Below are 57,671 nucleotides of genomic sequence, written 5' to 3' on the forward strand. Positions count from 1 at the left end.
CGCCAATCCTCCCACCTGATGTCGGAATTGAATCAGCGCCACGCCCAGCAATCAAGCGCGAGTTTTTCAACGGAATACGCCCAGGCCACCGAGCGCGTAACTCCCGGCCCAAAGCGGACATCTACCGGCCACCCTATGCTACGGAGCGGCTTCTCTGAAGCAGTCCTTCATCGCACCGCACAGCATCATCCAGTGGATTGGAGACCGCAGTGTAGGCAAACTACTAATCAGCTGTAGTGGCACCAAAGTCAGGTTTAATGTCCATAGCCATCGACTGCTCACAAGCTGGTCGTAATCCGACACCACCTTTTGCGCGGGTTTGAAGGCGGAAGTTGCGCCTTGGCATTCGGCGTCACTCTACACCTCGTTATTCGCAAGAGGTTGAGCTCCCCTCTGAAATTCGGAGGCTGACAGAAGCTACGATCTGCACTCTGCTTATCTTCGACAAGAAGGAGATCAGCGATTTCCAAACGGAAGCAGCACGCCTCCGAGTTCAAGGCCAAGGTCGCGTCGGCAACCAGATATGACAGATGCCCCAATGGCTTCTTCGCTGCCATAGCTCTCGCTGCAGTCGTCATCTACTGGCGATGCGTCCTGAGCCTAAGCTCTTCCGCATATCTCAACTTCTCGAAGGGTCGCGCGGAGGTTCGGCTTAGAGCACTTCACCGGCCGCAATACCTCTTAGGACGGAGACGACCTTTCGCTTGAAGGCCTCCCGGTCAGCCACATCAAGTGTATCGAAGTCAAGCACCTGGAACGTGATCCCCAGCCCGGCGAGCAACGCCCCCGAAAGGACGATGCTGTCTCGCCCACCGGAATCAATGCGTTTGCGCAACGGCTCGAGAAACTCGGTGGTGGCGACGCTCCGCAGCGCCTCAGTCGCGTCGGGGTCGCCAACCGAATGCAGCAGGATGCTAAGCCCCGTGCCAAGCTCTCCGGGAAACGCTTCGCGTCGCGACAGAAGGATTTCAGCCATCGTTTCGGCCAGATCGTCGCATTCCACAAGCACGGCGATATCGGCGCAGATCGCGGAACGGAATGCCTCGGTGAAAAGACCGAGCTTAGAGCCGAAGCTTCGGTGGACGTAGGCCACGTCGACACCGGCCCGCGCTGCGATTTCGCGCAAACCAACGCTGGCGTAGGACTTCCGCGAAAAAATCTCGCATGCAGCTACCAGAATGCGCTGTCGCGACGAAACTTTGGGCGGTTCGGGATGATGCTGCTTTGATTTTACCATAGGCACCTTGAATGCGTATACCGGCTGGATTAGTCAACAGGTGTTGACAAGGGGCGCGGCCACGAAAATGCGCGTCCTCATCCAGATGAAGGAGCCGTATGATGTCCCGGTTGAGCGCGAAATGGGGATTGGCCAGCTTGGTTGTGGTTATCCTTCTCATCGGGGCGGCCTATTGGAAATTGCAGGATGACGACGCGACGCCGGACGGTTTCGCAAAGGGCAATGGGCGCATCGAGGCGGTGAGCATCGACGTCTCGTCGAAGGTAGCCGGACGGATCAGCAAAATGCTGGTCAAGGAAGGCGATGTCGTCAAAGCGGGCCAACCTCTGGCTGAGTTCGACAGTCGTCAGCTGCAAGTCGCGCTGGTTCAGGCGCAGGCCGAGCGCAAGCGGGCGGTTCTGGCCGTGGACACCGCAAAGATCGGGGTGGAACAAGCTCAGGCCGAGCTGCGCGCGGCGGAGGCCGCGGTCAAGGAAGCCGAGGCCTCGAACGAGATGGCCCAGAAAAAATACGATCGCACGAGCAAGCTCGCCGAGAACAGCACGGCCTCACAGGCGACGCTGGACGCCGATCGCGCCCAAGCCCTCAGCTCCGAGGCCGCGATCTCGCTTGCCGAGGCGCAAAGGGCGGCAGCGGCAGCGGCGATCAACACCGCCAAGGCCGGTGTCATCGACGCGCAGGCCGCGGTGGAGGTCGCCGATGCGGCCATCGAGTCGATCAAGGTGCAGCTGTCCGATATGACGCTGACTGCGCCGCGAGATGGTCGGGTGCAATATATCGTGGCCCGCGAGGGAGAGATCGTCGGCGCTGGCGGGAGAGTGCTGAACCTCGCTGATCTCGGCGACGTCTACATGAGTATTTTCCTGCCCACGCGCGAGGCAGGGCGCATCGCGCTGGGGACCCCGGCGCGCGTCGTGCTCGACGCGGCGCCGGACATGACCGTGCCAGCCAAGGTCACCTATGTCGCCGACGTCGCCCAGTTCACACCGAAAACGGTCGAGACAGAGGCCGAGCGCGAGAAGCTCATGTTCCGCGTCAAAGTCACGATCGCCCCCGACCTTCTGAAGAAATACAGCCAATATGTAAAAACCGGGCTGCCCGGCATCGCCTATGTCAAGCTTGACCCCGACGCGGCTTGGCCCGCGTCGCTCGAAGCCAATCTGGTGAAATGAGCGCGTCTTCCCCGCCCAACGGTCCTCCGATCGCGCGGCTGACGAACGTCACGCATCGGTTCGGCAAGGAGGCCGCGCTGGCGGCCGTGACGCTGGACATCCCGGCGGGGCGCATGGCCGGGCTGATCGGGCCCGACGGGGTTGGCAAGTCGACCCTGCTGTCACTGATCGCCGGGGCGCGCCAGATCCAGGACGGCGAGGTCGAAGTGCTCGAAGGGGATATGGCGGATGCGAGTCATCGCAGGCGCACCGGCCCGCGGATCGCTTATATGCCGCAGGGGCTGGGCCGTAACCTCTACGCTACGCTCTCGGTGCGCGAGAATATCGACTTCTTCGGCCGCTTGTTCGGGCAAAGCGAAGAGGAACGTAGCGCCCGCATTGACGAGTTGCTTGCGGCGACCGGGCTTGCGCCTTTCTCCAGCCGACCGGCAGGCAAGCTCTCGGGCGGCATGAAGCAGAAGCTCGGGCTGTGCTGCGCGTTGATCCACGATCCCGACCTGCTCATCCTCGATGAGCCGACCACCGGTGTCGACCCGCTGTCGCGACGCCAGTTCTGGGAGCTTGTCGAGCGGATGCGCCGCACCCGCCCTGGGATGAGCGTGATCGTCGCCACCGCTTACATGGAAGAAGCTGCGCGCTTCGACTGGCTTTGCGCGATGAGCGGGGGGCGGGTGCTCGCCACCGGTGCGCCCTCTACCTTATTGGAGGAAACCGGGGCGGAAACACTGGATGCGGCCTTCATCGCGCTCTTGCCCGAAGCGGAGCGCGCCCGCCATCACGCGGTGGAAATTCCGCCACGCCCGCAGGATGGCGACGGGCCGGCGATCGAGGCGGAACACCTTACGATGCGGTTTGGCGATTTCACCGCCGTCAGGGATGTCAGCTTCGAGATCGAGAGGGGAGAAATCTTTGGGTTCCTCGGCTCGAACGGCTGCGGGAAAACCACGACGATGAAGATGCTGACGGGCCTCTTGCGCCCGTCGGAAGGCAGCTCTCGGCTGTTCGGCGAGGCGATGGAGGGCGGCCACGCCGCGCTGCGTCAGCGTATCGGATATATGAGTCAGGCCTTTTCGCTCTATGGCGAATTGACGGTGCGGCAAAATCTCGAGCTGCACGCACGTCTGTTCCGGCTACCCGCGGAGGAAATTCCCGGGCGCGTCGCCGAGATGACCGAACGCTTCGATCTCGCCGGAGAGCTGGACGCACTGCCCGCCGCGCTTCCGCTGGGCTTACGCCAGAGGCTGTCACTGGCCGTTGCGATGATCCACAAGCCGGACATCCTGATCCTCGACGAGCCGACGTCGGGCGTCGATCCGGTCGCGCGGGATCGTTTCTGGGAAATCCTCGTGGAATTGTCGCGGGGCGACGGCGTGACGATCTTCATCTCGACCCATTTCATGAACGAGGCCGAGCGTTGCGACAGGATCTCGCTGATGCATGCGGGGGAGGTGTTGATCAGCGACGCGCCCAAGCAGATCATCGCCCGCTCCGGCGAGGCGGATCTCGAAGGCGCGTTCATTCACTACCTCGAGGCCGCGACCAGCGACGATGATACCGGCCCGCCATCCACCGCGCCCGAACCGCCGGAACAGACGCCGCGGCGCCCAAGGGGGTCTCGCCCATCGCAGTTCTTCAGCCTGCGACGCCTGTTGAGCTACACGCTGCGTGAGACATTGGAACTGATGCGCGACCCGATCCGGGCGACGCTGGCGATGTTGGGCTCGGCGCTGCTGATGCTGGTCGTCGGCTATGGCATCACGATGGATGTGGAGCACCTGCGTTTCGCGGCGCTCGACCAAGACCAGACGCCGGTCAGCCGAGATTATATCGCCCAGATCGCTGGCTCGCGCTATTTCGATGAGCAGCCGCCTTTGACCAGCCATGCCGATCTCGACAGGCAAATGGAGTCGGGGAATATCAGTCTTGCGATCGAAATCCCGCCCGGCTTCGCGGCAGATCTGGCGGGGGGGCGCGAGGTCTCGATTGGCGCGTGGATCGACGGGGCGATGCCGACGAGGGCGGAAACCGTCGCCGGCTACGTTCAGGGCATTCACGCGTGGTGGATCACTGAGAAGCTCCGGCAGCTCTACGGGGACGCAGCGGTCAAAGGCGATTTCACGATCGAGACTCGCTACCGCTACAATCCCGACGTCGAAAGCCTTCCGGCTATGGTGCCCGCGGTCATCCCGATCCTCTTGCTGATGATCCCGGCGATGCTGGCCGCTCTCAGCGTCGTGCGCGAAAAGGAACTCGGGTCGATCGTCAATCTCTACGTCACCCCGGTTACGCGGACCGAGTTTCTCCTTGGCAAGCAACTGCCCTATGTCGCGCTCGGGATGCTGAACTTCGGTTTGCTGGTGCTCTTCGCCATCTTCATTTTCCGCGTGCCGATAAGCGGCAGCTTCGCCGCGCTGAGCCTCGCCGCGCTGCTCTACGTCATCTTCGCGACCGGCATGGGCCTTGTGATCTCCAGCTTCATCTCCAGCCAGATCGCCGCGATCTTTGCGACCTCCCTCCTGACCCTGCTGCCCGCCGTGCAATTCTCCGGGCTGGTCGACCCGATTTCCTCGCTCGAAGGCTTCGGCGCCTTCATCGGGCATGTCTACCCGGCCAGCTACTTCGTCACGATCTCGCGCGGCGTCTTTTCGAAGGCGCTCGGCTTCGAGGCGCTGGGGGCTGACCTTCTGGCCATGGCCCTGTCCGTGCCTGTCATCTTCGGCCTCGGCGTTGCGCTTTTGAAAAAACAGGCGAGGTGAGCCATGCGCGCGATGAACGTCCTGCATCTGGGAATAAAAGAGCTTCGCGGTTTGGTCCGCGATCCGATGCTGATGATCCTCATCGTCTATGCGTTCACGCTCGCGATCTATACCGGCGCAAAGTCGATGCCAGAGAACCTGAACAAAGCGCCGATCTCCATCGTCGATGAGGATCGCTCGCCGTTGTCGCAGCAAATCGCCGATGCGTTCTATCCGCCCTATTTCATGCCGCCCACTCTGATCACGCCGACGGAAATGGATGCGCGGATGGATGCGGGCACCGACACCTTCGCGCTGTCGATCCCGCCCGATTTCGAGAAGGACATTCTGGCTGGTCGCGCGCCCGCGTTGCAGCTGAATGTTGACGCCACACGTATGAGCCAAGCCTTCACCGGCACCGGCTATGTCCAGCAGATCGTGACCTCCGAGGTGAATGCATTCACGGCGCGTCACCGAGAAGAAACCAGCCTGCCGGTCGGACTCAACCTGCGCGCCCGCTTCAATCCCGGGCTGAATCCGACCTGGTTCGGCGCGCTCTCGAACATCATCACCATGGTCACGATGCTGGGCATCGTCCTGACCGGGGCCGCGCTGATCCGGGAACGCGAACACGGCACCGTCGAGCATCTTCTGGTGATGCCGGTCTCGTCGCTCGAGATCATGCTCTCCAAGGTATGGTCGATGGGGTTGGTGGTCGTCGTGGCTGCGGCCGCCTCGCTGGTGGTCGTGGTTCAGGGATTGTTGCAGGTCCCGGTCGCGGGCTCGCTTCCGTTATTCCTGCTGGGCACGGCGCTCGACCTCTTCGCAGTCACGTCTCTTGGGATCATGCTTGCAACCCTCGCAGGATCCATGCCGCAATTCGGCTTGCTGCTCGTGATGGTTCTGCTGCCTCTGCAGGTCCTCTCGGGCACCGTCACGCCCCGCGAGAGCATGCCCTGGTTCATTCAGGATCTGATGATGCTGGCCCCGAATACGCATTTTGCGATGTTTGCGGAAGCCGTGCTGTTTCGGGGCGCCGGGCTGGCGATCGTTTGGCCGCAGCTTGTCGCGCTGGCGGTGCTCGGGTGCGGGTTGTTCATGATCGCGCTCGCCCGATTTCGCGTTTTCCTGAGGTAGCGCAGTGTCTACTCACCTGCATTGACACCGCCGTGGTCGCCGACGTCCCAAGCGCGCCCCCGAACATTGCGTGCGCCGCCCGTCGATCGGGTGAGTCGGCGGAGGATCTGGATGCTGTATGATCCTTTCCATGCACTTACTGCTGTTTGAGCTTGTCGCAGAGAAGTTCCGTTTCCCGCCCTCCGTGTCGATCAGGTTGGTTCAGGTCCGGTTGCGAAGCTTAAAGTCCGCTTTCGCGGTAGATCAGCTTTTCCTTTGCAGCAGCAGCGCACGGCCGCTTTCCGCCCCAGACCTACGGACCCACCGCGAACGGACGTTAGCTGCCATTCATATTGTGCACGACGAATTACTGGCTTCAGCTTCAAACCGGACCTCGCTGCTTGCGTCCAACGGCATCGTCTCTCAACCCTGGATTGGGTTCTTACGGTCAAACTTGGCTGTAAGCAGTCCTTTGCGTGAGAAGAGCCGTAACCGCAATGCCCATTCCATTTTCAAGAAAGGATCGGATCCGGCTTGTCGGACGGAGCCATCTGGGTGTTCAGTCGAGCAAGCTTCACCCTACCTGTCTTCTAACGCGATCCGCCTGCGCCTTGAAATCGGATTGCGTAAGCCAGCGGGGAATCCGGTATTGGGCGAACTGAGCATCAACGCCGGAAAAGAGAGGGTGTCGTTGCGCCACCCGCCACGGAAAGTGCTCCCGAAGTGCAGTTCTTGGGATCAAGGACTTGATTTTTGCCGGATTTCGCGCCCAATGAAGATCATACCACTTTTCGACGCCCCATTTTATTAGCAGTCTCCGAGACCGCCAACATGTCCGCGAGCCCCATTATCGATATCTCAATCGACCCGGAATTTGATCTTTGCATTCCTGCGGCCCTTTTGCGTCTGGGATATATTTATCCGGAGTTCGGCTTTTCCGTGTCAGACAAGGGTATCTCGGTGTACGGTGCGTCTGAGTGCGATCCCGCTCAGATCGAGCGCGAGGTGACCTACCAGATTTATCGCGAGAAGATCTTCCGGCAGACGTTGCCGATGCGGCAGAACCTCTACGCGATGCTGGCAGGGTGATGCAGGTCTGGCCGCTTCGGTTTCGCGATCTCGACGATCGCCGGACGATCCTCGCGGATGACTCCGGCGCCTATTTCCTGGCCAAGAGTGAGTTCGTTGGGCGCTATGCGCGCGACGCGTTGAGCCCGTCGGACGAACGCTTCCTACTGGAGAAGGGCCACGCCTTCGAGCGGGCGGGAGATCTCGCCCATACCGGATTTCTGGCGCGGTGGTCGCGGCGCCAGCATGTCGGGGGCGGGTCGGCCTATATCATCCTGATTCCTACGCTGCGCTGCGACCTCAAATGTTCCTATTGCCAGGTCTCGCGCGCGCCGCTTGCGTCGCAAGGCTTCGACTGGGATGCGGAGACACTTCAAAAGGTGCTGGACTTTCTTAACGACCTGCAGGTTGAGGAAATCCAGATCGAGTTCCAGGGCGGGGAACCGTTCCTGAGGCTCGATTTTCTGGAGGCCGTCGCCACCTTCGCGCGCCGGCGCTTCCGCCGAGTTCGTTTCGTGGTCTGCAGCAACCTTCAAACCCTTGATGAGGATATCCTCGCGTTTCTGGACAGCGAGGACGTGCTGATCAGCACCTCACTCGACGGCCCTCACCAGGTCCATACCCGGAATCGAACGGGAGATACCGCGCTGACGGAAGTTTTCCTCAACAACCTCAAACAGGTGATCGGCCGGATCGGTCCCGGCCGGATCTCCGCCTTGCCGACCATCGACATCGAAGAGCCGCCCGATCCGGAGGACCTGATCGCGGCCTATGAGGCTTTCGGTTTCACTTCGCTCTACCTGCGCCCGGTCAATTACCAAGGCTTCGCCCGCAAGAGCCATCCCGCGGCCCGGACTTCGACCGCCTGGAATGACTATTACCGAGGCTTTATCGAGGCGCTGATTGCGCGAAACGCGCGGACGGGCCGGGTGATGGAGGAGTTCTACATGGCCCATTGCCTGCGGCGCATCCTGGCGCCCGGGATGGACAGCCACACCGATCTACGCAATCCCAACATCCCGAGCGGCGCGAATGCCGTTATTGATTTCGACGGGCAAATCTATCCCAGCGACGAGGCGCGCATGCTGGCACGCATCCGGCAGGTCGACCTCGCCATCGGCAACGTAAGCGACGGTCTGGACCAGGAAAAACTGACCCTGCTGGCGCCGGGCCACATCAACAATTTCGATCCAGATTGCATCCACTGCCCTTATCAGCCCTTCTGCGGTACCGATCCGATCGATGATCTCTCGCGCAGCGGCCGGATTGATGTGCCGCGCCATGAGAGCTGGTTCTGCCAGCGCCACCTCGCCGTCTTCGATCTCGCGATGGAGCTCCTTTATAGAACCGACCCGGAGGTCGAATTCAGCCTGTCGCGCTGGCTCGGACTCGAGAGTATTCCCGAGGCGCTGAGGCCCGTCGCGCCATGATCCAGCTTCGTCTCAAATCGGAGTGCGACCGGGGCCTCGCGCCATTTGTGACCCGCATCGCGGAAGGGGAGCCCCAATGCGAGGAGGATGCTACCCTCACGTTGTCGGAGGCGGGGGGCCTGAGCTACCGGACCGGCTTGGCCACGTTCCGACTTCGGGATGTCGCGCCCGCGGAGATCGCGGGCGATGTGCTGCTGATCGATCCGCGCCGCCAGATCGCCCATCGTCTCATCCGGGCGGCCTCGCCGCACAACACGTTTCTCATCACCGAGCAATGCGACCAACTCTGCCTGATGTGCTCCCAGCCGCCAAAGCCTCAGCATCAGGACATGTTCGCTCACTTTCTCGCGGCCGCCCGACTGGCGCCGCCCGGCGCGCAGATCGGCCTTTCCGGCGGTGAGCCGCTCCTGCACAAGGACGCACTCTTTGCCTTCATCGACGCAGTCTTCGCCACCCGTGATGATCTCAGCTTTCACATTCTGACCAATGGTCAGCATTTCGAGCGCGAAGATTTGGCATGGTTGCGGAAGCACCGAACGCGTCTGCTCTGGGGCGTGCCGATTTATTCCGACGACCCGACGACACATGACGAGATCGTCGGCAAGTCCGGTGCCTTTGCACAGCTGGCCCCGAATCTCGCATTGCTCGGTCTCGCGGGTGCCGCGCTCGAACTGCGGACCGTGGTTCTGGCGCAAAATGCTCTTTGTCTGCCGCGCCTTGCAGATTTCATCACGCGGCATCTGCCATTCGCCGCGACCTGGGCAATCATGCAGATGGAGCGCATCGGCTATGGCCGGATGAACTGGACGCGATGCTTTTTTGACAGCAGCATCGACTTCGCCAGTCTCGGTGCGGCCATCGACTTGATGCGCGCGCGACGCCAAGGCGTCACGCTCTACAATTTCCCGCTTTGCACAGTGCCGCCAGCCTATCGGGATCTCGCGGCACGATCGATTTCGGACTGGAAACAGAAATATCTTCCGGCCTGCCGCGCCTGCAGTCTACGCGCCAGCTGCGCCGGGTTTTTCGAGTGGTATCGGGAGGAGGACAGCTTCATGGAGATACGGCCGCAATGAAGAAGATCGGAAAATTCGCCATCACGCTCGCGGCTGCGGGCTACGTCCCGCAAGGGGCCCAGGCCATCGCCCCGCCCCGGTCGGATCGTCATGACGACCCATCGGCCTCGCTCTTCCAGCTTCTCCGGGGCGACCACACCTACACTTTGGCTGGGCACCGGTCACATTCGAGTCACGGCTCGCATGGATCACACGGTAGCCATCGCTCCTCCTCCGGTGGGGGATATTCGAGCGGCGGCAGTACCTATAGTCCGTCTAAACCCTTGAGCAACAGCACCCCGCCCTCTTATGTCATGCCGCGCGCGCCGCAGGCCCCGAAGACGCTGCCCGGCAACAGCGCGGCTTTCAATGAGATCGTCAAGCGAGTGCAAACGGCACTCTACACCTATGGCTACTACACCGGGGCCATCGACGGGGTCGTCGGCACCGGCACCAAGACCGCGCTCAGCAAGTTTCAGAAGGACTGGAACTTGAAGATCACCGGCACCATCACCCCCGAGGTCCTCGATGCGCTCAATATCGTTGCGAAGTAATTGGGTCCGGTATGCCTTGGTGCTGGCCTGTGGCGTGGTCATCGGCCAGATGATTCCGCCGCTCTGGGTCTGGGGTGTGATCATCGCCACCGAGCCAGCTTACCAAGAGGCGACCTATCGCTGCGACCGCTCAATGCGCGCGCATCTTCTGGCTAAACAGAAGCTGGAGGCCGACCCCTCCGCGGAGACCGTGCGGGCTCTCGAGGCGAGCGAGGTCGGCCTAATTGACTGCCAGGATTACGATCTGCTGCGAAAGCGATTGATGCTCATCGGGCTCGACGAGACGGCGCTTGGCTACATGGCCCTCAAGGCCATCGAGGCCAAGGCGACAGATTTGCAGAATGTGATCGAGATTCATGAAATCCGCTACTAAGTTCTTCGCCGCTATCGCACTGATCTGCTCCGCCCCAGCCATGGCCGAGACCATGCGCGAGGCCGTCTTGCGCAAGGCGGCGCTTGAGAACGGATTGCGTCCAGTCGAAGAGTCCTGGCCGGAGTTCGAACCGGAAAAGGCGGAGGTCGGCAAGATGCTCTTTGAGAGCGAGTTGCTTTCGTTCACCCGCAACGTCTCCTGCCGCAACTGCCATCTCGACGAGTTTGGCTCCGCGGACGGTCTGCCGCTCGGCCATGGGGCTGGTGGCGTCGGCAAAGGCGTCGAGCGAATGAAGAGCCCGGCCGGCGTTCTCTCGCGCAACACTCTCGCCCTCTGGGGGCGGGGCGGCGTAGGCTTCGACGTCTTCTTTTGGGATGGGAGGGTCGATGCCAGCTCCGGCGACGTCCGAAGCCAGTTCGGCACCATGGCACCTTCCGACGACCCGCTGGTCGTGACCGTCCATCTGCCGCCGGTGGAATTCCGCGAGATGATCGGGGAGAGCGATGCGACCGAATGGCTACGCCAGGGCGACGTTGGCGCTGCGGCGCGGGTTCATACGGAGATCGCTCGCCGCATCCGCGAAACGCCGGAAATCGCCGAGCCTCTGGTGGTCGCATCCGGACTCGAGGTCGGGGATCTCACCTACCTGCAGATTGCCCAGGCCCTTTCCGCCTTCATTCGATCCGAGTTCCGGCTGCGGGAGACGAGGTTCCATCGCTTCGTATTCGAAGATGAGCCTCTGACCGAGCGGGAACTGGCCGGGGGACTCCTATTCTACGGGCGCGGGCAATGCGCCGCCTGTCATACGGGCACCTATTTCTCCGACCTTGAATTCCACGCGATCCCCTTCGGGCAGTTCGGTTTCGGCTTCAACGGTTTCGGCATCGACTACGGCCGCTACAATTTCACACAAGACCCCCAGGACCGGTACGCCTTCCGAACGCCACCACTCTACAATGTTACAAAGACCGCGCCGTATTCCCATTCCGGGGTCGAACCTGATCTTGCCGCGGCGATTCGGGCGCATGTCGATCCTTTGGCAGAGATCGATACCAGCAGCCTTTCGGCGCTCGACCGGGCTGAGGTTTACCAAAAGATCGCGCGCTGGTCGCTGGAGCCGAGCTACGCGGTCGAGCTCAGCGACTCGGAGATCGCGGAGCTCGTCGCCTTCCTCGCGGCGCTGGAGTTCGATCCGGAGCCCGCGCGGTGAAGCGGGTGCGCCGGCGCACCCTGCTCGACCTCCTCACCCGGATCGCCGTCATCGGGCTCGGTCTCTCCCTGCCGGCTTGGTTCTACCTTGCTGAGCTACGTCCGCGGATAGAGCTTCACCGACTGGAAAAGGACGTCCGTGCCCTCGCCGCCGCCTGCGACCAAGCCCTGCGCACCGCAGAGACGGCGGAGGAGACGCACGACCAGCTGGACGCAGCGCAAGCTTTGCGATTGGACCAGTCCCTCGAAATCGGCCGGTTGCCGTGCAAGAGCTACACCGCGCTCACCGAAAAGCTTTTGTCGGACGGGGTATCGCGGCACGCGCTCGCGGCCCTCAATCTTTCCGCGACTTCGGACCCCGCTTACCCAGACCTGCGGGCGACGCAGATAGATGCTGACCATCTCGATGCACAACTGCGCGTCGCGTCCCGGCTCTTCGACCTCGCGCCACTGCCCCTGAAGGAAAACCTGCGCGATGCGAAGTTCCGACTCGGCGAACGTCTGTTTTTTGATCCGCTTCTGAGCGGACGAGGAAAGCGGACTTGCGCCACCTGCCACGTCTTGGCCTCAGCGACTGCAGACGGGGCTGCATTGGAGACACGACTTGACGTGTCGCCGAATTGGTTGCCCGACGTTCCTGCGCGCAATGTGCCCGATCTCTGGAACCGTGATCACAACGACGTCTCAACGATGCTCTGGGACGGCCGACTTCAGGCCGTGGCTGCCGCCGATCAAGGTGGACTGGTGCTGCCCGAAGCCCTGTCGACGACTGGGTTTGAGAATCTCATGGCGCTGCAATCGGTGCGGCCGATCGTTATCCCGGCGGAGATGCTCGGCGAGCCCGGTACCGGCAATCTTCTTGCTCCCGAGGCACGCGGCACGCCAGCCCCGGAGGCGGTGCTGGCCCGCCTCGCGTCGCGTCTCTATGAGGGCGATGAGCGCGGTGAGGAAGCGGGATCCTATCGGAGTCTGTTTCGCAAGAGTTACGGGGTCGGGACGGCCGACGAGGTTCGTCCGGCCCATCTCGGCAATGCGCTCGCACATTACATCGAGATCGCCTTCCAGTCCCGCGACACACCTTGGGATCGCTATCTCGCCGGAGACCTTTCCGCCCTCTCGGTGGATCAGAAGCGTGGGGCGCTCATTTTTTATGGCATCGGCCGGTGCGCGGTCTGCCACGCAGGCGATGTCTTCAGCGATTTCGGGTTTCATTCCGTCGGCGTGCCCGAGATCCGGGAGGAGAAGGACCTGGGCCGTTTCTATGCCACCGGTATGGCGGATGACCGGTTTCTTTTTCGGACGCCGCCCTTGCGGAACGTGACGCTCACCGCGCCTTATTTCCACAACGGCCAAGCCGACACGCTCGTAGACGCGATCCGGCAGCATCTCGATCCCTATCGCTTCGCGCGCGCCTATGCCGAGGGTGGGGAGCATCTGATGGCGCCCATGGAAATCGACGCTATATCGCCGATTCTGGCGTCAGGTTCGCTGATCACCGAGGAGCAGGTCGGACTGCTGGTCGTCTTTTTGGAGGCGCTGGAGGATCGCCGTGCCGGGTCCCTTTCCCGCTAATCAGCAAAGATGGGCCGGACTGTAATCGTTGTTGGAGGAAAATCCCGTCGCAGGTCACGACACGCGGGGCAATACCGTTCGCCAGTGATTTCCGTTCCAGAACAAAAGACCAATATTTTCTGCATGAATATTGCAAGCCTTTATCAAGCTCTCTTGAGCTCTCAGCCGCCTGCCGAGCTATTGCGAGCCGGTAATCCCTTCGTGCTTTGCACATCCCTCGCCCTCCTTTCTAAAATCGAGAGCGTGCCACTCATGATGATGTCTTACCGAGGGACCGAGCTATCTGAACGATTTCCGGCGAACAAGATTCCTGCGTCGGCTCAGCGGATCTTCAAGTGCGAACTGACTCGCTACCAATCGTGGCGGAGGCGGATTCTTGACCTTCAGTTTCTCTCCTCCGGGGAAGTTGTCGATACTGACCCAATCGTTGCGCTCCAGAGGCTCGCACGTCTCGAGATCAGTGAGTGGGCCATCAACCCATTCTATGTTCTCCGGAAAATTATACCCGACGGCGTCAATCCTGGCCAAATTGATAGAGATCTTGCGATCCAAATAAATGCTCGTTTGAGCGGTGGTGAACGGATGTACTTCCGGAGTGCTTGTCGAGTCTTGGATCGCTTACAAGGCAGTACTTTAGCGAAGGGCACAGGTCTTCTTCCGGATGAAACGATCGGGCCGCTTCCGCGCGCCAAGGATCATCGCGCAAATGCGCCAATGCCGGAACGGCTTGAGCAGGAGTACCAAGATGCCCCCGCCTCTGTTCGGATGGCTCTTGCCTTCGTGTATCGCGTGGCGGTGCTGTGCGAGCTTTGCGAAGCATCGGCCAACATCTCACCGAAGGAACTCTTGACCGAGCAGACGCTTAAGGCGCTTCGCGGGATAGAACCAGCGGAGCTCGGGTTTGATCGGCCATCGAAGAAGACTCTTGAGGACTATCTAAACAGGCTAATTCGACACTTCAGTATCCCCGATGTCGGGCGAAGTCAGTATGCCGAGACCGCGGAGGCCAAAGCCTGGTCGGAATTCAGACGAGAGCTAAGCAATCGGGACATGACATCGCTCAAAAGCAGGATCGAAACGGTATCGAAACTTGCCATCTCTCATGGTCTTGCTCCGCATGAGTTGACGCCCGCATGGTTCGCTCGCACCTGCATTTCTCTCGAAGGTTATATCGTTGCGCACTTTCGCACTGGAGCTTTCGCGATAGATGCTCTTTTCGAACACGAAGACTTCCCACGCGAGCTTCTGCCTGAACAACCAAGCGGCTTCGTTAAGCATATGCCGGCGCATCGAGAGAAGGACAAATCGGCTGCGGTGGCTAAATCCGCAAGGCGTGCCGATCCCGTCCTTGGGCGCTGGGCTTCATTTTTCGAAAAGCTGCGACAGGTCGGTTTCACAGAGAACGAACTGAATATGTTGTCGGCGGTTCGTGCGGTGGCTGTGAATCGTGGCATTCCGCCAAGGACCGTGGACCGAGACTTTTTAATCGAACTGCTCGACACAGTGCCCACGCGACAACGGGCGCGGGTCCATGGTGCGGCGCGCGCAATGGATCGCGCTGCGGGCTTCATTGAGCTCGCAACATATCGACCCGAAGAGTTGGTCGGCCCTCTGCCGGATGGCCGCTCATCCTTCGAGGAACTGCCTGCTGGTCTCTCGACGGAACTCGATCAGTTGGTTGCAAGGATCGGATACGGCGACAGTACCAAGCGCTCCGTTAAAGCCGCAGCTAAAGCACTTTTCAGGTCAAGCGCCGCGAATGGTCTCTCACGTACACCTTCAGTTGCCGAACTGCTTAGCCGCGATTTCGGTACCCTTGCTTCGTCTTCTAAAACTCAGGCTCAGGCGCCTCGCTATGAAAGAACCTTGATCGCACTGCGTGACTTCATCGATTTGCCTTGGACGGAATCTTGGCGGCAGCTTTACGCCGCGGCGAAAGATGCAGGGTGCGCTCCAGCGCGTAACCCTGTCCCGTGTTTGATGGAATATGCTGGCGATCGTTCTCCAGAGCAGCTGAACGTTCACTGGGTACAGTCTGTAGAGCGGAAGCTCAGGCGACCGAATGAGTTGTCGGTCCATGGGCGCGCGGATCTTGCGAAGACTTTTCTTGCGAATGTCCAACGTCTCGAAGACTTGAGATCTCAGCCCGGGTTCCGCGGTGGCCCTTTGCTTTCTGAAGCACGGTTGCTTCCAAGATAGGCGCCGTTTCCCTTTCTGTTTCCGCGAAGGCCGACCTGGACCCATCTCCTGAAAAAGGAGATGGCTCATGTCGTTCGAACTCTTTCGAGATCCGATTACTCCGGCGAAACCCGCCGGGTTCAACACACAGGAATTGCGACTTTATCTCGGTGTCGGCCGCAATTCCGTAACAGACATCACCCAGCGTTTCGGTATTGATAAGATCCACGGTCTCTACCCTGAGTGCAACATTTGGCGCCAATTGTTCGGCATCGCGCCGAGCGACGAAGTAGCGAAAGCGCAGCTAAGAGAACCCCTCGCGGACATCGCTTGGGTCAGCCGGATGACGGGAGTTCCCCTGTCAACGCTTCGAAATTCTCTCCGGAACCGGCAGTGGCGCTATGATTACGGGGTACAACTCGGACAAGATGATGGTGAAGCTTATCCGCGTCTCCGACGCTGGATTCCTGCGCTGATCCGCGCCCAAGCAATCGGCTCGCCTGCTCCGTCTTTCACATTCACGTCCACTGGTCCGGAGAGCCCGTTTCCTGATCCAATGCAGCCACGCAAAGAGGCTGAAACTCCGGAAACGAGTGTGTTTTCAGCTCTCTTTGGAGCTGGTGCCGAGATTTCCCGATAACGCTCGAAATAACATCCCACGGCAGGTTTTCGGAACGGGTAAACTCCCCGGTTTTTATTATCGCGATCCCGATAACGGCCAATCTTCCCGATAACGACACCACCAAGAGGACAAGAAATTGACCGTCAACGACCCAACGATGCTCGACATTCTCCACTTCGGCCAAGCCCTGAAGAGCGGCACTGAGCGGCAATATGCGAAACACTTCGAACGATTGTTCCGCAAGCGCGGATATCTGGAGCGCCATCTCGAAACGCTCGAGGGGTCCTTGGAGATCTACCTTCAGGTCGCCCCAAAATACCGGAAAGGAGATGCTCGCTTGAACGCGAGGCTTCTCGACTGGGGCATTACGCCGCGGACCTACAAGCAATATCAATCCGACGGGCGGCGGATGGTCGAAACCTTTACGGGAGAGCTTCAGGCCCGGCGTGCACGTCAAGAACGTCAAGACGGTTTCGCGCAGCTGCGGGCGATCCTTCCCGATCTGATCGACGCTGCCTTGGTCAAGGAGAGACAAACCTTCAACCTGCCCAAGCTTGTCGACTTGGCTCGTGCCAGAGGTTGGGACATGTCCGATCTCACGCGCGATCGGATCATCTCACTGCGCGAGGATTGCTTCAACACTGACGAGTGGAGCCGTATCAAGCAAGCAGCTGCATTCTTGGACTACCTTCGGCAGTTCCCAAACTGTCTTCCGCTCCTGCCGCACGACGAGTTTGGCACTCTCGCCGGTGTCCTCCGCCTCGACACTCAGCTCCCCGCGTTTCTGGATGAGGAGGCCAAAACCTGGGTTCGGGACGCAACGGTCGTCTACCATGACGACATGCTCACCGAAGAAGCGCGCTGCGCAACTGCCAAGGAATATTCGGAAAGTTGCAAGGCCGTTTATATTGCGTCTTTGCGCACCTATATGCGGACGGTCCAGGCCGACTGCGATCTTGCGAGCGTCAACGGTCTGACCGCCTTGTTCCGATCTGACTTGATCGAGAAGACGCTGATCCGTCTATGCAAGAAGTCTGGCACCTCGGGCGGCCTCGCCCCGCGCACCCTGTTCTCCTACGCGTTGAACCTGAAACGGACCCTATCCACGCAGGGTCTTTCGGAGGAGGCAGACAAGGTCGAACGGCTCACGAAGACACTGCCGGTTCTGATTGAAGGCCAAGCGGCCAGCAAAATGATGTCAGCTAAAGTTGAGGTCTGGTGCAGGGACCTTCTGAATGACCCCGTCGCCATGGAGCTATTCGAGACTCAGCATTTCGCCTACGCCGAAAAGGCGCTTGCGGCGCTGGAACTGGCAGAGATTGAAGGCATTGACCTTCTCGCCTACAGCCGATCACCTGCCACGCAACCTCTCACTGCGGACCAATGGCGTCTTGCTGCTAAGCTTCTGCGGCAGGCCAGGATGTATGGAGTCTGTGCCGCATTCGCCGCTATCGAACTCGAGGGGGCGCCGTTTCGCAAATCGAACGTCATTTCTGACTTAAGGCTCTCAGATCATCCTCAGACCTTCTACGATCATCGCGTAGACAAGACCCGCCCGCGTCTGGAAATCCACATTCCGAACGAACTCCTCAAGAACGGGGACGCGATGACACTTCGCAACCAACACTTGCCGCGTTTCGTCTTCGACAGGGACGGGCTCGGCGCCGAAGGCTATCGCATTCTGTCTTTCTACTTCTCTCGCATCCGTCCCCTGTTCGGCGGCGCGGCTCTCTCGGATCATGTCTTTCCTGCACTCGAAGCCGAACCCCGCGCTCTCGTGCTCTCGACCTTCGACGGCTGGCTTGCCGAGTGCTCCACGCACATTGGGCTGCCGCTGTTGCCCCACAACTTCCGTCACGGCATTTGCACGATCGAGATCTTCCATGATCCGACGTGCTATCCGGAGCTCGAAACGCTGACCGGCGACACCGAAAAGACGCTGCGACAGCACTATGCGTTCATCGACCGCGATCGGCAGACCCGGACCTTGCAGCAAAAAAGGTTTGAGCGGCGCGCCCAAAGAATGATGGTCTCGCCACAAGTGACGGCAGCACAGGCATGAAGATCCACGAGATACTTGCGCACCCCGTTTGGAAACGTCTTGCACAACTGCCGGGTTTTGCGGACTTGTCCGAACCTTCAATCAAGACCGCGAACGGATTCTTCGAGTTCCTCATGGCGCATAATCTTTCGTCACCAACCGCAGGCGATATCCGAAATTGGCTCGGGGACAGCCCGGAACCCGAACGTGCGGTCTGGCTCGATCATCTCCAAGAAGTCTTTGCAGTTTGCCAGCCGTCGTTTCTGGGGGAAATCCGTCAGGCGCGCCGATCCTCGAAAGCTAAGCGGGATAAAAATGCGTCTGACAAAACGACGGGCTACCAGCCGTCGCGAGTGCGGAAACACGATGTCTGCGTGCTTCGACCGACCTACGAAGCGCGGGGGTGGGACCCCATTGCCCCGCCGCAACAACGCGCGCCGAAAAGACGCCATGTCTCCGTCCGGCCCGACAGTCTCCCTTTGGGCTATCAGAGCGAGTTGCGCCGCGCAGCTGACGGGCTGCCGGGCCAAGAAGCGGGCATGCAGGTGCCCGCCCGCAGCATGGTGTTGAGAATGCGCGAAAAGCTGTGTCAATACGCTTGGTCGGCAGGGAAGCGTGAGCTCGATGCAGAGCTTACTTTGTCAGGAATCGACGGATATCTCGAGGACTTGAAGACACGGCTCATGCTGCGGCCGCAAGGGCTGCGATGGGCGACTATGCGCGCCACTGTCGATGCGCTCCTGCTGTTTTCCAGATACAGCGGAGCTCCAAACGAGATTACACGGCATCTCAGTGCTTACTGTCGAGATTATGCGGTCCGGGAAACCGGTCAGCGCGCCCTCAAGTTTTTCGCTCTGGCGCGTACCGGGAATTCTACCGATCGGGTCCTCGATATGGCGGAGGCACTCCTCGACGGCGTCGCGGCTGAGGAGCACCCCAGGAAACGGCACCAGATGCGCAACGGAGCGACAATCCTTGCGGTCTTTGCGAACGCGCCGCTTCGTAACGCCTCGGCTCAGCTCGTGTTTGGCGAGACCCTGTTCTGGGAGCGCGAAGAATGGCTGATCCGGACCGAGATTCAAAAGACCCATGCTCGGCGCCCCGAAGTCTTTGAATTTCCGCTCCACCCGGAGGTCGGGCGCTTCATCGACGCGCTCGTCCTCGGCGACGCATCCCCGGTCATGCTAACCACCCTAAGGGAAAGACTGATCCGGGAGAGGCGCCAACTTTTCGTTTTGCCCGATGGTTCTCCTGCCGCCGCGACATACGTCCCGCGTGTATTCCAGGCGCTCTCGGGCAACAGCTTCACCACACTTCGTGTCATGCTTTATTCGGATGCTATCGCCCAGCATGGCGTCGAGGGGATCGAACTCGCGAAGCCAGCAGCGCATCATGCGAGCACCGAGATCGTAAAACGTCACTATATCGCCGAGACAGTCGCGGAAATCCACGCGAACAAAATTCGAAACCGGCGAAGCATGAGGTTGGCGGACAGGCTTTCCGAAGGCCGCCACGATCTCATGGCCGCCCTTGACGAATACGGGGAGAAAAAGCCGAGATGACGTGTTCTCTCGTAGCGATCGCAGCGGTAATGGTGTCGTTCAGTTGGCCCGCTGTATCGGGATCGCGGAAGCACCATTTTTGATGATGCCTAAGAAAGTGCGGAGCGGCAAAGGAAGGCAAATTGTCGCCCGCATAGGCACCGCCGCCGGGTGCGGCGAAACATCGTTCTTACCCTCTCCGCAGATTTATCAATTTCAGTGACCTTCCGCCCGGTGATCTCTCGGGGCACGCCTTTCACTCGCGAGCCTCTTGATCCGGGTCAAGTCTGACTCCTGACTCTCGAGATCTCTGATTTGCTTTTCAAGGTGAAGAACGACAGGCAGGAAGCGCTCACCGTCAGAACGGGTGGCGACAGCTTCAATCAGAAATTGGAATGCTTTCTCAAGACGATAAGATGACGGCTTCACGAGGCCTCCGTGCTCCAGAAGTTGTCTCGAGTAGATCGGTTCATCCTCGGAAACACGGAAATCCCGAAGCGAATTTCCGCGGCTTTGGTGCATGTTTTCTGGAGCGAAAGATGTTGGCTGTGGTGCAACGAGCTGCCACGACGTCACCGCAACTCGAGTTGACCTGAACTGCTACTGCTCGGCGGCGAGAATATAGTTTAGGAAGTGAATAATCGGGAGGAGGGCCGGTTGCCAACTCCCTTGGCTCGTTGGTAACGGCCGGGGATCAATAGAAAGAGGCCAGCTTCTGCATGCGCGCTGAGGGCCCGATCAGTTTGATCTTCTTACGACCACCGCCGTTTAAGCGAGCTAATTCCGCAACAGAAACGACGCCAGAGCGAAGATCGTGCTCATCCTTGGCTCGTGCAGCAGACTTCTCAGCTGCTCGCTTTTCGAACGAAAAGTCTTTGACCGGCTTCATTTCGCAACCCCTATTGCCACCTCGATGCAAGAAAACGTCCAGCATATCAAGGAAACTGTTCAATATTCGCGTTGCATTCTGACGTGCCATTAGGCTCAACACTTATCCTGTATTTGGTAGGCGGCGTCGATGCAGGGTCGTGGCCCCGCTGGACGCACACTTCAACAAAATCCGAAGATACCTCAACGCGAGCGGTCATGCCCCGTCCTCCGAAGACGCCTTGCGCCGTCCACTGCCTGGGAGGCGAGCGCGGCGCGAGCGCAGTTCTACAGTCTTCGCCTCCATGATGGGATCGCCTTTGGCGCTCGCAATGCCGGAAACTGACTCCAGTATGCCAAGGCCATTGAGTACGGCGAGAACCGTGCCGAAGGAAACTTTGGGATCGCCGGCCTCGATCCGGCCAACTGTCTGGCGGGTGGTCATCGCGCGCTCGGCCACCAGCTGCATCGGGAGGTTTCGCGCAAGTCGCGCCGCGCGGATGCGATCGCCGATCCTCTGCATTTCCCGCTTCACCGCCAGCGGCACCAGGAGCTTTTGCGCCATCGTGTTACCTCTTCGCGACCATTAAAGCCTTAGTGAGCCAGCGAGTGGTCAAGAAACCACGGTTCATTCGTTCCGATAAAGATTAATGTTACCCCACGAAGACACTAAAGTGTATAGTGTTTTTGTGGGGTAACGTGATCTGCACTCTTTGTTTTGACCTGCCTCCTTTGGCTCCCTCGTTAATAACGAGAGGCCGCAGGTTCGTGCTCTGCTCCCCAACGTTGGACCGCCGGAATTCTGAGTTTCCGGGAATCTGATCAGATCAATCCAACCCTACCCGGAGCAGGAGATCTGCGCTCCGGTCTGCGTGAACACCATCGGCCATGAGTGCCAGTGTTCCTGTATGGGGGCAACCACGATCAAGGCGGCGATGGCGGCTGGTTCTCGACGAGCGAGGCCTTCGCGGCCCGATGGGGCGACGGCCAACTCGCCTATCATCTAATGACGGTCAGCTCCAAAAAGTAGAGTCCCGGCCGATACGGCCAAGCCTGCGACAGACGTGCAGATGATGGTGTGACCAGGCAGGGGGTCCCTGTTGCGAACAAATCACAGCTTGGGGCGATCCTGTTCCGGAACCTCCCACGGGTCCTCCAGCGTGACGATGCCGTAGCGATCAGCGTCGTGGCCGGCCTTCGGAAGAAAGGTGATTATTCCGATGTCCAGGATCATCCCCTTGTCGTGCATATGCGGCTGTCGGAAGTGACCGAAGTGCGTGAGATATCCGAGGCCCTCCAGCTCGAGGCACAGCGCGGAGATGGCGGTCGAATACTTGAGCCTCTGGCCGGCGCTGCTCATATCCCAGATCCCGTCCAGGTCGGTCATCCAGTCCGAAATCGCGGCAGTCAGTTCGAGGGCATCGCAGGCCTTCACCGCGCCGGCGTTAATCAGGAGTCCGTGCCATTCGCGATTACGGGAATAGAAGTCGTTGGGCTTCCTGATGGGGGACGTGGGCGCGAGCACTGTCTTTTTTTAGGGCGCGCTCCACTTCTTTCTGCTGGCGCTTCTCCTGCTCGGGTGTCGGCTTGGAGAAGACCGTGATGTCGAACCCGAGGCCGCGCGCAAGGCTTCGCAAGGTCTGCACCTCAGGCACGTGCCGTTCGCTTTCCACCTTCTGGATCGTGCGGACCGTCAACCCGGAGGCGTCCGCAAGGTTCTCCTGGGTTAGAGAGAACATCTTGCGGATATACTTGCACTGGTTCGCGATAGACTCGGCACTCGTTCCATCGTCTCCATCAAATCACCCGATATTGCTGAAAGGAACAGCATGGCACGCCGGTTCATGGGCGTCCCCGAACGCAACCCGAATGATCTACGGTCATCCCGACCCTGGGCCGCTGTCCTTGCACCAGTCAATCCGCCCCCGCCGGATCCAGAAGTGACACCGGCATTCGTTCGTCTGGCGGACCGACGGCGAGATGGTCGGGCGCCTCAGCCAGTCTGAAATGGCTGTCCACCTGGGCCTCCGGTTCTTGCTGAGGGACAACTTGATGGTCTCACCACATCCGCCGGGGCAGTGGAAGCAGGCCCATTTGTCGACGCCATCACGCACGATGGTCATCTCCCCAGACACGATTTGATCCGGCGTCGGGTGTGTGGGTGTTACCCTGGCGACCAGGTCACTTCGCGGAATGAGACGGAAGAGCTCGAAGCTCTTCCGCAGAATGTCGATCATCATGCCACTCACCCGATACGATCCAGGAAAGGGACGACGTCGCCGAGGCCCCAGTATTCCTCGCTGCCACAGACCGGGCAGTCCGGCCGCGGCTGCGCCGCCTGCGAACGTTCGAAGCCCTTGTCGAGCTTGCGATAGCGTTGCCATATCCATCCACCACCGCCACGGAAGTCGACGAGACCGGCAAGAAGTTCGTTTACTGCCATGGTGGCCGCCTCGGAGGTGAAGGTTCCCACGGCCGGTGCCGGATTGCCCCCGCCGCGGACGTAGGCCTCGGTCTTTTGCCGTTCATATTCGGCGGGGTCCGATCGCTGGAGATCCTCCTCTCGGGCCCTGACGCGATCGACTGTGCCGCGGCAGCCGTGGCACGCCGACGTGGGGAACAGCACGCTGACCCTCGCGGCCATCTCGAGGAGGCCGGGCTCTCCATCGTCACGGGGCATCAGGACCAGCCCGACATCGATGACCGGAATCAGGTAGAAATGCGCCACGCGGTTCAAGTAGAGGCGACCGGCGTGATCGTCCGTGCATCCGAAGATGACGTCGCAGGATTTCAGCGCGTCACGGATGTGCGGCGCATCCACCCAGCCGTTCATCGACCGGATCTCGACGTCGAGGCCCATCATCGTCACCTCGCGCGCCATGACGTCGACCTTGGGCACCGCGTGGTCGGCATCTTTCCGGGTCGCCCCGTACAGGCGGTTCAGGTTGGAATGTTCGACCACGTCATCGTCGATGACCACGATGCGCCCCACGCCGAGGCGAGCGAGGAGTTGGATCACCGGGCTACCGGTGCCCCCGCAGCCGACCACGGCGACGGAGAGCTGTTTCAGGAGGCCGTTGACCTCCGGCCCGAAGGCCAGTGCCTGTCGGGCCAAAGTTTCCGTCGGGGTCGGCACGTCGGTCGACTGGATCTCGAGCCGAGTGCCGATGACGGTCACGCGATGACAGGGCAGGGGTGTCATGTCGTCTTCCCAGACCCGTGCCCGGTAGAGGCCGTCACCGACCTGCACGACGCTCACCAGGCGTGTCCCCTCGCCGTTACGGTTCCGAGCCATGGTGAAGAGGTCGCGCTCGTTGCGATCGTCCTGGTCCGAGAAACCGTCGAAGCCTCCCGGGTGACTATGAACGATCGCCGGCACCAGGCCTTCCTCCTTGGCCCGGCGACAGAGCTGGGCGAAAGAGTTGGTGTTCCAGGTGACATGCTTGTCGCTGGCATCGACGCGGTCCTCCTGCGGGATCGCGATGACCTCGTAGGAGGTGTAACGGGTCCGCGGCTCGAGGTCCCAGGGGTCCTGCGCGATCTCGCTTTTGCCGAGCAGCATGTAGGCGGCGCCCTCGTGCCCACGGGGGTGCGCGAGCAGCGCCTGCAGCTTGTCGCGGTGACGCGCGTGGAGGGTGATGTCGTTGCGCTTCATGCCGCCACCTCCAGGGCCTCTTCGACCCGCTTCAGCATGGTCCAGATGCCGTCGGTGCCGGGACGCCACTGGTTGTTGTGGCGAGACCAGCGCTGCCAGTTCTGGCCATCGAAGGCCTGGCGTGCCTGCGTGCAGCGGGGCTCACGCTGGCCGGCAAGGAGCTTCAGATGCGGCACGGCGTAGAACATGTCGGGGGCGACTTCGGGGTACGAGGGCGGCAGCAGGATCAGGATATCCGCCTGGGCGACCTGATACTTGCCTTCCGGCAGCGTGATCCCGGTGAGGATCACGCCCTTCTTTCCGCCTTCGATGACCTCGCGAACGGTGATGCCGCGACCCTCGAGGTAGTGGCGATCCTGACGGGGGAGGAGGCTCATGCCGCACCCCCTTCCGTGGTCTGGGGCACGCCGGTGAAGAAGTGCTCCAGGCCCGCATCCGCGAGGCAGATCAGATCGGTGTCGCCGACCAGGATGTCATCCTTGCCGGGGATCACCTGCCAGACGGCGAACTTGGCGGGATCGACCCCGGCCAGCTTCTTGAGCACGCGCCCGCTGATGACCTTGTGGCCCCATTCGAGGCGCTTGCCATCGATGTCGAAGCGGAAGGATTCCGCGCTCGGGAAGACCAGGAAGCGCTCGACCTGGCCGGGGCGCAGGTCCGTGGTTTCCTCGAGGCGCAGTTCCTCGAGTTCACCGTTGCGCAGCACCTGGAACACGAGGTGTTCCTCGGCCTTGCGGAAGCCGGCCCCCTCGATGATCTGGCGGCCGGTGGGCGTCGGATCGTCGATGACGGCGTCAGTGAACTTCAGGTCGTGGTCGCCGACTTTGACCTTGTAGGGTCCGTGGTCGCGGGGCTTACGGCCGGCCTTCAGGGCGGCTTGGAGATCTTCGATTTCGATCGGTTCGGTAGACATGGCAGCAAATCCTTTTCTTGTCTGCTCGACGCCCACAGTAGGCGCCTTGTGCCCCCTATGCTCCCGAGAAGCAGCCCATCGGACACTGCCACCAGAAAATTCGCAAAAAAGTTTCGCGCTTCCCGACACCGGTTTTACGGCGGCGCGTCGAGCTCGTGCTTTCTACCAGATATTGTTGATGAAATTTCGAGCACAACTTGCTATGGTGTGCTCTCCGGCGGCGCTCCCGAAAAACGAAGCCATCGGAAAAAATTTTCAAGAAGGTGTCCGATGGGCGTCTTCTCGAGAGCATATTCGAGTGACAGGCAATCGAGCGGCTCATGAAAGATGACAAAGAAGTAGACAAGTTCTACACCCCAGAAGACGCCACCGAGGCAATTCGAATCCTGTCACCCGAACAGAAACGAAGGCTTGAGGCGGCGGCCAGAAGGCGCGCCTGGTTCACGGGCGAACATAAAGGTCTGCTGCATGAGGCTATCGCAAGCACAGCAGAGGGGAGGAGACGATGGAACCGTTCCGTCGATATCGTGCGCCATCTGGACAAGGTGATGCAGAGCATCACTTCCAATGCCGCGAAGCGCAGAAAGGTCGCCGCCGACAATCGTGAAGAGCTATCTGCACGAGACGGATGGCGGGGTGAAGAACCATCGACCGAGGCCGCTCTCGAGGCCCGCGAGTTCCGAGAGGAGCAACACGCAAAGGCCATCGAACTGTGCGGTGACGATTGGGAAGTGCAACTTCTCGTAGAAGGTCTGCTCAACAACAGCACGCCGGAAGAACTGGTCGAGCTCTTCGGAAGCAAGACCTCATATGAAACGGTCCGAAGAAGAATGAATCGAAAAATCGAGAACTACCGGGCCCAGGGTGATAACCGATGACGAAAAAGAAGGACCCCGGAGTGACCCGTCTCGAAGACGAGATGGTGGAGGATGTCTTTGCCATGAGTGACGCCGAGATCGAGGCGGAGCTTCGGGAAGAGGGCGTCGATATCGACGCGTTCGACAAGGAAATGGACGACCTCTTCGCATCCGCGCTCGCAGAGGGTGGGCAGCGGCGCCTGCAGGACGCTCGCAAGGCGGTCGACCTGCATCATGAACGCCAGAAGCGGAAAGAGCAGCAAAAGTCCCAGGACGAGCTTCGCGCGCAGATCGCCGCGATCGTGGCCGGCAATCCTGACCTGACGATGGCCGCCCGCAACTTCGAGAAGGAGCATCACGGCGATCTGGAGGGGGTCCTTGAGGACCTGCAGGAGCTCACGGGTGACGATTGGGATGACGATGAGTGATGCGCACCATCCGTGATCCAGAGGAGTTGCTAAGGGAATTTGGCGTCTCTCGTCCCGACCAGATCGACTTGGAGGCCATCGCCTGGACGCAGAACGCGCGTGTCCAATACCGTCATCTGCACGGGTGCGAGGCCCGGATCATTGGTGCGGGGAACCGTGCGAAGATCTCCCTGAAGCCGGATGGGAACCCTCGTCGAAGGCGCTTCTCGCTGGCACACGAGATCGGTCACTGGCAGTGCCATCGAGGTCAGACTCTGATGTGCCAGTCCGACGATATCGAGACGGGCAGCACGATCGGGAAACTTCCAGAGCGTGCTGCCGACCGCTTCGCCGCGCAGCTCTTGATGCCCGAGTTCCTGATCCGGGAGAGCCTCCGCGGCTATAACAACCGGTTCGACATGGGAACCATCAAGGCGATGGCCGAAGACTTCGACATGAGCTTGACGGCTGCAGCGATCAGGCTGGTCGAGCGCAATACGCAGCCGAGTCTCCTTGTCTGTCACAATCCGAAGGGGCGGAAGTGGTTCACGCGCTCCCCGAAGGTGGACCAGCGATGGTTCCCCATGGACCACCTGGACAAAGACAGTCTCGCGTTCGACGTCCTGTTCGGAGGAGGGCCAGACGACAGGATGCTGCGCGCGAGCGGAGCGGACGCCTGGTTCGACAAGCCATGGGCGGACGAGATACCGATCAAGGAACAGACCGCGCGCATCTATGACGATGAGGTGCTGACGCTGCTGGTCGTGCAGGATGAGCGCATGCTTGCGGACTGACGTTGGCAGCTGCCAACACGCCGCAGAAATTCAGAATGCGAAAGATGCAGCCGATGGCTTGTCGCGGGAAGCCGCTGTGCCCATATCAATGGCACGGCTCTGGTGATCCGTTCCGCCCACAGTGGAGAAGCATGCGTGCGTACTGCAGAATGAACGACCTTCGACGCATTGCCGTCGGCTCAGTGGGCACCCAATACGGCATCTGTTGAAGGATCATCACCTTGACTATCCATTCTCCCGACCCGCACGCCTTCAAGCGTGCAGCCCAGGCTCTCTCGAAGCTGCCGGGCTCAAGCTCCCTGAGCGCGTGCCAGACCGCCCTTGCCCAGGCGAGCGGCCATCGTGACCTGCATCACCTACAAGCCCTCCAGGCCAAGATGCACCACCCGGCGGAGGCGTCTGTCGTCACCCAGGTCGACATCGTCTCCCGGATTCATCAGGCCAGCGGTCTTCGGAGCGGCGACATCCTTGATGCCCTGACCCGAACCAGGTTCTTCGGCGGCAATCCGGACCCGGAAACCACGCTCGCTGTCCGAGAGGCTCTGTTCGCCGTAGACTATCCGGCTCGCGGGCGGCAGGACGTCGGAACTCCGTGCCGCGTGAAAGCCCCCGGCTATGACAATGCGCGCGCCTTGCTTGTCGAGCGTGGCGAGGGGCCGGAGGGGCTCACGCGCGTCATGATCGATCACAGCATCATGACCTGCGTATCCCGGGAAGCCCCCGCACATCGCGCCGGGCGCCTCTTCGTGCCGCTGCGCTTCTGGATGCCATACGGATTCTGGACGAAAGCAGATGGCGCGAAGGTCTTGTTCTCCCGCGACTACTGCCCGCTCTGGAAAATCCAGGAGGGGCGTGCCCCCGTGCGGGACGATCCAGACCGCGATGTGAAATTCGTCAAGCAGGAGTGGTATTTCGAAGAGGGCTCGTTCCGGGGGCCGGTCGACCAAGTTATGTCTCAAGGCCTCGACATTCTGCGAAAGCACCGGGTGGTCTCGCTGCCCCGGCTCGTGGAGTGGTTCCCCGAGTGTCTCTCGACAGGACGATGGATTTCGGACCTGAAGTGCTGGCCGGGCTTTCCCGAAGTAGTCCGGGCCGGATAAGCGCCTGCAAGTCCCACCACATGACGGGGAGTTGTCCGCATGAGGTGGGGCCGTCAGGGGGCGATCGTGCCGGATGTTCGCAGCTGCCAACTCGGAGGAGGGGACGTTGCGCAGACTGTCACAGCACGGTTCTTTGTTGATTTCTTTGCTTTCACACTATATGTGAATGGCAGGGCGACAGACCGGCTGAAACAGCGCCCACCCACCTTCACGGTTTTCGCGCGAGCGGATGGCAAGTGGTAAGTCGGATCCCAGGGCTGCCTTCGGGCAGCCCTCTAACTTTTCAGGCACCCTTTTAGAGAGGTCTCAGCGGTTGGCGAAGACCAGCGGCCGTCCCAGGAACACGTTCTGGATCAGCATGGCGAACCGGACAGCATTCGGCCTGTTGGGAGAGGCGTAGGGTGAATCCTCCCTGCGATAGGCGCTCTCGACGCGGAGTTCGATGTGCTTGTCGCGCTTCCTGTTGATCTTCTTGACCTCGAAGAAGAGGTGATACCGGTCGTCTCTCTGTGGTGTCTCGACCGCGAGGAAGACGTAGTTACGCTTCTCCCAGGTCTGGAATACCCGCGCCCCTGGCAGCCCCGCCAGGATCGGCTGAAGGTTGTGACTGTCGGCGTAGCGGTCCGGGCAGAAGATCCGCTGATCGAAGCACATCTCATCCAGAGGGTCTCCCTCCACATGCGCCCTGGTGAACACGTGTGATTTGTAGACCACCCGCACACGCCGGTTGTTGCCGTCCGGCGTAGGACAGAGGAACTCGAACGGATCGAGATGCACCAGGGAAATTTCCTGGCCAGCGACGAAGAAAGGGTCCCAGTAAATGCTCTGTGGCGGTGGTGGATTTGTCATTCAGCGCGATCGGTAAGAAGAGAAAAGACGGGCGTTCTACCCAGTTCAAATAGGAAGAGGCAACGGCCGTCGTGAAATCTGCGGGCTCCTGTCTTGCCGAGGGCTTGCTCAGGACGGCTCGGAACCCTTGTCATCCCGATCGGTTGGCAGCTTCCAACTCTGGCTCCCCTTGGCTGCCTGCCGGATCCCCCACATCATGGCTTGAATAGAACTGGTATCCGCACGGAAGGTGATGTTCACATACATCCTGCCGTCCTCCTGAGGAGTGACCTCCACTCCGCGGTCTGCGAGCATTTCGAGCCAGATATCGGCGATCGTCTCGAACTCCGTCAGGCTTTCCCACTGCCCATAGCGCTCCCAGAGAACACGATGGGCGTCGCGCAGACGCAGGAAGAACGGGGCAAACCAGTGCCCCTCGAGGGCCTCCGATATCTCTCGAAGGTCCGTTTCAATATCCTGATCGAGCCCGTCGGCGGTGCCCAGCACGTAGGAAGCATACTTCACGAGGTTACCGATGTTTCGCTGCGCTTCGATCATGAGCGCGTCGTAATCGGCATCGTGCCGACACTTCAGGATCGCCTCCCGCACGTTCGGTCCTGCTTCGCCAAGGATGTTCAGGAAGACGCCCTGATAGTTTTCGGACGGGTCATTGCCGAAGCCTGCAGAGATACGACAGGCGGCATACTCATCCCATGAGGCCTCGATGACCTCCAGGCGGAGCCCTTCATACCATGTGTCCGCCCTGTAACGGAGGATAACGCCCGGAAATTGCCGATCCTTGATGGCGTTGATTTCGACATGCGCGCATTCGTGGGCAATGATATGAACGGCCTCCCGGCAGGCCTCGCTGTCGGGCTCGTCCATAAGGCCCTCCAGAATCGCGGCATTGAACAGGATATGCGATTTCAGGACCCCATCGCGCAGGACGGCGGGTGTCATGGCGACCCCGATGCCCCACTCCTTGCTGAACGACAGCTCAGAGGACGTCTCGACTCCGCGATCCAGTTCTCTCAGGGCTTCCCCATAGTCGTAGGCCAGTGTCACGCCATCCAGGGTCTCGAGGTTCATGTGCTGACCGAAGATATTGATCAGCCCGAGGACGTTCGATCCGATTGCGCGAGCATCTTCCTCGCGAGCGTAGTTCCTGGCTGAAGCCGAGAGGTCTGTCGGCGTGGTTGTCTGCGGGTCTTCCGACACTTGATCGTCCTTGCTTCAAACATTCTTGCCGAAACTGTCCAGACCATGTCCCAGTTTGGGAGTGTCGTGAACTCTGTGTATCTGTCCCGGCCCATGCGGTTTGGGATACTCAAGCGTCGAAGCGCTCGCCGAACATTATGGCGAACTGGTTACGGGCTGCAAACCATTCCCTGACGTTTCGGCCATCCTTCTCGAAGTTGCGAATGGCGAGATAAATCAGCTTGGTCGCTGCCTCGTCCGTCGGGAATGAGCCGCGCGTCTTTATGGATTTGCGGATCACACGGTTCAGGCTTTCTATGGCGTTCGTCGTGTAAATGATCTTGCGGATCGCCGGATCGAAGCCAAAGAACGGGATCACCTCCTGCCAGGCCCGGCGCCAGGCCGGGGCGATCGAGGCGTATTTCCCGGCCCATTTCTCCTCGAAATCGTCGAGCTCGGCAGCGGCCAGATCGGCGGTTGTGGCCCCGTAGATCCGGCGCAGATCGGCGGCCACGGCCTTTGCGGTCCTTCCAGGAGCAGAAGTTCAGGCTGTGACGCACCAGATGCACGATGCAGGTCTGGACCATGGCCTCCGGGAAGGCGGCGGTGATGGCCTCTGGGAAGCCCTTCAGCCCGTCGACGACCGCGATCAGGATGTCCTGCGTGCCCCGGTTCTTCAGCTCGTTCATCACCGAGAGCCAGAACTTGGCGCCCTCGTTCTCGGCGATCCACAGGCCCAGGACCTCGCGCAGGGCATCGCGGCTGACGCCGAGGGCGACATAGACGGCCTTGTTCTTCACCGTCCGGCTGTCGGCATCGCGGATCTTCACCCGTAGGGCGTCGAAGATCACGATCGGATACATCCGCTCCAGCGCCCGGCTCTGCCAGTCCCGGACCTCGTCCAGGACGGCGTCGGTGACGCGGCTGATCAGGTCGGGCGAGACCTTCAGACCATAGAGGTCGAGCAGATGGGCCTGGATATCCCGCACCGTCAGCCCGGCGGCGTAGAGCCCGATGATCTTGTCGTCCATCCAGTCGATCCGGGTCTGGCCCTTCTTCACCAGCTCGGGCTCGAAGCTGCTGTCACGGTCGCGGGGCACCGCCAACGGCATCTCCCCGTCCTGTCCCTTCAGCACCTTGGTCGAGGCGCCATTCCGGCGGTTGCTCTGACCGGGCGAGGCTTCCTTGCCCTCCTCGTAACCGAGGTGCGCTGTCAGCTCGGCGCCCAGCATCCGTTCCATGAGCTTGATCCTGAGCTCTTTCATCAGCCCGGCGTCGCCGAGCAGGTCCTCGGGGCGCTCAACGCCCTTCAGCAGTTCGTCCAGAAGTTCCTTGGAGATCGTCATGCATGCTTCCTTTCGATGAAGCATGGACCGGATCACTCATACACAAAAGGTCCGACACTCTCCCCAGTTTCCGGGATGCGTGCCGAAATCTGGGGAAGGGGCGTTGTGCGAGCAGACTTCGGCAGCTCAGAAAAGTTGCATCGGGTCCAACCAGAGTGTCAGCTCGTAGTTTCTACTCCACTCGGAAGCCGAGATCGGAAGCCAGCCTATCAATCTCGTGTCGTAGGACCTTTATTGGGCGCGGTTCCCAGGTCTTCGTCGGAAAAGAAACCATTTCTTGATATAGCGCGCGCATCTGAAGGTCTGGGCCTGATCCATAGACTGGGCGTCCACGAACGCGACCGACTGAATGCCCCATCAGGTATGCGCGCTCCTCGTTCGTCATTTTGGCAAATCGCATCCTGTCTTCGAATGTGTGGCGGGTGCAGCTGATTGTATATCTACCGCTCTCACCCTCAGGAATGGGTGGGAACAACTCGTTTTCACGAAAATAGGAATTTACCGCTCCTGAATAGGCATCTTTGCCACGGTAACGAGCGAAGCCTTTCGGATGACGCCTCATGGCGTCCAAGGCGGCCCCGAGCAAAACGACTGGACGAATGGACGCGCCATTTTTGAGCTGTCTCTTGAACTCTGGATCATCAACAACACGAAGCTTTATATGGGGGATAGCGTGCTCCAAGAAAATGTCTCCCGGTGGAAGATCAAAGATCTCGGCTTGCCGACTTCCACATTCTGCGGAGATCGTCGAAATGTCTCTTGCCTCCGCATTTAGTCCTTCAAGACCCTTCTGTTCGATCAGGTGTTGTTGGATCCAAGGGACCGGGAACGCCAGCTTTCTGCTTTCCTCGGATGTCTCTCCGGCGAGTTTTTCGATCGAGAAGCCTTCAAACGGATTGCTTCTTTGGCTCGGAGGTACGTCGAAGCGCTCGTGATACGCATCAACGAGTTGGCGAACGAAGCGTAACTTTTTGTTTGCGTATGCGGTCGTGACGTCGCCCTGATCACGGCGTTCTTTCCAGTGCCTTCGGTAGGCAACTGCGTCGGGCTCAGTCAGATCCAGCACCGGTTTGTCGGAGACGATCTCCGCAAAGGACGATGCCGCTTGCAGGTATTTGTTCCTCCAAGCTCGCAACTGGCGTGGGTTCTTTGCTGCGATGTCGGCGCTCTTCAGCTCTTCGATTATCGGCGGCATTTCCGACAGGAGCGTTCTGGGAAATTCCATTGCACCCAAGGCCGCGGGAAGAGAGGCCGAAGACAGGCCTTGGGTCGCGGCTTTCTCAATGCGAACCAGAAGGTCGTTGACCGGACCTGCAAGGATCTCATCCATCGATTTGTAGGAAAGGCCAAGATCCTCGAGGAGCGACATGGCGGCATCGTATGCGTCAGGTGTCATGCAAGGACCGTTCCGAGAAAGTCGCGCCTCCCATTGCTTGAAGATCGCTCGTTTCTTGAGAGCAAAGCGCGCCTTGGCCTCGTCATAGTCTCGCGTGCCCAATGTCACATTGATCTCTCGCCGTGTCTCAACCTCAGCGAAGCGCGCGGGAACGCGAAACCGCATGTAGTAGACTCGTCCGCGCCGTTCGATGCCGGCGATGCAGGTGTTTTCGCTCGTGATCATTCTGCCCCACAAACTGCCCCACACGGGCTTGCTTTATACTTGCCTTCCCCTCAGGGGGAGCAACGATTTCCACAGTAAAAATGGGTGCATACGGTCCACTGCGGAAATCTTATGACTTCCGCAGGTGTGCCTCTCCTGGGCACCATAAACCAAGCGAAAAGCTCGGAAAACTTCGGTTTTCCGAGCTTTTCTCTGTTTTGGGCCTGTTTTTGCCTCAAAAACTGTCCCGCATGTGAATTTCATGAGGCGGGTTATGAATATCGTTCGTGAGACTCGACCCTGAGGCGTAACGATAAGATTCGGGCGCACCGGTTCCGGTTCAGTGGAGCAAATGCGGAAAGGATTTGGTGGCGCGCCCAGTTGAGCATTAGCTCGCCATCTCTTCAGCGCGATTACCGGCTCGCCTAAAGCCGCGCAGGCAAGTCCACCGACGCCGCCTGATCCAGCCGATGAAGGCTTGGCCTTCACGGGCCAAGGCGGCCAGTCAACTGCCCGCTACCTGGGGAGCGCGGTTGACCGGTCGCTGTCTTATAGTGCGCGTCGCGCCCTTTCCCCGAAGTTGCCGGTTTTTGCGCCGCCCAATGGCAGGATTTTACCCCGCCGTTGACAGTTATTCCTCATCGTCAAGGCTCTGCGCAGGGCGTCGATCTTCTCTATACGGCAAGAAGGGGCCTCTTTGCGCGATCGCCTCGTTTCCATGTCCTATCGAATGAATTTGCTCAGTTAAAAACGTTTGACACAAATTTGGAACGTTCCTATAAATATTTGGAACGTTCCTATTTGCTGAGTCTTTTGGGGGCGTGTCGACTGAAATCTTGTCTGGGGTCGGCAATTTGGATTGGGAGAAGCGAACTATGGGCACCATCGTCAGTGCATCGGAAGCAGTGGGGAAAATCGAGGATGGCGCTATCATCACGGTGTCCTCGTCTTCGGCATTGGGCTGCCCCGATTCCGTGCTCAAGGCGATCGGCGAGCGCTTCGATCAGGAGCAACATCCGCAGAACCTGACCATGATCCATCCGATCGCCGCGGGGGACATGTACGGTGTGAAGGGCATCGATCACATCGCCAAGGATGGTCTGCTCAGCACGGTTCTGGCCGGATCCTATCCGTCGGGTTCGTCGAACCTGCCGATGCCGGAAATCTGGAAGATGGTCGTCGAGGATCGGGTTACTGCCTATAACGTGCCGTCTGGCATCCTGTTCGACATGCATCGCGAAGCGGCTGCGCGGCGTCCGGGGGTGATGACCAAGGTCGGCTTGAAGACCTTCGTCGATCCCGAGCGCGAGGGCTGTGCGATGAACGATCGCGCAGCAGGCGCCCCCATCGTGCGCCGCGTGGAATTCGACGGCGACACCTGGCTCCATTTCCCGAATATCTATCCCGATGTCTGCATTCTGCGCGCGACCACCGCCGATGAGCGCGGCAATCTGACCTACGAGCACGAGGGCGCCTATCTCGGCGGGCTCGAGCAGGCGATTGCGGTGCGCAACAATGGCGGGCTGGTGATCGCGCAGGTGGAGCGCGTTACTGCGGCGGGTTCGCTGCGTCCGCATGACGTCCGCGTGCCGGGGCACCTCGTGGATTACGTCGTCGTGGACGAGGATCAGAAGCAGACCTGCGAGACGCCCTACGATCCGGCGATCTCGGGTCAGGTAATGCGTCCGTGGTCGAGCTTCGAACTGGCCGAGCACGGGATCGAGAAGGTGATCGCACGGCGCGCGGCGATGGAGTTGCGCGGAGGCATGACGGCCAATCTCGGCTTTGGGATTTCGGCGATGGTGCCGCGCATCCTGCTCGAGGAAGGCCATCCCGATGCGGTCACCTGGGCGATCGAACAAGGCGCGGTGGGCGGCATGCCCCTGACCGGCTTTGCCTTCGGCTGTGCGTCGAACGCCGATGGCTACGTGCCCTCGCCGCAGCAATTCATCTATTTCCAGGGCGCCGGGTTCGACATGTCCTTCCTGTCCTTCCTCGAAGTCGACGTCGAGGGGAACGTGAATGTCTCCAAGCTCGGCAAGAAACCTTACCTGACCGCTGGCTGCGGCGGCTTCGTCGACATCACCGCCCATGCGCGCAAGATCGTCTTCTCGGGCTGGTTCGAGGCCGGGGCGCAGATGGAGATGGACGCGACCGGCATCCGCGTCCGTGCGCCCGGCAAGTTCACCAAGATGGTCGACCAGGTCGAGCATGTGACTTTCTCCGGCGCGCGTGCCCGCGAGCAGGGGCAGGAAGTGCTCTATATCACCGAGCGCTGCGTGATGCGGCTCGATGACAAGGGGCTTATCGCGACCGAAATCATGCCGGGGATCGATCCCGAGCGGGATATCGTCGGCGCCTCCGAGGGGCGGGTGCGTGTGGCGGAGAACGCCGTCACCATGTCCACGAAGCTTCTCGCCGATGCCCCGATGGGGTGGACGCCATGAGCGATATACACCTGATCATCGACGGCGCGGTCGCAGAGCTGCGTCTCGACAACCCGGCGAAGATGAACGCCCTGACAGTGGAGATGCTGCGTGCGCTCGAGGCGCATCTCGATCGGATCGAACGAGACGTCGAGATTCGCTGCGTGCTAGTGACCGCCGAGGGCGACCGGGCCTTCTGCACCGGGGCGGATATCAACGGTTGGGGCGATCTGAGCCCCGCCCAGTTCGCGCGGCATTGGGTCCGCGACGGGCACCGGATCTTCGACCGGCTGGCGCGCCTCTCGAAGCCGACGATTGCGGCGCTGAACGGGCACGCCTTCGGGGGCGGTCTCGAACTTGCCGCAGCCTGCGACCTTCGGGTCATGGCACCCGGCGCCAGCCTTGCCCTCCCGGAAGCTGGCGTCGGGATCGTTCCCGGTTGGTCGGGCACGCAGCGGCTGATGCGTCTGCTGCCCGAACCGATGGTGAAGGAGATGGCGCTTTTCGGTCACCGGGTGAAAGCCGAGCGGGCTTTGGCGGTCGGCTTCGTGGCCGCCGTCTCCGACGATCCGCGCGCGGCAGCGCAGACCCTGATCGACCGTGCGCTCGGGCTGTCGCCCCGCGCCGTCGAAATCACGAAATCGATGATCCATGTCGCTGCGGGTGAAGATCGCGGCGCCATGGCTGAGGCGCTCGGAAGTGCCGCCATTTCGGCCAGCGAAGATCGCGCCGAAGGGGTCACGGCTTTCCGCGAGAAACGCAAACCTAATTTTTCGGGACTTTGAACATGACCGAGCTGAACCTGATCTCTGCCGTTGATGCGGCGATCCCCGCAGAGCCCTTTATCTGTCGTCACCTGATCGCAGGCGAGTGGCGCGACAGTGCCTCTGGCGAAACCTACGATCGGATGTCCCCGGCGCATGGTTGCCTCGTGAGCCGCGCAGCGCTGGGCGCCGAAGCCGATGCGGAAGCCGCGATCGTCGCGGCGCGCGAAGCGTTCGACAGCGGCGTCTGGAGCCGGATCTCGGGCAAGGAACGCGCCACGATCCTGCTGCGCGTCGCCGATCTGATCGAGGGCAATGTCGAGCGGATGGCGCTGCTGGAAACGCTCGAAAGCGGCAAGCCGATCTCGCAGTCGCGGGCCGAAGTGTCGGGCGCCGCGGACCTGTGGCGCTACGCGGCTTCGCTGGCGCGCACCATGCATGGGGACAGCCATAACACGCTCGGGCCGGACATGCTCGGCGTCGTCGTGAAAGATCCGATCGGCGTCGTCTCGATGATCACGCCGTGGAATTTTCCGTTCTGGATCCTGAGCCAGAAGCTGCCCTTCGCGCTCGCCGCCGGCTGCACCACGGTCATCAAGCCGTCCGAGCTGACGCCATCGACGACGGTGATGCTCGGGGAGCTGTTGTTCGAGGCCGGGATGCCCGCGGGCGTCGTGAATATCGTTCTGGGCTACGGGCCCGCCGTGGGCGGCCTGATGTCGACGCATGAGGCCGTGGATATGGTGACCTTCACCGGCTCGACTGCGGTCGGCAAGGCGATCTCGGCGGCCGCGTCGAGCACCTTGAAGAAGGTCGCGCTGGAGCTTGGCGGGAAGAACCCGCAAGTCGTGTTCCCCGATGCCGACATTGAGAGCGCAGCCGATGCGATCACCTTCGGCGTCTATTTCAACACCGGGCAATGCTGCAACTCGAGCAGCCGGATCATCGTCCATGAAGATATCGTGGATGAGGTGGTCGAGCGCGTGGTGGAACTGTCGAAGCGCGTGGCTTTCGGCGACCCGCTCGATCCGCGTACGCAGGTCGGGGCGATCATCTCCGTTCAGCATCAGGGCAAGATCGACGACTACGTTCGCGCGGCCGTCACTGAAGGCGCCGAGATCGCGCTGGGTGGCGGGCCGATGACCGTGCCGGGCCTCGAGGGGCAATTCTATCAACCCACCGTTGTGCGCGGCGTCTCGCCCGAGATGGCGATCGCCCGCGAAGAGGTCTTCGGACCGGTCCTCTCCGTTTTGACCTTCAGAACGATGGACGAAGCGGTAGCGCTAACGAACGATGCCAGCTACGGTTTGTCTGCGGGCGTTTGGAGCGAGAACGTCCACACCTGCCTCGAGTTCTCGACGCGGGCGCAGGCGGGCACTGTCTGGACGAATACCTGGATGGACGGTTTCCCGGAATTGAGCTTCGGCGGGGTCAAGCAATCCGGTCAAGGGAGAGAGATCGGACGCTACGGCCTCGAGGAGTTCTTCGAGATCAAGACGCTCGTGATGCGCATCGGTCGCACGCGTGAGCCTTGGGTGAGACCCGAATGACCTGATCGGTCGCACGGGAGGAGAAGTGTAACGACAACGCAGAGGGAGGAAAATCATGCGTAGTTACATCGGACGGACACTGAAAATGGCGAGCGTTCTGGCGCTCGTCGCAGGTTCGGCACAGGCGGAGGATGTGGAGGTCCTTCACTGGTGGACCTCGGGTGGCGAAGCTGCCGCGCTCAACGTCCTCAAGGACGATCTGCAGAAAGAAGGCATCGGCTGGAAGGACATGCCCGTTGCAGGTGGCGGTGGCCAAAGCGCGATGACCGTGCTGCGTGCGCGCGTCACCTCGGGTGATCCGCCGACCGCGGTTCAGATGCTCGGCTTCGACATCTCGGACTGGGCGCAGCAAGGCGCGCTGGCCGATCTCGACAAGGTCGCGGCCGATGGCAACTGGGATGCCGTGGTGCCTGCGGCGCTGCAGAAGTTCTCGAAATATGATGGCCATTGGGTCGCGGTTCCGGTGAACGTGCACTCGACCAACTGGGTCTGGTCGAACAAGAAGATGCTCGCCGATCTCGGTATCGAAGAGCCGAAGACCTGGGACGAGTTCATCGCTGCGATGCAGAAGGTGAAGGATTCCGGAAAGATCGCGCTCGCCGCGGGCGGCCAGCCCTGGCAGGAAGCCACGATGTTCGATGGCGTCGTGCTGTCGGTCGGTGGCCCCGAGTTCTACAAGAAGGCCTTCGTCGATCTCGATCCCGAAGCGCTCGGCGGTCCGCAGATGGTCGAATCCTTCAAGCGCATGGAGCAGCTTCACAGCTTCGTCGACCCGAACTTCTCGGGCCGCGACTGGAACCTCGCGACCGCGATGGTCATCAATGGCGAAGCCGCCTTCCAGATGATGGGCGACTGGGCCAAGGGTGAATTCCTGCGTGCCGGCAAAGAGGCCGAGGTCGATTTCGGCTGCTTCCGCACCCCGGGGACCGCAGACGATGTGACCTTCAACTCCGACCAGTTCGCGATGTTCAAGGTGGGCGAGGATGCGCAGGCCGCGCAGGACGCGATGGCGAAAGCCGTGATGTCGCCGTCGTTCCAGATCGCCTTCAACACGGTGAAAGGCTCTGTTCCCTCGCGCACGGACGTGTCGGACGAAGAGTTCGACGCCTGCGGCAAGAAGGCGATGGCTCAGCTGAAATCGGCGAGCGAGAACGGCACGCTTCTGGGTTCGATGGCGCATGGCCATGCTGACCCGGCTTCGGTGAAGAACGCGATCTATGACGTGGTGACGGCGAATTTCAACGGCGAATATGACGCAGAGACCGCCGCCAAGGAACTCGTCAAGGCCGTGTCACTGGCTCAGTAACAGGCCCTCGGGCCGGTCGATCTGACCGGCCCGAACCTCACCCATCCGTCTCATTTCCCCAAAGGAGAGAGCAATGGCCCGTCCGGTCCAGTCAGACTTGCGTACCCGGCTTCAGGAATGGATTCCCAAGATCGTCCTCGCGCCCTCTGTCGCGTCCATGTTGATCTTCGTCTACGGCTTCATCGTGTTCACCGGGTACCTGTCGTTCACAAACAGCCGGATCCTGCCGAGCTTCGACCTTGTCGGCTGGCACAATTACTGGCGGCTTTTCCAATTGCCGACCTGGACGATCGCGGTCCAGAACCTTGCGATCTTCGCCTCGCTCTACATCGCGATCTGTATCGCGATCGGGCTCACCCTCGCGATCTTTCTGGATCAGAAAATCCGCGGCGAGGGGATGTTGCGCCCGATCTTCCTCTATCCGATGGCGCTGTCGTTCATCGTGACGGGCACGGCGTGGAAATGGCTTCTCGATCCGGGCATCGGCATCGAACATACCCTGCATCTCTGGGGCTGGGAGAGCTTCCATTTCGGCTGGATCAAGAGCTCGTCCATGGCGATCTACACGGTGGTGATCGCCGCGGTCTGGCAGAGCTCCGGCTTCGTAATGGCGATGTTCCTCGCCGGGCTGCGCGGCATCGACAACGAGATCCTGAAAGCGGCACAGATGGATGGCGCCTCGAACTGGAACCTCTATCGCCGCATCATCATTCCGCAGCTTCGGCCCGCCTTCCTGTCGGCCTTCGTCATCCTCGCGCACCTCGCGGTCAAATCCTATGACCTCGTCATCGCGCTGACCGGTGGCGGCCCGGGCCGGGCAACCGAACTGCCCGCGACCTTCATGTATTCCTACACTTTCACCCGCAACGAGATGGGCGTGGGCGCAGCGTCGGCGGTTATCATGCTGATGACCATCGCCGCGATCATGATCCCCTATCTCTACGCTGAACTGAAGGAGCCGAAGTAATGTCCGGCGCCGTCGATACCGGGGTCGCGATCCGCACAAATCGCGTGACCCGCACCTTCATCTATCTCTTCCTGCTGCTCTTCGCGCTGTTCTACCTGCTGCCGCTCGCGGTGATGTTGATCAACTCGGTCAAACCTCTGAGCGAGATCACGGGCGGCAACATGATGGCGCTGCCCAATGTCTGGACCTTCGAGCCCTGGCGCGAAGCCTGGTCCTCGGCCCAGATCGGCGTTCAGCCGACCGGCCTGCGCCCCTACTTCATCAACTCGATCCTGATCGTGGTTCCGGCGGTGGCGATCTCGACCATCATGGGCGCGCTCAACGGGTACGTACTGACCAAGTGGCGGTTCCGCGGCGACACGATCCTGTTCGGGATGCTGCTGTTTTCCTGCTTCATTCCGTTCCAGATCGTGCTGATCCCGATGGCGCGGGTGCTGGGCATGATCGGGCTCGCAGGCTCGGTGCCGGGGCTGATCCTCGTTCACGTCGTCTACGGGCTCGGTTTCACGACGCTTTATTTCCGCAACTACTACTCGGCCTTCCCGACCGAGCTGGTGCGCGCGGCGCAGATCGACGGGGCCGGGTTCTTCCGGATCTTCTACCGCATCCTGCTGCCGCTGTCGGGGCCGATCATCGTGGTCACGATCATCTGGCAGTTCACCAATATCTGGAACGACTTCCTGTTCGGGTCGTCCTTCGCCGGGCAGGCCAGCCAGCCGATGACCGTCGCCTTGAACAACCTCGTTCAAAGCTCGACCGGCGTGAAGGCCTACAACGTTCACTTCGCGGGTGCGATCCTTGCGGCGCTGCCCACTCTCATCGTCTACATCGTCTCGGGGCGCTTCTTCGTGCGCGGCCTGATGGCGGGCTCAGTCAAGGGGTAATGCCAATGGGTCTCCTCGATATTTCAAACGTCACCAAGTCCTACGGCGCGGTCGAAGTGCTGCACAGCGTCGACATCTCGGTCGATGAAGGTGAATTCCTCGTGCTGGTCGGCCCGTCCGGCTGCGGCAAATCCACGCTTCTGAGCATGATCGCGGGTCTGGAAGGGATCACCTCCGGCGAGATTTCGATCAAGGGGCGCACGATGAACGGCGTGCACCCGTCGAAGCGCAACATCGCGATGGTGTTCCAGTCCTACGCGCTCTACCCGAACATGACGGTGGGCCAGAACATCACTTTCGGTCTCGAGATGCATGGCACGCCCAAACCCGAACGCGAGGACGCGATGAACCGGGTGGCGGAGATGCTGCAGATCGACAATCTGCTCTCGCGCAAACCGGGGCAGCTTTCGGGCGGTCAGCGTCAGCGCGTCGCGATGGGCCGTGCGCTGGTGCGCGACCCGGATGTGTTCCTGTTCGACGAGCCGCTGTCGAACCTCGACGCGAAACTGCGCGTCGACATGCGCACCGAGATCAAGAAACTGCACCAGAGCCTTGGCACCACGATCGTCTACGTGACCCACGACCAGATCGAGGCGATGACGCTCTCGACCCGGATCGCGGTGATGAACAAGGGCTATGTGCAGCAGCTCGGCACGCCGAAGGAAATCTACGACACGCCGTCGAATGTTTTCGTGGCGACCTTCATGGGCAGCCCCGCGATGAACGTGTTCCCGTCGCGGATCGTGGTGAAGGACGGCGCGCCGCATGCCGCCGTGACGGGCCATGACGGGGTGGAACAACTGCTCCGCTTCCCGCAAGCCAATCTCGCTCAGTGGGACGGGCGCGAAATCCTTCTCGGAATCCGGCCGGAGACGATCACCGATCCGGAGGGGGCCGATCGCAACGCCGCCCATATCGCGTCGCTGCGCAACCATATCGGCGTCACCGAACCCGCAGGGTCGGACACGTTCGTGACGATGACGCTGGGCGGGCGTGACGCCATCGCCCGGATGCGGGCCGATGTGACCGTGCGGGCGGGCGAGGTCTTCGATTTCGCCGTCAATATGGACAAGGCGGTCGCCTTCGATCCCAAGACGGAGGAGCGCATCCAGCCATGAGCGATGCCGACGTCATCATCATCGGTTCGGGCATGGGCGGTGCCACCACGGCGGCGGCACTGGCCCGGACGGGGCGGCGCGTGCTGGTGCTCGAGCGTGGCGAACGCCTGCCCGACACGCCGGACGCGCGCGACCCGGACGCGATTTTCGCGCGCGGTCATTACCGGCCCGAGGAAACCTGGCTCGATGGCGATGACGTGCCGTTCAACCCCGGCAACTACTACAATGTCGGCGGCAATTCGAAATTTTACGGCGCCGTTCTGATGCGCTACCGCAAGGCGGATTTCTCGCCGGTTGCGCATCAGGGCGGGACCACGCCGGGCTGGCCAATCGCCTATGACGAGATCGAGCCGTTCTACCAGAAGGCCGAGGCGCTCTATCAGGTGCGCGGTCAGCTTGGAGAGGACCCGACGGAGCCGCGCCATTCCGGTCTCTACGCCCATGCACCGGTCCCGGACGAACCCGATATCGTGGCGCTTCGGCGGCGGCTGAAATCGGTCGGGCTGCACCCGTCCTCCCTGCCGCTCGGGGTCGATATCGAGCGTTGGCTCGCGCATGGGCAAACGCCTTGGGATGCGTTCCCCGATACCTGCGGCGGCAAGATGGATGCCGAAAGCGTCGGTCTGGCGACGGCGCTGAAAGCCCCGAATGTGGAGCTGATGACGGGCGCGCGGGCGCGACGTCTGATCGTCGATGCCGAGAACCGCATCAGCGGGGTCGAGATCGAGAAAGACGGGCAGACGCAGACGCTGACGGCGTCGGTCGTGGTGCTCTCCGCCGGGGCGGTGCAAAGCGCGGCCCTCTTGCTGGCTTCTGCGAATGAGCGTCATCCGACCGGGCTGGCGAACGGTTCCGATCAGGTCGGGCGCAATTTCATGAACCACAATTGCTCGGCAGTTCTGGCGCTGCACCCGCTGCGCCGGAACCGGGCGATCTACCAGAAGACGTTGGCGATCAACGATTTCTACCTGTCGGGCGGGGCGAACGGTGCGCCGCTGGGCAATATCCAGCTGCTCGGCAAAATTTCCGGTCCGATTCTCGCCTCGGCCTCGCCGCTGCCGCGACCGGTGGCGAGCTGGATCGCCAACCGCTCGGTCGATCTTTACGCGATGTCCGAAGACCTGCCCAATCCCGAGAGCCGCGTGACGCTGAAGGACGGCAAGATCCGGCTCGACTGGAAGCGCTCCAACTGGGAGGCCCATCTCGAACTCGTCGCCATGCTGCGCAGAAAGCTGCGCGCTGCGGGCTACCCGATCGTGCTTGCGCGGCCGTTCGACCGGCAGACCCCGTCGCATCAATGCGGGACGGCACGGATGGGTAACGATCCGGCGTCGAGCGTCGTCGACACGTTCTGCCGCAGCCATGATCACCCGAACCTGTTCATCGCCGACGCGTCCGTCCTGCCGACCTCGGCTGCCGTGAACCCCGCCCTTACCGTCGCGGCGCTCGCCCTGCGCGCGGCCGAGCATATCGAACAGACAGAGCTTGCCGCCTGAGCCACCCGGGCTGCGGCGAGAGACTTGGCCAAAGGAGGCCAGCATGAAGACGACTTACGATTTCATCATTATCGGCGGCGGTTCGGCGGGCTCGGTGCTGGCCGGGCGTCTCTCCGAGGACCCGTCGGCTGACGTGCTGCTGCTCGAGGCGGGCGGCAGCGATCGCCATCCGTTCTATCATCTGCCCGCGGGCTTTGCGAAGATGACCAAGGGCATCGGCAGCTGGGGCTGGGAAACGGTTCCCCAGCGGCACATGCAGAACAAGGTCTTTCGCTACACGCAGGCCAAGGTGATCGGTGGCGGCTCCGCGATCAACGCGCAGGTCTATACCCGCGGCAATGCGCGCGATTACGACGAATGGCGTCAGATGGGATGCACCGGCTGGGGCTATGAGGACGTGCTGCCCTATTTCCGCAAGGCCGAGGATAACGCGAGCCTCGAGAACCGGTATCACGGCAAGGGCGGTCCGCTCGGCGTCAGCGATCCGCGTGCGCCCCTGCCGGTCTGCGAGGCCTATTTCGAAGCGGCTGCCGAGCTTGGCATCCCGCGCAATTACGACGTGAACGGCGAGAAGCAGGACGGGGTCGCCTATTACCAGCTGACCCAGCGAAATGTGCGCCGCTCCTCGGCTGCGATGGCCTATGTCGCGCCCAATCGTCACCGCGAGAACCTAACGGTGAAGCTGGGTGCGCAGGTGCGCCGGATCGTGGTCGAGAATGGCCGCGCGACCGGGGTCGAGCTTGTCGATGGCACGCAGCTTCGGGCGGAAAGCGAAGTGCTGCTGTGTTCCGGGGCGATCGGTTCTCCGCGGCTCTTGCAGCTGTCGGGCATCGGACCGGCGGATGAGCTGGCCTCGCTCGGGATCGATGTCGTCTTCGACCAGCCGGAGGTGGGGTCCAATCTGCAGGATCACCTCGACCTTTATTGCATCAGCGAACTGTCGGGCCCCTATAGCTACGACCGCTATGCGAAGCCGCATTGGGCGGCGCTGGCGGGGCTGCAATATCTGTTCGGACGCAAGGGGCCGGTGGCGTCGTCTTTGTTCGAAACCGGCGGTTTCTGGTATGCCGATCCCGAGGCGCGGTCCCCGGATCTGCAGTTCCATCTCGGGCTCGGGACCGGCATCGAACACGGCGTCGTCTCGATGCCGCAGGGAGGTATCACGCTCAATTCCTGCTATCTGCGCCCGCGCTCGCGCGGCAGCGTCCGCCTGCAAAGCGACGATCCGGCGAAGGCGCCGCTGATCGATCCGAACTACCTGCAGGATCCGCTTGATCGCGAAATGTCGATCCGCGGGCTGAAGCTGACGCAGGAAATCCTGTCGCAATCGCCCTTGCGCAAATATATCCTCGCCGAGCGCCTTCCGGGACCTGACGTCCGAACCGATGAGGATTACTTCGATTTCATCTGCACCCATTCGAAAACGTCGCATCACTGCGCGGGGACATGTCGCATGGGCGCCGATCCGGGGGCTGTCGTAGACCCGACATTGCGGTTCAACGGGATCGAGGGGCTGCGCGTCGTCGATAACTCGATCATGCCGCGCGTGATCTCGTCCAACACCAACGCAGCGGCGATCATGATCGGCGAGAAAGCCGCCGATATGATCCGCGCGTCACATGGAGGCTGACATGACAGTGCGCCACATCGTTCTCGTCAAATTCAAACCCGAGCTGAGCGAGGAAGAGATCGCGCCGCTCTGGCAGGAGCTGCACGCGATCGAGGGCAAGGTGGACGGGCTTGGCGCGATCTGCGCGGGCCGCTCCGAGAGCCCCGAGAAGATCGAGCGCGGCTACATGCACGGCTTCACGGTCGATTTCCGCGACTGGGAGGCGCTCGCCGCCTATCAGGAACATCCCGATCACCGGGCGCTCGGTGCGAAGCTCGTGGCCAACGCCCAAGGCGGGATCGACGGCATCCTCGTTTTCGACCTTGAGATCGCGGCTCAGCCGCAGGGGGCGTGACATGGCGCCGAGCGACCGCAGACCGACGATCATCGACGTGGCCCGCAAGGCCGGGGTATCGAAATCGACCGTCAGCCTCGTGATCCAGAACAGCCCCCTGGTGAAGCAGAAAACGCGCGAGCAGGTGCAGGCTGCGATGGCCGAGATCGGCTATGTCTATAACCGGGCGGCGGCCAATCTGCGCAGCGCCGGGGCAGGGCTCGTCGGTCTCGTGATCAACGACCTTCGCAACCCGTTCTTCACCGAATTCGCGACATCCGTTCAAATGGCGTTGTCGAGCCGCGGCTATGCGGCCGTCGTGGCCAATACCGACGAAGACCCCCAGCTTCAGGCGCAGGTGGTCGAGGCGATGATCGAGCACGGCGTCTCAGCGATGATCCTGTCGCCCGCCTATGGCGACGAGGCACTGAGCTTCGAGGCGCTTCAGCGGGCGGGTATTCCGGCGATGCAGGTGCTGCGCAAAGTCGAGATGCGGACCGAGCTTTTCCCCTTCGCCGCGCCGGACTATCCGAACGGGACGCGCATCGCGACCGAGCATCTCCTCGAACAAGGCGCGAAGCGGATCGCTTTCGTGGGCGGTCTGGAAGGCCGGGCCGTAACGCAGGAACGTATGGCGGGGTATCTGAGTGCGATAGAGAGCGCCGGGCTCGAGCCCCATGTTCTGACCGGCAGCGCGAGCCGCGCCTTCGGCAGGCAGGCGGCGCATGAGCTGGCAAAGGATCATCCGGAGGTCGATGCCGCGGTCTGCTTCAACGATCAGGTCGCGCTCGGGATGATTTCGGGCTGCGCCGAGATCGGGCGCAATGTCGGCCGCGATCTGCGCATCGTGGGCTTCGATGACATCGAGGAGGCGGCCCATTCCTGGCCGCCGCTCAGCTCGGTGCGCTGCGATATTGACGGCTTCGGGAAGCTTGTCGCCGAAACGATCCTGGCCTGGCTCGAGAACGACAAGGTGCCGGCGCCGGAAATCCGCACGCCGGTCTCGCTGGCCATACGTGGATCGAGTGGCGAGACACCCGCGGGCTGAGACGACAGGGAGACGGGAGGCCCGCCCGTTCGGACGAAACAGAGACGAGACCGCGCGGAGAGACACCGGCGCGAACAGGAGAGGAGTGTTCAAATGACAGAGATCCGCGTTGCCGTGCTCGGCGCTTCGGGGTGGATGGGCAAAGTCCATACGATGGCCTACCAGACCTTTCCGCATTTCTTCGGGACCGAGGGGGGCACGGCGCGCGTCGTCACCCTCGTCGATCGCAATCCCGCGCGGGCGCAGGAGCTTGCCGCCCGGGTGCCCGGTGCGCGGATCGTTCAGGACTGGCGCGAGGTGATCGCCGATCCCGAGGTCGATCTTGTGGATATCTGCCTGCCCGACAACCTGCATTACGAGGTCGCGAAAGCCGCGCTCGAAGCGGGCAAGCATGTCTTCTGCGAAAAGCCCCTTGCCGAGTCCGCCGAGGAGGCGCGCGAGCTTGCCGATATCGCGAAGGCGCGCGGCCTGATCACCCGCGTCGGCCACGGCTTCCCGCGCAACCCCGTCCATGATCTCGCGAAGGAGATCATCGATGCGGGCGAGATCGGTGAGATCACGATGTTCAAAGGGTGCCAGCATGTCGACATGTATGGCGATCCGATGGTGCCCTACATGTGGCGCGCCGATGGGTCGCTCGCGCCGACCGGGATCGTCGGGGATACTGGCAGCCATGTCTTCAGCTTCATGGAATTCCTCGTCGGTCGCGTCTCGTCTCTGATTGCCAACAACATCATCGTCACGCCGCGCCGTCCCAAGATCGAAGGGCTGGGGCTCGGTGAGACGGCGGAGCTGACCGGCAGCGAGGAATGGGCCGATATCACCAATCCCGACGCGAGCCAGATTCTGTGCACGTTCGAGAACGGTGCGAACGGGATCGTGGATTTCAGTCGTGTCGCGACCGGGCGCAAATTCATGCAGACCTATGAGATCTACGGCACGAAAGGCAGCCTCGCCTATACGTTCGACGAGGTGAACCGGCTGCGCTTCTACACCAATGCCGATCCGATCGGGCGCCGCGGCTACCGCGAGATCGATGTCGGGCCGGAGCATCCGACCTACGCGGCCTTCCTGCCGCTGCCGAATTTCGCGCTCGGCTATAACGAGACCAAGATCATCGAAGCGGCGGAGGTCATCCGCTCCATCGTCTCCGGCAAGGCGATGTGGCCGACCTTTGAGACAGGCCATCACATCACCCAGATCGTCGACGCCTGCATGAGCTCGTCCCGGCAACGCGCCTGGGTCGATATTCCGCAAAGCTGACCGGACCGCAAACGGAGCCAAGACATGGACAGTGCAATCCCTCAGGAAATCCTAGACGCCCTGACCGATATCGAGATGCCGCGGCTGCGGGCCGACGAGGCGATCCCGGAGATGCTCGAGGTTGCGGGCCTCACCCTGCCGGTCTATCGCACCGGCTGCCTCGTCGTCGGCAGCGGGGCCGCGGGGCTTCGCGCCGCCGTCGAACTCAAGCGGCGCGGCGGCGAGGTCATCGTCGCGAGTCAGAGCGCCTGGGGCGGGACCTCCGCCTGCTCGGGTTCCGACAAGCAGACGCTGCACACCGCGAATACCGCCGATCACGGCGACGATTTTCAGGCGATGGCGCGGGCGATCCGGGCTGGCGGCGCGATGGACGAGGATACGGCCTATATCGAGGCGGTCGGCTCGCCGCGCATGATGGCCTCGCTGCAATATCTCGGCCTGCCGCTGCCGCAGGACCGGTTCGGCGCGACGCTGCGCTACAAGACCGACCATGACGAGACCGGACGCGCGACGAGTTGCGGCCCCCGAACCTCGCGGCTGATGGTCAAGGTGCTGGCGGAAGAGGCGCTGCGGCTCCACGTGCCGATCTTTAACCACACGACGGTCGTGCAACTGCTCACCGAAGGCGAGGGGGATGACCGCCGGACCACCGGGGCGCTGGCGTTCCGCAAATCCGACCGCAATGAGGTCAATCCCTATGGTCTCGTGCTGTTTGCCGCGCCGAATGTCGTGCTGGCAGCAGGCGGGCCGGGCGAGCTTTATCGCGACAGCGTCTATCCCAATGGCTGTTTCGGCACGCTGGGTCTCGCGCTCGAAGCGGGGATCGAACTGGTGAACCTCACCGAGAGCCAGTTCGGCATCGGGACGCGCCGCGAAGGGTTCCCGTGGAATCTCTCGGGGACTTACGTGCAATCCCTGCCGCATATCTATTCGGTCGATGCCGAAGGGCGCGAGCATCATTTCCTCGCGCAATATTACCGGACGACGCAGGAGTTGGCTTCCAACGTGTTCCGCAAGGGCTATCAATGGCCGTTCCACGCGACGCGGATGCTGGATTTCGCGTCGAGCCTCGTCGATCTGGCGATCTGGCGCGAGAGCGCTGGGGGGCGCCGGGTCTTCATGGACTTCAATCGCAACCCGCTGCCGGTGCCCGGCGATCAGCCTTTCGATCTCACTCGCCTCGACGAGGATGTGCGGACCTATCTAGGCACGGCCGGGGCGGATCAGGAGTTGCCGATCGACCGGCTGCGCCACATGAACCCGCTCGCGATCGAACTGTACCGCCGCTACAAGGTCGACATCGCCGCCGCGCCGCTCGAATTCGCGGTGAACAACCAGCATATGAATGGTGGGATCGCGGTCGATCCCTGGGGACGTTCCAACCTGCGCGGTGTCTATGCCGCGGGAGAGGCGGCGGGCACGCATGGCGTGACGCGCCCGGGCGGATCGGCCCTGAACGCCGGTCAGGTTTTCGGCACCCGCGTTGGCGAGCATATCGGCGCGAGCCGCACGGCCCATGCGCCGGATGCTGTCGGATCGGAGGCCCTCACTGCGGCGGTGACGGATCTGCTTGCACGGTTGAACACGGACAGCGCGCATTCCGTGAAGTCGGTCCGCGACGAAGTTCAGGCCCGGATGAGCGACCATGCTGGGATGATCTGCAACGGCGAGGACGTGGCCGAAGCGCTTGCAGCGGCGCGCCAGTTGAACCGGAGCTTGCGCAGCGGCGGGATCGCCCCGGAGCGCGCGGGCGATGGCGGTCGCGCGATCCAGTGGCAGCAGATGGCGCTTGCCTCCGAGGCCGTCCTTGCCGCGCTCGACCAGTATATCTCGCAAGGCGGTGGCAGCCGCGGCGCGCGCGCGATCTGTTCCGACGAGGGCGAAGCGATCCCGATGGCGCGCGACACGGATCTGGGCGCGTTCCGCTTCAAGACGGAGCGCGACATCGACAAACAGACGCAAATCCTCGTCCGTCTGGAGGGGGAAGACTTGAAGATCGACAACCGCGAAAACCGCAGCTTCGACGAGAGCGCACGCGCGTTCTTCGAGCGGGACTGGCCCGATTGGCTGACCGGCCGCATCTTTGACCTCGACGCGAAAGGCCTGCGCGAATGAGTGAGAATCCGAAGAAGATGGTCGCCATCGGCGAAGCGATGCTGGAACTCGCCCCGGTCGAGGGCGGCACGTTCCGCCTCGGTTATGCGGGCGATACGTTCAACACGCTGTGGCATGCGGCGCAACTGCTTGGGTCGCGTGCCCGGGCGGGCTTCGTCACGCGCATCGGCGAGGATAAGCTGTCCGGTCGTTTCCTCGCAGAGATGGAGGCGGATGGCTTGGACATCTCCACCGTTCAGCGCGATTCCGAGCGCGAGATGGGCCTCTACATGATCGAGCTCGAGGGGGCGGAGCGCAGTTTTCACTATTGGCGCCAGCTCTCTGCGGCGCGTCGGCTCGCGGATGATCCCGATACCCTCGGGCGCGCCTTGTCCGGCGCGGATCTCGTCCATGTGTCGGGCATCACCCTTGCCATTCTCTCGCCGGAGGCGCGCGAGACGTTGTTCGACGCGATTGCCAAGGCGCGCAGCGATGGCGCGCGTATTTCCTTCGATCCGAACTATCGGCCACGGCTCTGGCAATCGCCGGAGGAGGCGCGTGACACGTGTCTGCGCATGCTCGCCCATACCGATATCGCGCTGCCGAGTTTTGACGACGAGGCTGCCTTGTGGGGCGATGCGACACCGGAACAGACCTTGGCACGATTGAGCGGGCAGGGGGTGGCGGAGATCGCCGTGAAGGATGGCGCGCAACCCGTCTGGTATCTTGCCGAGGGGCGTACCGGTCGGCGCGATACCCCGGTTCTGACAGAGCTGCGCGATACCACCGGCGCGGGCGATGCGTTCAATGCGGGCTATCTTGCCGCCCGTCTTCTTGGGTACCCGGTCGAACAGGCGATCGGGATGGGGCAGACAGTCGGCGGCGCGGTCTTGGGCGAGCCGGGCGCGCGGCTGGGCAAGGACGCAGCGCGCGCCCTCGCGGCATCGCTCGAATAGGGCGGTTATGGTCCATCGCGTGACCTCATGCCTATGCGGTGGTCGTCATTCCGCCGCGCCGTGACGCTTCAAACCTGTCAGGCTGCCGTGTCGGGCGCGGGTCTTCCACCCACGCCAAACGGCTCTGGCATCCGAAAATAGGTAAGCGTTGACGTGTTTTCTTCGCACGAACCTCATTCGCCTTCAGGATGGGCATGCCTTTGGCTTTCATAGAGAGACAGGTCGGGGAGGCCTATGGCTCCGAGTGCTGCCGGGACTGCGGGCGACAGAGGATCCACATTGGCAATGGCCTCAATTCGGGAATGGAGGTCGCAGAGAGGTCCCGTAATCAGGTCTGCCATCGGGCTGAAGCTCATGCCCCAGGCCTTCAGTATGTCGACCGAGGCGTCGAACATAGCTCGTGTGTCTGCGGCACGCCCGGCGCGACGCGCCCTCCACTCGGTGAAGAGAGCAAGCCTGACGTTGGCACAGCGTGCCTCGGCCTTGATGAGTCCCTCGTCTTAAGAGACCTGTTAATTTCACGGAGGGGTTCGACGTCCGTAAACTTATTCGGGACGCGCATGCGGAAGCAGTAGGTCTTGCCCGTTGCTCCACCCGGGTGCAGTTCTTGCAAATTCCACCCGCAGTTGGGTGGAGCGATTTCTCCAAAGAAACTGGGAACTTCCACCGCCCGAGAGAAAATTTCGTTCTCCCTCGAGCCTGCATCTCCTGGGCACCATTACTCAAAAAGTCGCGCAACTCATCCGGGTTGCGCGACTTTTTAGGTTCCGGGCTGTGCATTTTCGCGCAGGCGCGCGCTGGGCCTTATTTCCTGCGGAAAAAGCGCGCGCGGTCGTAAAGCGCTTCGAGCCGCGCCATGCGGGCCGAAGTTTCTTCCCATGTCAGCGACTGGATCGCGGCCATGAGCGTTTCGACCAGAACCTGAATCGCGACCGTCGAATCCCAGGCCGAGGGCGCTTCGATCTGCGCCGAAAAGCGATAGCGCGCATGGGCCGCGGCGGGCGAGACCCAAGGATCGGTGATCAGCACGACTTCCGCGCCCTGCTCGACCGCCATCTCCACCAGTTGCAGCACGCTCGATTCGTAGCGGCGAATGTCGAAAACCAAGAGCACGTCGCCCTTCTGCATCTCGAGAAGCGCGGGCGGCCAGCTGTTCGAGAGCGGTTCGAGCAGCTCGACCCCGGGGCGGATCACCTTCATATGCGCCACGAAATAGGCCGCGATCGGGCCGGTGATCCGGCCCCCGGTCGCAAAGATGCGGCGCTTCGGGTCGGCCATCAGCGCGGCAGCGGCGTCGAATTCAGCATGGTCGATCTGCTTCAGCGTCGCCTGCATATTGCCCAGAACCGTATCGGCGAAACGGTTGATCATATGGGTGTCGGGCGCATCCCCCGCCCAGCGATCGTGTTTGACCAGCGGCGAGACAAGCTGCGCCTCCAACTCGTCGCGCACCGCCTGCTGCAGCCCCGGATAGCCGCCATAGCCCATCTTCTGCGCCAATCGCACCACGGTGGGAGAGGAGACCTCGGCGGCCCGCGCCAGCTGCGCGACAGATCCCAGAAGCGCCATCGGATAGTGGCGCAGGATATGTCCGGCGAGTTGCTTCTCGGTCCGGGTCATCTCTTCGATGCCCGTCCGGAGCCTGTCTTCGATGCTTTGCGTCGCTGCTGACAAATCGGGCACCCCCGTGCGAATCAAGTTAGAAATGATTGTAACAGAATTTTCTTCTCTGAAATTTTCTTGACAGATGCGGCTTGGCGGGGCGAGCCTGCCCCTAGGACGCGACGTAGAATCGCGCCGCTCAACAGAGAGGGACCGATTTGAACAGCGCGCATGTAGCGGTGGAAATCGAAGGCGCGGATCGACCGGGTGAGGTCGTTCTGGTCTGCGAACATGCGTCGAATGCCTTTCCTGCGCCTTGGGGCGATCTGGGTCTGACACCCGATCAGCGCGAGGCGCATATCGCTTGGGATCCCGGCGCGCTGGGCCTTGCGCGCGGTCTGGCTGCGAAACTGCAGGCACCGCTGGTCGCCGCCCGCCAGTCGCGGCTGATCTACGATCTCAATCGTCCGCCGCATCATCCGGGTGCGATGCCTGTGACCTCCGAAATTCACGACATTCCCGGTAATGCGGCGCTTTCGCCGGACGACCGTAGTGCGCGCACCGAGGCGCTATACGAGCCGTTCCACGCAGCCCTACGCAGTCTGATCGCCGAGCGGTTGGCCCGCGGGCGGCCGACGGCGCTGGTGACGGTCCATTCCTTCACGCCGATCTGGTTCGGGAAGCCCCGTGAGGTCGAGCTTGGCGTGATCCACGATGCCGATCCGAGCCTGGCGCAGGCGGTTCTCGAGGAAGCCCGCCGTGTCACCGAGCTCGATGCGCGTCTTAACGAACCTTACTCGGGCGCGGATGGCGTCTGTCATACGCTGGCGCTGCAGGCCACGCCGATGGGGCTGCCGAATGTCATGCTGGAGCTGCGCAACGATCTGATAGCCGATCCTACCGCGCAAGAGGCGATGGCCGCGACGCTTGCCCCGGTGCTGCAAGCCGCGCTGTCGCAGATCACCGCAAATAACGGGGAGGCCGCCTGATGCCACGCTGGAGTGTCGCCTATGTTCGCCTGATCGACGGGTTCAACCGCAAGCTCGGCAAGGTGGCGATGTACCTTCTCTACGTGATGATGGCGATCATGCTGTTCTCATCGCTGACGAAGATCTTCGAGATTCCCGCGCTCTGGACGCTGGAGATGGCCCAGTTCACGCTGGTTGCCTATTACATGCTCGGCGCGCCGTGGACGCTTCAGGGCGACACGAACGTGCGGATGGACCTGCTGTATTCCCGCTGGTCTCCGAAAGGGCAGGCCTGGTGGGATGCCTTCACCGTTTTCGCGCTGATGTTCTACCTCGGGATCATGGTCTACTCGGCCTTCGATTCCACGGTCTATTCCTTCGAATATAACGAGCGAAACCCGACCGCATGGCGTCCGGTGCTGTGGCCGATCAAGGTCATCATCACCACGGGCTTCGCGCTTCTGTTCCTGCAGGCCGTGGCGCTTCTGATCCGCGATGTCGCGACTATTCGCGGAGAGGAAATCTGATGGATCACAACACCATCGCCCTTTTGATGTTCTCGACGATGCTGCTGATGATGCTGACCGGTCAGCGCGTCTTCGGTGCCATCGGCTTCGTCGCCGTCGTCGCGGCGTTCTGGCTCTGGGGGCCGGGCGGCACGCAGATGGGCTTCGGCTCGGTGATGAAGCTGATGAAATGGACGCCGCTGCTGACGCTGCCGATGTTCGTCTACATGGGCTACGTGATGTCCGAGAGCCGTCTGGCCGAAGACCTCTATCGCATGTTCCACGTTTGGTTCGGGCCCTTACCGGGGGGCCTCGCCATCGGGACGATCATGCTGATGGTGATGATCTCGGTGATGAACGGGCTGTCGGTTGCTGGCATGGCGATCGGGGCGACGATCGCGCTGCCGGAACTGCTGCGGCGCAACTACGACAAGCTGATGATCTCGGGCGTCATTCAGGCGGGCTCGTCCTTGGGCATCCTGATCCCGCCTTCGGTCGTGCTGGTGCTGTTCTCGCTGATCGCGCGGCAGCCGGTGTCGGAACTCTGGCTGGCAGGCGCGGTGCCGGGGCTGCTGATGGCCACGCTTTTCGTCGCCTATATCGTGATCCGCTGCAAACTGAACCCCGATCTCGCCCCGCCGATGGATGCGGAAGAGCGCGCCGCGATCACCATGCGCGAGAAGCTGCGGCTGCTGCGCGCGGGCCTGATGCCGGTCTTCATCTTCGTTGCGATGATGGTGCCTTTTCTTAAGGGCTGGGCGAGCCTGACCGAAGCCTCGGTGATCGGCGCTCTTGCGGCTGTATTCGCCGCCGCGATCAAGCGGCGCTTCACCTGGCAGGTGTTCCAGGTCGCGACCGAGAACACGCTCAAGATCACTGTGATGTTCATGCTGATCATCACCGCGGCGCTGTCCTTCGGGGCCGTGTTCGACGGTTTGGGCGCGGGCCGCGCGATCGAGGATTTCTTCACCGACAGCCTCGGCCTCGGTCCGTGGCAGATCCTGATCCTGATGCAGCTGAGCTTCCTCGTGATGGGGATGTTCCTCGACGACACGGCGATGCTGGTGATCGTGGCGCCGGTCTATGTCTCGCTCGCCCGGCATCTGGGCTTCGACATGATCTGGTATGGTGTCCTTTATACCATCACCTGTCAGGTTGCCTATCTGACGCCCCCCTTCGGTTATAATCTGTTCCTGATGAAGGCGATGGCGCCGAAGGATTTCACCCTGCCGGTGATCTACGCCTCGGTGATTCCCTTCGTGGGCGTAATGGTTCTGACGCTGATCCTCGTGATGATCTTTCCGCAGCTGGCGCTCTGGCTGCCGCATGCGGTGCTTGGAAGATAACCATAACCCGGAAAAACCGGGATCAACCAACAAGGAGAGAGAGTGATGACGACAAGAAGACAGTTCCTCACCACCGGTGCGGTGGGTGCGGCTGCGGCGGGGCTTGCGGCCCCGGCCGTCGCGCAGACCACACCGATCAAGTGGCGTATGCAGACCTATGCCGGTCCTGCGCTGGCCGAGCAGGTCGTGGACAATTGCATCAAGACCTTCAACGAAATCGCCGATGGCGAGATGGAGATCGAACTTTACTACGCCGACCAGCTGGTGCCGACCTCCGAGCTGTTCCGCGCGATGCAGTCGGGCACGATCGACGCCGTGCAATCCGACGATGACTCGATGGCTTCGCCCACCGAAGTCACCGTCTTCGGCGGCTATTTCCCCTTCGGCCTGCGCTACTCGCTCGATGTGCCGACGCTGTTCAACGAATGGGGCCTCAACGAGATCTGGGACGAGCAGTATTCGGCCGTTGGTGTGAAGCACATCTCGGCGGGCTCGTGGGACCCGTGCAACTTCGCGATGAAAGAGCCGGTGAAGTCGCTCGACGATCTCAACGGCAAGCGGGTCTTCACCTTCCCGACCGCCGGGCGCTTCCTTGCGCAATTCGGCGTCGTGCCGGTGACGATCCCGTGGGAAGACGTGGAAGTCGCGCTGCAGACCGGCGAGCTGGACGGCGTCGCATGGTCGGGCATCACCGAGGATTACACCTCGGGCTGGGGCAAGAACGCGCCCTACTTCCTGACCAACAACATCTCGGGCGCCTGGATCGGCCACTTCTTCGCCAACATGGATCGTTGGAATGAAGTGCCGGATCGTCTGAAGACGCTGATGAAGACCTGCTTCGATCAATCGCATTACCACCGCCAGTACTGGTACTGGTCGGGCGAGGCGAAGCTACGCGTCGAAGGCACCGATATGGAGCTGACGACCATTCCGGACGCCGAATGGCAGAAGGTCGAAGACGCCGCCCACAAGTTCTGGGACGAGATCGCGGCCGAAAGCGAGTTGAAAGCCAAAGTCGTCGACATCTTCAAGAAATACAACGCGACGATGGCGAAGGCAGGCCCGCCCTATCGCTGCGGCTAAGCAAAGCGGGGGCGGCGGAAACGCTGCCCCTACGACGCAACATTTGCCCTCTTGTGGGGCCCCGCACCGCGCGGCAATCTCGCGCGGTGATCTTGATCCCGGAGGAACTCATGTCGCGCAAATTATCGTTCGACGCGCTCAAGAAATCGGTCAATGCAGGCGAGGTCGATACGGTCATCGCAGCCCTTGTGGATATGCAGGGGCGGCTTCAGGGCAAGCGGTTCCACGCGGCGCATTTCATCGACAGCGCATGGGAAGAGACCCATTGCTGCAACTACCTGCTGGCGACCGACATGGAGATGGTCACCGTGCCGGGCTATGACGCGTCCAGCTGGGAGCGCGGCTACGGCGATTACGTGATGAAGCCCGACATGGAGACGCTGCGGCTGATCCCGTGGGTTCCGGGCACGGCGCTGGTGATCTGCGATCTGCTCGATCATCACAGCCACGAGCCGATCCCCCATGCGCCGCGCCAGATGCTGAAATCGCAGCTCAAGCGCGCCAAGGACATGGGCTTTGACGTGATGATGGCGACCGAGCTGGAATTCTTCCTGTTCGAGGAAAGCTATCCGCAGCTCTTCGACGCGGGCTATCCCGATCCGACCCCGGTCGCGCGCTACAATGTCGACTATTCGCTGATGGGCAATTCGCGCGCCGAACCGGCGATGCGGGCGATGCGCAACGCGCTTTATGCGGCGGGCGTGCCGGTCGAATGCTCCAAGGGCGAGGCCGAATGCGGTCAGGAAGAGCTGAACGTGAAATATGCGGGCGGGCTTCAGACCGCTGACATGCATGTGCTGGTCAAGCAATGCGCCAAGGAAGTCGCCCAGTCGCACGGGCTTTCGGCGACCTTCATGGCGAAATACCACACCGACAAGGCGGGC

General features: G+C 61.6%; 51 protein-coding genes and 1 pseudogene (1 of these 52 running past the window's edge). 37 read left to right on the forward strand and 15 right to left on the reverse strand.

The features are described 5' to 3' along the window. Positions 1 to 652 precede the first annotated feature (652 nt). Positions 653 to 1,237, reverse strand: a complete 585-nt coding sequence (locus tag BMI87_RS13415; RefSeq protein ID WP_078522135.1) for a TetR/AcrR family transcriptional regulator — start codon at positions 1,235 to 1,237, stop codon at positions 653 to 655. Positions 1,238 to 1,338: 101 nt separating this feature from the next. Here BMI87_RS13415 and BMI87_RS13420 point away from each other — a divergent pair, with 101 nt between their 5' ends. The 14 genes from BMI87_RS13420 (at position 1,339) to BMI87_RS13480 (ending at position 19,924) form a co-directional block, all read left to right on the forward strand. Next, the gene (locus BMI87_RS13420) at positions 1,339 to 2,409 is read left to right on the forward strand and encodes an HlyD family secretion protein (RefSeq protein WP_146681607.1); all 1,071 of its coding nucleotides are present in this window, start codon (positions 1,339 to 1,341) and stop codon (positions 2,407 to 2,409) included. Further along, positions 2,406 to 5,165 (forward strand): ribosome-associated ATPase/putative transporter RbbA, encoded by a 2,760-nt coding sequence (gene rbbA / locus BMI87_RS13425; protein ID WP_078522136.1) that lies wholly within the window; start codon positions 2,406 to 2,408, stop codon positions 5,163 to 5,165. Before BMI87_RS13420 ends, rbbA begins: the two co-directional genes overlap by 4 nt. 3 nt (positions 5,166 to 5,168) lie before the next feature. Beyond that, positions 5,169 to 6,281, forward strand: coding sequence for an ABC transporter permease (locus BMI87_RS13430; protein WP_078522137.1), 1,113 nt, complete (start codon positions 5,169 to 5,171; stop codon positions 6,279 to 6,281). Between the two features lie 732 nt (positions 6,282 to 7,013). Continuing rightward, complete coding sequence (locus BMI87_RS13435) at positions 7,014 to 7,349, forward strand: hypothetical protein (protein WP_146681608.1); 336 nt, start codon at positions 7,014 to 7,016, stop codon at positions 7,347 to 7,349. After that, complete coding sequence (hxsB, locus tag BMI87_RS13440; protein ID WP_168175216.1) at positions 7,349 to 8,758, forward strand: His-Xaa-Ser system radical SAM maturase HxsB; 1,410 nt, start codon at positions 7,349 to 7,351, stop codon at positions 8,756 to 8,758. Before BMI87_RS13435 ends, hxsB begins: the two co-directional genes overlap by 1 nt. Beyond that, positions 8,755 to 9,834, forward strand: coding sequence for a His-Xaa-Ser system radical SAM maturase HxsC (hxsC, locus tag BMI87_RS13445; RefSeq protein ID WP_078522140.1), 1,080 nt, complete (start codon positions 8,755 to 8,757; stop codon positions 9,832 to 9,834). Before hxsB ends, hxsC begins: the two co-directional genes overlap by 4 nt. Further along, complete coding sequence (gene hxsA, locus BMI87_RS13450; protein ID WP_078522141.1) at positions 9,831 to 10,367, forward strand: His-Xaa-Ser repeat protein HxsA; 537 nt, start codon at positions 9,831 to 9,833, stop codon at positions 10,365 to 10,367. The genes hxsC and hxsA overlap by 4 nt, the downstream gene beginning before the upstream one ends. Next, a complete protein-coding gene (locus BMI87_RS13455; RefSeq protein ID WP_246832699.1) occupies positions 10,342 to 10,740 on the forward strand; it encodes a TIGR03982 family His-Xaa-Ser system protein in 399 nt (132 codons plus the stop codon). The genes hxsA and BMI87_RS13455 overlap by 26 nt, the downstream gene beginning before the upstream one ends. Then, the gene (locus BMI87_RS13460) at positions 10,724 to 11,950 is read left to right on the forward strand and encodes a His-Xaa-Ser system-associated MauG-like protein (RefSeq protein ID WP_210402480.1); all 1,227 of its coding nucleotides are present in this window, start codon (positions 10,724 to 10,726) and stop codon (positions 11,948 to 11,950) included. The genes BMI87_RS13455 and BMI87_RS13460 overlap by 17 nt, the downstream gene beginning before the upstream one ends. Further along, positions 11,947 to 13,521 carry a cytochrome-c peroxidase gene (locus BMI87_RS13465; RefSeq protein WP_078522144.1) on the forward strand — a complete coding sequence of 525 codons (1,575 nt, stop codon included), beginning with the start codon at positions 11,947 to 11,949 and terminating at the stop codon, positions 13,519 to 13,521. Before BMI87_RS13460 ends, BMI87_RS13465 begins: the two co-directional genes overlap by 4 nt. Before the next feature lie 123 nt (positions 13,522 to 13,644). Beyond that, positions 13,645 to 15,720, forward strand: a complete 2,076-nt coding sequence (locus BMI87_RS13470; RefSeq protein ID WP_146681610.1) for a hypothetical protein — start codon at positions 13,645 to 13,647, stop codon at positions 15,718 to 15,720. A 67-nt stretch (positions 15,721 to 15,787) separates the two neighbouring features. Next, on the forward strand, positions 15,788 to 16,339 hold the full coding sequence (locus BMI87_RS22140; protein ID WP_146681611.1) for a hypothetical protein: 552 nt from the start codon (positions 15,788 to 15,790) through the stop codon (positions 16,337 to 16,339). Positions 16,340 to 16,457: 118 nt separating this feature from the next. Then, positions 16,458 to 18,383, forward strand: coding sequence for a hypothetical protein (locus tag BMI87_RS13475; protein ID WP_146681612.1), 1,926 nt, complete (start codon positions 16,458 to 16,460; stop codon positions 18,381 to 18,383). Then, positions 18,380 to 19,924: a hypothetical protein gene (locus BMI87_RS13480; RefSeq protein WP_146681613.1), complete on the forward strand. Its 1,545-nt coding sequence runs from the start codon at positions 18,380 to 18,382 to the stop codon at positions 19,922 to 19,924. The genes BMI87_RS13475 and BMI87_RS13480 overlap by 4 nt, the downstream gene beginning before the upstream one ends. A gap of 673 nt (positions 19,925 to 20,597) precedes the next feature. Here the strand turns inward: BMI87_RS13480 and BMI87_RS22145 are convergent. The 8 genes from BMI87_RS22145 to BMI87_RS13515 all read right to left on the reverse strand — a co-directional run bounded on the left by BMI87_RS22145 (position 20,598) and on the right by BMI87_RS13515 (position 25,338). Continuing rightward, positions 20,598 to 20,792, reverse strand: a complete 195-nt coding sequence (locus BMI87_RS22145) for a hypothetical protein (RefSeq protein WP_146681614.1) — start codon at positions 20,790 to 20,792, stop codon at positions 20,598 to 20,600. A 195-nt stretch (positions 20,793 to 20,987) separates the two neighbouring features. Beyond that, positions 20,988 to 21,335 (reverse strand): helix-turn-helix domain-containing protein, encoded by a 348-nt coding sequence (locus tag BMI87_RS13485; RefSeq protein WP_078522148.1) that lies wholly within the window; start codon positions 21,333 to 21,335, stop codon positions 20,988 to 20,990. Between the two features lie 546 nt (positions 21,336 to 21,881). Further along, positions 21,882 to 22,295, reverse strand: a complete 414-nt coding sequence (locus tag BMI87_RS22785; protein ID WP_246832700.1) for a hypothetical protein — start codon at positions 22,293 to 22,295, stop codon at positions 21,882 to 21,884. Next, the gene (locus tag BMI87_RS22790; RefSeq protein ID WP_246832701.1) at positions 22,243 to 22,509 is read right to left on the reverse strand and encodes a helix-turn-helix domain-containing protein; all 267 of its coding nucleotides are present in this window, start codon (positions 22,507 to 22,509) and stop codon (positions 22,243 to 22,245) included. The genes BMI87_RS22785 and BMI87_RS22790 overlap by 53 nt, the downstream gene beginning before the upstream one ends. Before the next feature lie 141 nt (positions 22,510 to 22,650). Further along, positions 22,651 to 23,010, reverse strand: coding sequence for a DUF6527 family protein (locus tag BMI87_RS22795; RefSeq protein ID WP_371326887.1), 360 nt, complete (start codon positions 23,008 to 23,010; stop codon positions 22,651 to 22,653). Positions 23,011 to 23,015: 5 nt separating this feature from the next. Then, positions 23,016 to 24,425 (reverse strand): ThiF family adenylyltransferase, encoded by a 1,410-nt coding sequence (locus tag BMI87_RS13505; protein WP_078522150.1) that lies wholly within the window; start codon positions 24,423 to 24,425, stop codon positions 23,016 to 23,018. Continuing rightward, positions 24,422 to 24,802 carry an E2/UBC family protein gene (locus tag BMI87_RS13510; RefSeq protein ID WP_078522151.1) on the reverse strand — a complete coding sequence of 127 codons (381 nt, stop codon included), beginning with the start codon at positions 24,800 to 24,802 and terminating at the stop codon, positions 24,422 to 24,424. The genes BMI87_RS13505 and BMI87_RS13510 overlap by 4 nt, the downstream gene beginning before the upstream one ends. Next, entirely contained in the window at positions 24,799 to 25,338 is a 540-nt protein-coding gene (locus tag BMI87_RS13515; RefSeq protein WP_078522152.1) for a multiubiquitin domain-containing protein, read from the reverse strand. Before BMI87_RS13515 ends, BMI87_RS13510 begins: the two co-directional genes overlap by 4 nt. A 320-nt stretch (positions 25,339 to 25,658) precedes the next feature. Here BMI87_RS13515 and BMI87_RS13520 point away from each other — a divergent pair, with 320 nt between their 5' ends. From BMI87_RS13520 to BMI87_RS13535, 4 genes are all read left to right on the forward strand, one after another. Continuing rightward, positions 25,659 to 26,216 carry a hypothetical protein gene (locus BMI87_RS13520; RefSeq protein ID WP_078522153.1) on the forward strand — a complete coding sequence of 186 codons (558 nt, stop codon included), beginning with the start codon at positions 25,659 to 25,661 and terminating at the stop codon, positions 26,214 to 26,216. Continuing rightward, the gene (locus BMI87_RS13525; RefSeq protein WP_078522154.1) at positions 26,213 to 26,623 is read left to right on the forward strand and encodes a hypothetical protein; all 411 of its coding nucleotides are present in this window, start codon (positions 26,213 to 26,215) and stop codon (positions 26,621 to 26,623) included. The genes BMI87_RS13520 and BMI87_RS13525 overlap by 4 nt, the downstream gene beginning before the upstream one ends. Further along, positions 26,623 to 27,396: an ImmA/IrrE family metallo-endopeptidase gene (locus tag BMI87_RS13530; protein WP_078522155.1), complete on the forward strand. Its 774-nt coding sequence runs from the start codon at positions 26,623 to 26,625 to the stop codon at positions 27,394 to 27,396. The genes BMI87_RS13525 and BMI87_RS13530 overlap by 1 nt, the downstream gene beginning before the upstream one ends. A gap of 221 nt (positions 27,397 to 27,617) precedes the next feature. Next, complete coding sequence (locus tag BMI87_RS13535; RefSeq protein WP_078522156.1) at positions 27,618 to 28,496, forward strand: hypothetical protein; 879 nt, start codon at positions 27,618 to 27,620, stop codon at positions 28,494 to 28,496. A 306-nt stretch (positions 28,497 to 28,802) separates the two neighbouring features. On the opposite strand, the gene BMI87_RS13540 is transcribed toward BMI87_RS13535, so the two are convergent. The 4 genes and pseudogenes from BMI87_RS13540 to BMI87_RS13555 form a co-directional block, all read right to left on the reverse strand. Further along, positions 28,803 to 29,273, reverse strand: a complete 471-nt coding sequence (locus BMI87_RS13540) for a hypothetical protein (RefSeq protein ID WP_246832702.1) — start codon at positions 29,271 to 29,273, stop codon at positions 28,803 to 28,805. A gap of 180 nt (positions 29,274 to 29,453) precedes the next feature. Continuing rightward, on the reverse strand, positions 29,454 to 30,542 hold the full coding sequence (locus BMI87_RS13545) for a hypothetical protein (RefSeq protein WP_078522157.1): 1,089 nt from the start codon (positions 30,540 to 30,542) through the stop codon (positions 29,454 to 29,456). A 109-nt stretch (positions 30,543 to 30,651) separates the two neighbouring features. After that, positions 30,652 to 31,867: pseudogene (locus tag BMI87_RS13550) on the reverse strand (IS256 family transposase). A gap of 172 nt (positions 31,868 to 32,039) precedes the next feature. Then, complete coding sequence (locus BMI87_RS13555; protein WP_078522158.1) at positions 32,040 to 33,488, reverse strand: DUF6538 domain-containing protein; 1,449 nt, start codon at positions 33,486 to 33,488, stop codon at positions 32,040 to 32,042. An 854-nt stretch (positions 33,489 to 34,342) separates the two neighbouring features. On the opposite strand from BMI87_RS13555, the gene BMI87_RS13560 reads away from it, so the two are divergent. The 14 genes from BMI87_RS13560 (at position 34,343) to BMI87_RS13625 (ending at position 51,282) form a co-directional block, all read left to right on the forward strand. After that, positions 34,343 to 35,914 carry an acyl CoA:acetate/3-ketoacid CoA transferase gene (locus BMI87_RS13560; protein WP_078522159.1) on the forward strand — a complete coding sequence of 524 codons (1,572 nt, stop codon included), beginning with the start codon at positions 34,343 to 34,345 and terminating at the stop codon, positions 35,912 to 35,914. Continuing rightward, positions 35,911 to 36,678, forward strand: coding sequence for an enoyl-CoA hydratase/isomerase family protein (locus BMI87_RS13565; RefSeq protein WP_078522160.1), 768 nt, complete (start codon positions 35,911 to 35,913; stop codon positions 36,676 to 36,678). Before BMI87_RS13560 ends, BMI87_RS13565 begins: the two co-directional genes overlap by 4 nt. A 2-nt stretch (positions 36,679 to 36,680) precedes the next feature. Continuing rightward, a complete protein-coding gene (locus BMI87_RS13570) occupies positions 36,681 to 38,207 on the forward strand; it encodes an aldehyde dehydrogenase family protein (protein WP_078522161.1) in 1,527 nt (508 codons plus the stop codon). Positions 38,208 to 38,262: 55 nt separating this feature from the next. Beyond that, positions 38,263 to 39,513, forward strand: coding sequence for an ABC transporter substrate-binding protein (locus BMI87_RS13575; RefSeq protein ID WP_078522162.1), 1,251 nt, complete (start codon positions 38,263 to 38,265; stop codon positions 39,511 to 39,513). Between the two features lie 73 nt (positions 39,514 to 39,586). Beyond that, the gene (locus tag BMI87_RS13580) at positions 39,587 to 40,480 is read left to right on the forward strand and encodes a carbohydrate ABC transporter permease (protein ID WP_078522163.1); all 894 of its coding nucleotides are present in this window, start codon (positions 39,587 to 39,589) and stop codon (positions 40,478 to 40,480) included. Beyond that, positions 40,480 to 41,364 (forward strand): carbohydrate ABC transporter permease, encoded by an 885-nt coding sequence (locus tag BMI87_RS13585; protein ID WP_078522164.1) that lies wholly within the window; start codon positions 40,480 to 40,482, stop codon positions 41,362 to 41,364. Before BMI87_RS13580 ends, BMI87_RS13585 begins: the two co-directional genes overlap by 1 nt. Positions 41,365 to 41,369: 5 nt before the next feature. After that, on the forward strand, positions 41,370 to 42,482 hold the full coding sequence (locus BMI87_RS13590; RefSeq protein ID WP_078522165.1) for an ABC transporter ATP-binding protein: 1,113 nt from the start codon (positions 41,370 to 41,372) through the stop codon (positions 42,480 to 42,482). Next, positions 42,479 to 43,978, forward strand: a complete 1,500-nt coding sequence (locus BMI87_RS22990) for an FAD-dependent oxidoreductase (protein ID WP_078522166.1) — start codon at positions 42,479 to 42,481, stop codon at positions 43,976 to 43,978. Before BMI87_RS13590 ends, BMI87_RS22990 begins: the two co-directional genes overlap by 4 nt. A gap of 43 nt (positions 43,979 to 44,021) precedes the next feature. After that, positions 44,022 to 45,608: a GMC family oxidoreductase gene (locus BMI87_RS13600; RefSeq protein WP_078522167.1), complete on the forward strand. Its 1,587-nt coding sequence runs from the start codon at positions 44,022 to 44,024 to the stop codon at positions 45,606 to 45,608. A gap of 1 nt (position 45,609) precedes the next feature. After that, positions 45,610 to 45,942, forward strand: a complete 333-nt coding sequence (locus BMI87_RS13605; protein WP_143593867.1) for a Dabb family protein — start codon at positions 45,610 to 45,612, stop codon at positions 45,940 to 45,942. Between the two features lies 1 nt (position 45,943). Continuing rightward, complete coding sequence (locus BMI87_RS13610; RefSeq protein ID WP_078522169.1) at positions 45,944 to 46,969, forward strand: LacI family DNA-binding transcriptional regulator; 1,026 nt, start codon at positions 45,944 to 45,946, stop codon at positions 46,967 to 46,969. 93 nt (positions 46,970 to 47,062) lie between these two features. Then, positions 47,063 to 48,232 carry a Gfo/Idh/MocA family protein gene (locus BMI87_RS13615; RefSeq protein ID WP_078522170.1) on the forward strand — a complete coding sequence of 390 codons (1,170 nt, stop codon included), beginning with the start codon at positions 47,063 to 47,065 and terminating at the stop codon, positions 48,230 to 48,232. Positions 48,233 to 48,256: 24 nt separating this feature from the next. Then, entirely contained in the window at positions 48,257 to 50,347 is a 2,091-nt protein-coding gene (locus BMI87_RS13620) for an FAD-binding protein (protein WP_078522171.1), read from the forward strand. Continuing rightward, on the forward strand, positions 50,344 to 51,282 hold the full coding sequence (locus BMI87_RS13625) for a sugar kinase (protein ID WP_078522172.1): 939 nt from the start codon (positions 50,344 to 50,346) through the stop codon (positions 51,280 to 51,282). The genes BMI87_RS13620 and BMI87_RS13625 overlap by 4 nt, the downstream gene beginning before the upstream one ends. 367 nt (positions 51,283 to 51,649) lie before the next feature. Here BMI87_RS13625 and BMI87_RS23025 read toward each other — a convergent pair whose 3' ends face one another. After that, positions 51,650 to 51,949: a DUF6538 domain-containing protein gene (locus BMI87_RS23025; RefSeq protein WP_371326888.1), complete on the reverse strand. Its 300-nt coding sequence runs from the start codon at positions 51,947 to 51,949 to the stop codon at positions 51,650 to 51,652. Between the two features lie 137 nt (positions 51,950 to 52,086). Continuing rightward, complete coding sequence (locus tag BMI87_RS13635) at positions 52,087 to 52,956, reverse strand: MurR/RpiR family transcriptional regulator (protein WP_078522400.1); 870 nt, start codon at positions 52,954 to 52,956, stop codon at positions 52,087 to 52,089. A 146-nt stretch (positions 52,957 to 53,102) separates the two neighbouring features. Between BMI87_RS13635 and BMI87_RS13640 the strand changes: the two genes are divergently transcribed. The 5 genes from BMI87_RS13640 to BMI87_RS13660 all read left to right on the forward strand — a co-directional run. Next, positions 53,103 to 53,873, forward strand: coding sequence for an N-formylglutamate amidohydrolase (locus BMI87_RS13640; protein ID WP_078522174.1), 771 nt, complete (start codon positions 53,103 to 53,105; stop codon positions 53,871 to 53,873). Further along, positions 53,873 to 54,379 carry a TRAP transporter small permease subunit gene (locus BMI87_RS13645; RefSeq protein WP_078522175.1) on the forward strand — a complete coding sequence of 169 codons (507 nt, stop codon included), beginning with the start codon at positions 53,873 to 53,875 and terminating at the stop codon, positions 54,377 to 54,379. The genes BMI87_RS13640 and BMI87_RS13645 overlap by 1 nt, the downstream gene beginning before the upstream one ends. Then, complete coding sequence (locus BMI87_RS13650) at positions 54,379 to 55,704, forward strand: TRAP transporter large permease subunit (RefSeq protein WP_078522176.1); 1,326 nt, start codon at positions 54,379 to 54,381, stop codon at positions 55,702 to 55,704. Before BMI87_RS13645 ends, BMI87_RS13650 begins: the two co-directional genes overlap by 1 nt. Positions 55,705 to 55,749: 45 nt before the next feature. Next, positions 55,750 to 56,787: a TRAP transporter substrate-binding protein gene (locus BMI87_RS13655; RefSeq protein WP_078522177.1), complete on the forward strand. Its 1,038-nt coding sequence runs from the start codon at positions 55,750 to 55,752 to the stop codon at positions 56,785 to 56,787. Between the two features lie 110 nt (positions 56,788 to 56,897). Then, positions 56,898 to 57,671, forward strand: partial view of a glutamine synthetase family protein gene (locus BMI87_RS13660; protein ID WP_078522178.1) — the 5' portion only. Its footprint extends 591 nt past the window's final position; only the first 774 of its 1,365 coding nucleotides appear in the window; it begins with the start codon at positions 56,898 to 56,900; its stop codon lies beyond the right edge, outside the window.

This window comes from Thioclava sp. F28-4 (genome assembly GCF_002020045.1).
GTDB classification, from domain to species: Bacteria; Pseudomonadota; Alphaproteobacteria; order Rhodobacterales; family Rhodobacteraceae; genus Thioclava; species Thioclava sediminum.

Excerpts from the sequence above, each read along its gene's own strand:
- BMI87_RS13455 (WP_246832699.1), top strand. The coding sequence starts at position 10,342 with ATGCGCTCAATATCGTTGCGAAGTAATTGGGTCCGGTATGCCTTGGTG.
- BMI87_RS13610 (WP_078522169.1), top strand. The coding sequence starts at position 45,944 with ATGGCGCCGAGCGACCGCAGACCGACGATCATCGACGTGGCCCGCAAG.
- BMI87_RS13430 (WP_078522137.1), top strand. The coding sequence starts at position 5,169 with ATGCGCGCGATGAACGTCCTGCATCTGGGAATAAAAGAGCTTCGCGGT.
- hxsC (WP_078522140.1), top strand. The coding sequence starts at position 8,755 with ATGATCCAGCTTCGTCTCAAATCGGAGTGCGACCGGGGCCTCGCGCCA.
- BMI87_RS13505 (WP_078522150.1), bottom strand. The coding sequence starts at position 24,425 with ATGAAGCGCAACGACATCACCCTCCACGCGCGTCACCGCGACAAGCTG.
- BMI87_RS22140 (WP_146681611.1), top strand. The coding sequence starts at position 15,788 with ATGTCGTTCGAACTCTTTCGAGATCCGATTACTCCGGCGAAACCCGCC.
- BMI87_RS13420 (WP_146681607.1), top strand. The coding sequence starts at position 1,339 with ATGTCCCGGTTGAGCGCGAAATGGGGATTGGCCAGCTTGGTTGTGGTT.
- BMI87_RS13645 (WP_078522175.1), top strand. The coding sequence starts at position 53,873 with ATGCCACGCTGGAGTGTCGCCTATGTTCGCCTGATCGACGGGTTCAAC.
- BMI87_RS13415 (WP_078522135.1), bottom strand. The coding sequence starts at position 1,237 with ATGGTAAAATCAAAGCAGCATCATCCCGAACCGCCCAAAGTTTCGTCG.
- BMI87_RS13590 (WP_078522165.1), top strand. The coding sequence starts at position 41,370 with ATGGGTCTCCTCGATATTTCAAACGTCACCAAGTCCTACGGCGCGGTC.
- BMI87_RS13575 (WP_078522162.1), top strand. The coding sequence starts at position 38,263 with ATGCGTAGTTACATCGGACGGACACTGAAAATGGCGAGCGTTCTGGCG.
- BMI87_RS13600 (WP_078522167.1), top strand. The coding sequence starts at position 44,022 with ATGAAGACGACTTACGATTTCATCATTATCGGCGGCGGTTCGGCGGGC.
- BMI87_RS13605 (WP_143593867.1), top strand. The coding sequence starts at position 45,610 with ATGACAGTGCGCCACATCGTTCTCGTCAAATTCAAACCCGAGCTGAGC.
- BMI87_RS13585 (WP_078522164.1), top strand. The coding sequence starts at position 40,480 with ATGTCCGGCGCCGTCGATACCGGGGTCGCGATCCGCACAAATCGCGTG.
- BMI87_RS22145 (WP_146681614.1), bottom strand. The coding sequence starts at position 20,792 with ATGAAGCCGGTCAAAGACTTTTCGTTCGAAAAGCGAGCAGCTGAGAAG.
- rbbA (WP_078522136.1), top strand. The coding sequence starts at position 2,406 with ATGAGCGCGTCTTCCCCGCCCAACGGTCCTCCGATCGCGCGGCTGACG.
- BMI87_RS13625 (WP_078522172.1), top strand. The coding sequence starts at position 50,344 with ATGAGTGAGAATCCGAAGAAGATGGTCGCCATCGGCGAAGCGATGCTG.
- BMI87_RS13620 (WP_078522171.1), top strand. The coding sequence starts at position 48,257 with ATGGACAGTGCAATCCCTCAGGAAATCCTAGACGCCCTGACCGATATC.
- hxsA (WP_078522141.1), top strand. The coding sequence starts at position 9,831 with ATGAAGAAGATCGGAAAATTCGCCATCACGCTCGCGGCTGCGGGCTAC.
- BMI87_RS22795 (WP_371326887.1), bottom strand. The coding sequence starts at position 23,010 with ATGATGATCGACATTCTGCGGAAGAGCTTCGAGCTCTTCCGTCTCATT.
- BMI87_RS13530 (WP_078522155.1), top strand. The coding sequence starts at position 26,623 with ATGCGCACCATCCGTGATCCAGAGGAGTTGCTAAGGGAATTTGGCGTC.
- BMI87_RS13570 (WP_078522161.1), top strand. The coding sequence starts at position 36,681 with ATGACCGAGCTGAACCTGATCTCTGCCGTTGATGCGGCGATCCCCGCA.
- BMI87_RS13650 (WP_078522176.1), top strand. The coding sequence starts at position 54,379 with ATGGATCACAACACCATCGCCCTTTTGATGTTCTCGACGATGCTGCTG.
- BMI87_RS13485 (WP_078522148.1), bottom strand. The coding sequence starts at position 21,335 with ATGGCGCAAAAGCTCCTGGTGCCGCTGGCGGTGAAGCGGGAAATGCAG.
- BMI87_RS13560 (WP_078522159.1), top strand. The coding sequence starts at position 34,343 with ATGGGCACCATCGTCAGTGCATCGGAAGCAGTGGGGAAAATCGAGGAT.
- BMI87_RS13580 (WP_078522163.1), top strand. The coding sequence starts at position 39,587 with ATGGCCCGTCCGGTCCAGTCAGACTTGCGTACCCGGCTTCAGGAATGG.
- hxsB (WP_168175216.1), top strand. The coding sequence starts at position 7,349 with ATGCAGGTCTGGCCGCTTCGGTTTCGCGATCTCGACGATCGCCGGACG.
- BMI87_RS13515 (WP_078522152.1), bottom strand. The coding sequence starts at position 25,338 with ATGTCTACCGAACCGATCGAAATCGAAGATCTCCAAGCCGCCCTGAAG.
- BMI87_RS22990 (WP_078522166.1), top strand. The coding sequence starts at position 42,479 with ATGAGCGATGCCGACGTCATCATCATCGGTTCGGGCATGGGCGGTGCC.
- BMI87_RS13460 (WP_210402480.1), top strand. The coding sequence starts at position 10,724 with ATGAAATCCGCTACTAAGTTCTTCGCCGCTATCGCACTGATCTGCTCC.
- BMI87_RS13615 (WP_078522170.1), top strand. The coding sequence starts at position 47,063 with ATGACAGAGATCCGCGTTGCCGTGCTCGGCGCTTCGGGGTGGATGGGC.
- BMI87_RS13480 (WP_146681613.1), top strand. The coding sequence starts at position 18,380 with ATGAAGATCCACGAGATACTTGCGCACCCCGTTTGGAAACGTCTTGCA.
- BMI87_RS13470 (WP_146681610.1), top strand. The coding sequence starts at position 13,645 with ATGAATATTGCAAGCCTTTATCAAGCTCTCTTGAGCTCTCAGCCGCCT.
- BMI87_RS13555 (WP_078522158.1), bottom strand. The coding sequence starts at position 33,488 with ATGATCACGAGCGAAAACACCTGCATCGCCGGCATCGAACGGCGCGGA.
- BMI87_RS13565 (WP_078522160.1), top strand. The coding sequence starts at position 35,911 with ATGAGCGATATACACCTGATCATCGACGGCGCGGTCGCAGAGCTGCGT.
- BMI87_RS13655 (WP_078522177.1), top strand. The coding sequence starts at position 55,750 with ATGACGACAAGAAGACAGTTCCTCACCACCGGTGCGGTGGGTGCGGCT.
- BMI87_RS13525 (WP_078522154.1), top strand. The coding sequence starts at position 26,213 with ATGACGAAAAAGAAGGACCCCGGAGTGACCCGTCTCGAAGACGAGATG.
- BMI87_RS22790 (WP_246832701.1), bottom strand. The coding sequence starts at position 22,509 with ATGTTCTCTCTAACCCAGGAGAACCTTGCGGACGCCTCCGGGTTGACG.
- BMI87_RS13520 (WP_078522153.1), top strand. The coding sequence starts at position 25,659 with ATGAAAGATGACAAAGAAGTAGACAAGTTCTACACCCCAGAAGACGCC.
- BMI87_RS13510 (WP_078522151.1), bottom strand. The coding sequence starts at position 24,802 with ATGAGCCTCCTCCCCCGTCAGGATCGCCACTACCTCGAGGGTCGCGGC.